Source organism: Paenibacillus sp. TSM33, assembly GCF_056099025.1.
Map to the genome: position 1 here is coordinate 115,048 of NZ_JBLZXB010000008.1, position 57,671 is coordinate 172,718.

Here is a 57,671-nt window from a genome sequence, read left to right on the forward strand (position 1 = left end):
TTGAGAAATCTTTCGGCTGTGACGCAAACCAAATTGCAGGCAGTAACTCATAATATAAGTCAGGCTTCTGCGGTACCTATCCGAATTTTAGGTGTGGGTTCTTTCAAAAGGGAAGCGGCGACTCCTACCCAAACGAATCCACGCCAAAGATGGCGCCCTGTGCCCGGTGCGGTCAGTGTAGGAACGACGGTTCCCACCAATGCAGGAGGTACTGGAGGTCTCATTGTTATTAAGAATAATACTTTGTTTATTTTGAGTAATGCCCATGTCCTAGTCCCAACGAATACAAACCAATTTCACAATACCATTCAGCCTTCTCCGGCAGATGGGGGCAGAACGGCGGATCAGATCGGGAGAGCTTTTCAATTTGTCCCGCTTACTACGACAGGTATTAACTTTCAGGACTCTGCCATAGCTATTGCTAATTCAAATAGCTTGCTTAATCCGAGGTATCTGATTAACCAAAGTGGTAGTCTCATTACCGTACCTGGGCACTTATTGAGTTATCGTCTGGGGATGACGTTTAAAAGAATGGCTAAAACAAACGGCTTCGCCAGAGGAGTCGTGGAGGCGATTGGCGTGGAACAAAGAGTGAGGGGCGATTCGGGAATCAAGATTTTCCGTGATCAAACCGTCATTCGTTTTACCCAGGGGCGAACTGGGCCTGGAGATTCGGGTTCCGTATGGCTGAATGACAGTAACGATCGGTTGAACAATTATGCAGCCGCGGTTCATTTTGCCGGTTCTACCGATGGAACGCGTTCTGTATCTTTCCCGATTGAACGGGCGATGAGAACCTATGGAACCTTGGTTGCCATTCCGGCTGCTGCTGGAGGATATAAAGCAGGTGTGGCAAAAGGAAAGGCCCCAAAAAACAATTATGCCTATGTCCGGCCATTGACGAGAAAACAAAGGTCCTTGTCTCCAGTCATAACATCCAATGCAGGACAAGAAAAGCATTAGAACTATGATTATCTAGCCGATCTCTATCGAAAATACCTCTTTAAAACCTCTTTTACCCTCGGCTGTAATGCGTATCGCTCGGGTTGTGGGCAGATGCTCGACCCAATGTAATTCGAATAATCTGTCCAGAAGAGCACTTCCTAAAGCACCGGCAAGGTGATGGCGTCGTTCACTCCAATCCAGGCATTTATGTGAGAAGGAGCGACGCTTTTGTCTTGTATTCTTGAGGTTGATCTGAAAGTCAGCGAAGAAAATCTCTCCTTGTTGGGTGATATGAAGTCCGTTCTGATCTTCGGAAAGAATCCCCTTTTGCATGAAAAAGCTCATGATTTGTACGCCTAAATGACCCGCAACATGATCGTAGCAAGTTCTTGCCAACCGTATGGCCTCGTTTTCGGAGGCTTGCTTGAATGACTTGATTGGAACTGGTGGAGCTATGGACAAAAGTGACTCCATCACCTGGGCAACCTCGGGGTCTTGAATGCCATAGTAACGGTGCCGTCCTTGTTTTTCTACGGTAACGACTTGTGCCTCGGTCATTTTAGCCAGATGAAAGCTGGCGGTCTGCGGTTTGATACCTGCCATATGGGCTAATTCACTTGCCGTGTGAAATCTGCCATCTAATAGGGCGGTGAGAATAGCTGCACGGGAAGGCTCGCTGACGAGAGAAGCAATCATGGCTACATTTGATTGGGTGCTCATGGCACGGTTTCCTCCTTTGTAATCCATACTTCGATGAAGGTTGAAATGTTTACATTTTACAATAAGGAGGCAGATCTGAACAGAAGGAGAAGAGAACATGGACCCAATGAATCCAATAAATCCAATAAATCAGATGAATCGTACCCCAAGCATAAAAACGATAAACCCTAGCATTTTATATTACGGAACCCCTGTGATTTTACTCAACACGCTGAATGAGGATGGAACGACCAATATTAGCCCTATTTCCTCCTCGTGGGCATTAGGAGATTGTGTGGTGCTAGGTATTGGAACAGGTGGCAAAGCATTAGAAAATATGGAGCGTCATCCCGAATGTGTAATCAATGTTCCTGGGCCTTCCATGTGGGGAAATGTAGAGCGTTTGGCTCCTTTTACAGGCAAGAATCCCGTTCCAGCGGAAAAAGAGAAAAATGGATTTTCATATCAAAAAGATAAATATGAGATCAGCAAACTGACTGCGATTGACTCGAATAGGGTCAAGCCCACCCGAATCAGGGAGTGCCCTATTCAAATCGAAGCCACAGTGAAGGAGATACGGATTCCTGACCATTCTCCTTATTTTGCGATCGTCGAAACCCAAGCCGTACAGGTGCATGTTCATCAGGATATGATCCGCGGAGAGAATCATATTGATCCGGCCAAGTGGAGCCCGCTCATCTATAATTTCCGCCATTATTTTGGTCTGGGTGAGCATTTGGGCAAAACTTTCCGATCCGAAACCTGATCCTTCAATAAAATAACAATATCCTACCTGAATAATGAGAATTATCTTCCCAAATCGTTCTTTTTGTGCGAGAATAATTGAAAAATCATCCATGACTACGCATACAGGAAGAGACGATTCATACAGCACGTATAACAAGGGAGGCAATAATCATGTCAGAAGAACGCAAGCTGTCATTCGAAACCCTCGCTGTCCATGCCGGACAAGAGATTGATCCTAATACCTTTGCCCGCGCCGTTCCGTTGTACCAGACCACTTCATATGGATTTCGGGATGCCGAGCATGCGGCTGATTTGTTCTCGCTGAAAGAATTCGGCAACATTTATACGCGTCTGATGAATCCGACTACGGATGTATTCGAGCAACGAATTGCCGCACTGGAAGGCGGAGCTGGCGCGTTGGCCACAGCTTCTGGAATGGCGGCGATCTCCTTTTCCATTCTAAATATTGCGGGAGCTGGAGATGAAATTGTATCGGCCTCCAGCCTGTATGGCGGTACATATAATCTGTTTTCTACAACACTGCCCAAATTGGGTATTAAGGTGCATTTTGTCGATTCGGATGATCCGGAGAATTTCCGTCAAGCCATCACGGATAAAACGAAGGCCATATTTGCCGAAACGATTGGCAATCCACAGGGCAATGTGCTGGATGTGGAAGCTGTAGCGGCGATTGCACACGAATATGGTATTCCGCTGATTGTGGACAACACGTTCCCAAGCCCCTATTTATTACGCTCTATCGAATATGGAGCGGACATTGTTGTGCATTCGGCAACCAAGTTTATTGGCGGACACGGTACGTCTCTTGGCGGGGTAATCGTGGACAGTGGCAAGTTCGACTGGAAAGCGAGTGGTCGTTTCCCCGGACTGACTGAGCCGGACCCAAGCTACCATGGAGTTATATACACCGAGGCAGTGGGACCCATCGCGTACATTATCAAGGCACGGGTGCAATTGCTGCGTGATTTGGGAGCAGCCATTTCTCCGTTCAATTCATGGCTACTGCTTCAAGGCTTGGAAACATTGCATCTGCGGCTGGAAAGACATAGTCAGAATGCCCTCAAGGTAGCGCAATATCTCGAAAGCCACAAGGATGTGGAGTGGGTCAGCTATTCTGGATTGCCGAGCCATCCATCCTATGAGTTAGCCCAAAAATATTTGCCAAAAGGACAAGGGGCAATCCTGACCTTTGGTATTAGAGGTGGGAGTCAGGCGGGAAGCAAGCTGATTGCGAATGTAAAGCTCTTTTCTCATCTGGCGAATGTGGGCGATTCCAAGTCTTTGATTATTCATCCGGCAAGCACAACCCATCAGCAGCTGAGTGCAGAAGAACAGGTGGCTGCTGGAGTCAAACCCGAGCTGTTACGTTTATCTGTCGGGACCGAAGCGATAGACGATATTTTGTATGACCTGGAGCAGGCAATCGCGGCCAGTCAACAGTAATAAACAGTAGTTGGCGGCATGTTAAACCCAGTGAGATAGGGCATTTTGCAGTATTCGCAAGTGATTGTTGATCCCAATCGGGTTTTGTTCAGAGTTTGATCAGGCGGGGGGCAACCTCCGCTTTTTTGTTTGTTGACAGCATACCCCTATAGGTATATATTATACCCCGTAGGGTATGATAGGAGGGGAAGAAATGGGTAAGAAAATAGTTGTTATTGGCGGAGTAGCAGGTGGAGCTTCTGCTGCGGCGAGATTGCGTAGATGGAGTGAGGAAGACGAGATTATTCTATTTGAACGCGGTGAGCATGTTTCTTTTGCAAACTGTGGTCTTCCCTACTATATTGGGGGGACAATCCAGGCACGGGAGAAGCTGTTTCTCCAGACGCCTCAAGGCATTAGAGACCGTTTTAATATAGATGTACGGGTGCTGAAAGAAGTAATACAAATAGACCGCGAGCATAAGCTTGTCCGTTACCGCGATATGATCACAGGAGAGACAGATGAGCAGCCGTACGACGTTGTGGTATTGTCGCCGGGAGCCAAACCGATGATACCGGATATTCCCGGATTACATGAAACTACAAATGCATTTACGTTAAGAAACATTCATGACACCGACCTTATAAAGGCATATGTAGATGAAAGGCATCCCAAACATGCCACGGTAATCGGGGCCGGGTTTATTGGAGTGGAGATGGCCGAAAATTTGCGGGAGCGTGGGCTTGCAGTAACCATCATGGATATGGGACAACAACTGTTGAATCCGCTTGACCCTGAGATGGCCAAACTGGTGGAACAGCATATGAAGCTGAAAGGGGTGGAGGTGCGTTTAGAGGAAGGAGTCGCAGCTTTTGAAGAGCAAGGTACACAGCTCCGTTTGACTTCCGGAGGGATGCTTCAGACGGACATGGTTATTTTGGCGGTTGGTATCGTGCCTGAAAATGAGCTGGCCAAGCAATGCGGATTGGAACTAGGTTTCCGCGGCGCCATTCAGGTGAACGCACAGCTGCAAACCAGTGATCCGTCCATTTATGCAGTAGGGGATGCGATCCAGGTCAAAGACCATAATCATGGGTTTGCAACGATGGTATCGCTGGCCTGGGGAGCCAATCGGCAGGGGCGCTTGGCAGCGGATCATATTAATGGTCAAGCGATTTCCTATGATGGTGCGCTCGGAACTTCCGTAATTAAGACCTTTGCATTGACCGCAGCTTCTACAGGTAACAATGAAAAAACATTGCAGCGGCTGGCTGTTCCTTATCAGGCTATTCATATTCATCCCGGTTCACATGCTGGTTATTATCCTGGCGCGTCACCCATTTCGATAAAGCTGCTCTTTCATCCGAAGACCGGGATGATCTATGGAGCGCAGGCTGTTGGAGCTGACGGAGCCGACAAAAGGATTGATGTTATTGCGACGGCGATTCGCGGCCATTTAACCGTCTGTGAGCTGGCAGATATCGAGCTTGCTTATGCACCTCCTTATTCTTCAGCTAAAGATCCTGTGAATATGGCGGGTTACGTAGCCTCAAATATCATGGATGGACTGGTCCAGACAATACAGTGGCATGAAGTTGAAGATTTTCACCGCAATGGTGGTCTTGTTATTGATGTCCGGGATGCGGTGGAGCTACAAGGAGGAACCATTCCAGGTTCTATTCATATTCCTCTAGCCGAGATCAGAGAGCGGATGTCGGAAATTCCCCGTGATCTGGAGATCGCGGTATCCTGCCAAGTCGGGCTACGCGGCTATCTAGCGGCCAGAATTCTAACCCAATCCGGATATCGGGTGAGGAACGTTGATGGCGGCTACAAGACGTATTCAGTTATGGCTAAACGTGGTCATCTTTTAAAATAGTTCATCACCCATCCAATTTGATTAAGATGATCCGTTACTTCGCCGTGCAGCGCACCAAAGAAGGTATCTTGTAGCTCTACAGTGATGGTACCTTTTTCGGATAGTACATGGTAAGCCTGTTTAAGCTCCTCCTCACTCTCACAGTCGAGAATGATTTGGACATGCTGTGCTTTCAACGGTTTACCGTAGGAATCGGAAAAGTGGATATGGCTGCTACCCAGGTGCAGTTCGGCATGTAGAAGCCTGCCTTCCTGCTTGTTCAGTACTTTGATGTTCCCGCCGAAAACAGATTGATAGTAGTCAACTGACTGCTGCACATCATTTACAATGACAAAAGGACTTGCACTTCTCATAAGGTCCATTCCTTTCGTTTCTTCTATGTAGGGCTGTATGCTATCATACATTATTTACATTGTCGGCAGGGTTTAGCCCTTTTCTAATCAAATTATGGCTTGGTTCACTGTGTGACGTCTGTTACAATAGAAGAGGCATATATGATGGATAGAAAAGAGGTCGAACAGGTGGGCACTTCAGCGATTTGGGAAGCAGTTATCTATTGGGTGATCTTGGTGATTTCTGCTCTGTGTGTGATTGCAGTATCTGGTAGTCGTAAGACCGCAAGCACGATTATTTTGGCACCCGTTGTTTTGTTCTGTACCATATTTATGATGCAGGGCTCGGTGTTTACTGCTATGAAGCACCCGACCATGGGGGCTAATGTCGGTCTGGGTATGGCGTTTCTGACCACATGGGTAGTCAGCGGAATATTGTTTGCTGTAGCGCTTGTGATTGCTTTTATTAAATATACCAAAAAGAACAAGGCGTAGTTCAGCCTTAACTCAGATGAACAAAGGCTTTCGGCGATGTGCCGAAAGCCTTTTTGTATTCTTAGTTAAACATACAGGATGTCTTCGTTCATCTGCGTCTTCTCATGAGCAAAACAACGATCAGCGCAATGATGATCACGATCAATAGAAACTTCATAGTCGATAACCTCCTTGATCTGTCTCCTATTTGATATTAACCATTTTTGATAAGTGTGCACCGATGCATCCTAAGCAAGTATCTATTGTCAAATGTTTGGCGAAAATGTGATTGTGGGATCAAAAAGAGGTTTACAGGCTTAGCTGGAAAGTGTATACATAAAGTAAGGAGGCGATTGCCATGAGTGATCGTACATTTCATTTGTTTTATATTATTTTCTTGACGGTTTTGGCGCTTGGAAGCGTTGGAGGAATCTCTTGGTGGTTGCGCTCTATCGGTCGTCAGGAGAAGGAAAAAAACTAAATTTAGCATGGGTATACAAGCCCGTATGCATCTTCCAGTAGGAGGGTGCATTTTTATGTGTTATAATGGGAACATATGTTCTTCATAGGAGGGATAACGATGTTGCCGGATTTGGAACGGAAGCTACTGCGTATTTTGTATAATTATTTTGCCCAGCATCGCCACATGCCCACAATGGCTGAATTGTCAGCAAAAACGGGTAGACGAGATCCTGAAATTACAGCCGCATTGCGACATATGGAACAAGAGCGCTATATCACATGGGAAGCTAACACAAGTACCCAGCATATTGTTTTACTGGAAGGATGGGAGCGTCCTTCCACCTACAAGCCTGCCCAAGTGGAAGCTGGACGCCCTACTACCCAAAAAATACAGTCCGGTAGTACGGAATATTGGACGAATTATTAGTAGGCCATATAAGGCTGGAAAATTAATGAGTTTTTAAGGTGCATATCATTTAGTTTTAAGAAAGCAAGACTATAATGACCCTATTAACCCCTTTTTGATCAAGCTATAGGCCCTGTCGATGTATCGGCAGGGTCACTTTTTTTGTTCATAGATGCGTTTTCCGTATATGAAAAATCCCCCGGGGATCATCCGGAGGATGGGTGCAGCTTGCGTATACTGCACGGCCTGCTCAAACTTCATCGTTTGATGGCATAATATATATTTAACCCCTGCTACCTTGTATTATATGGTCAGCATGTTCATAAGGGGCAGTCTGATTCCTCTGTTCATTTTCCAAACGACAAAAGCCCTACCTCTCTTTCGTCCTTGCGGCTCCGATGACCGCGCCAGTGTGAATGTGAAAATCTTCGGCAAAAGCTCAAAATTCTACATTAGGGTTATACATAAAATTTGGAGAAGCTCCATGCGGTGATTAGGAGTATAGCTTCTTGCGTGGAATCCTATGGGGTTAAAACATACTTTATTAGTATAGCAAGGATGATTCTAAAATGCAAGGGATTAGACTTATTTTCATTTGCAGAGAATGGAGGCTGTGACAAATTGCCCTGACAGAGCGTGCGAATTTTGTAATAGTGTAGTTACACGAAAAGACGGAAGGAAATAAGAACTATGACCGCTTCAAGGAAGGACAAACAAACATCACAGAATAACTCGTCCTCAGTCTGCACATGCATTAATTTGCGTCGTGCCTCGATGGTTGTATCAGGGCTGTATGACCGATATCTGGCTCCAAGTGGACTCAATATCTGCCAGTTTTCGCTGCTCAAGCACTTAACGGCGCTGGGACCGGTAAGCGTAAGCGAATTAGCGTTGGAGATGCGGCTTGACCGGACCACGCTTGTGCGCAATTTGAAGGCCCTGGAGCAAAGCGGGTATGTAAAGGATACATCGGCTGAGGGAAGCCGAAATCGCTGCCTTACCCTGACGGAGAGTGGAAAAACGTTATATAACGAAGCAGCAGAGCTTTGGGAGGAGGCGCAGTTATTTTTACAGGAGTCACTGGGAAGCGTTGATTTGCAGGTATTGACCGCATTGTTATCCAAAATTGAAAACTTGAGACTGTGATGTACCTTCGCCTAATAAGGGAGGTCATGCTGGTCTATTCGTGTATATACACGAAAAAAGGTCCAGATGTGTAATGCAGCCATTCAACTGTTAACAGGTATCCGTAAGGAAGTTGAGAAATTCACAATAACTAAGAAGAGGGATGTGGATAGGATGATGCCCGTATCGGATATGAAAGAACTTATCACAGCCGAGATGAAAGCCTATGTGAGGGAAGACAAGGGCAATTTCTGTGAAGAATTGCAGAGCCCTTACTACGATGAACCGATTATTCAATTTGCTGCGGCTCATGATCCTTTGTTTGAGGAGTATAAAACAGTGGTGGGCCCCGACCATGCTACGCCGCAGGAGGCCTTCGAACGGACATTCGGCACAGGAAGCTTTGATGGAGGCACCGTTGTCAGTGTTGTGCTGCCGATCAGTGAGACGATCCGCAAGGCCAACCGTGCGCAAAAAGCAAGAGCCTCCAGAGAGTGGGCGCTGCTGCGGACCTTTGGCGATGAATATTTTGTGCGGTCGGCAAGGCAGCATTTGACGGAATATCTGAATGGACTTGGTTACCGAGCGGTGGCACCACTGGATACGGATTGGTACAACATCCACGGTGCCACAGGTGGTCCAGTCTCTAACTGGTCGGAAAGACATGTCGCGTATGCAGCCGGTCTCGGCACCTTCAGTATCAACGATGGCTTCATCACCGAGAAAGGAATTGCCATCCGCCTGCTGTCTGTAGTAACGGATCTGCAGGTGCCGCCTGATGTCAGAGTATCCTCGAACCTGAGCCATACCGGTAACTGTCTGCTGTGCAGCAAAGGCATTTGCGGTGTGTGCATTACCCGCTGTCCTGTGCAGGCCATCAGCAAGGAAGACGGTCATGACAAAATCGCCTGCATGAAATTTGTGTACGGCGAAGAATCCCGAAAGTGGGCCGTTTTAAACGGCGGTGAGGCTAAATCGGGTGCCGGCTGCGGACTTTGCCAGACCAAGGTGCCCTGCGAAAGCCGCAATCCGATGCGGACCGCTCGCTAGTGTTATTTTCCTAGAATTCATGCAAATTGCTCATGGAAGAAGGTTAACTTTTGACGGCTGGACTCCGATATTGAATACAAAGATATTTTATGAGCGTACGGATGAAAAGAGGGGTAGCATTTTGCCGATCTATAAGCGCTTTATTCAGCATGTTATCCTGAACTATATTATAGGTTCATTTATTGCTGTACTACTGGTATGTATGATTTTTGTATTTTCCACGTTAAATGTCGCCCACTATGAGCTTCTGGGTCTTGTCAAAATTGTTGCATTTTCTAGTGTCATTATGATTGTCTGTGAAACCATAGTGTTTCGAATGCACTTAAGACCCGTTCATCGTTTTTTCCAAGGCAATCAGGAGACGCTCAAGGATGTAGAAGCAGTGTATATCCGGGTTCATCATCTGCCTAATTTGTCAGTTTTACGTATTGTTGGACCGCATTTGCTAGGCTTCTCTATCCCGGCAGCCGTCATTGCACTATGGATGATACATACTGGACAACTTACCTTTCCCTTTTATTATGTAGGAATCGCCTGTATAGGAGCTTGTTTGGTCGCTTCCATGCATGCACTGGTTGAATTTTTTCTGACCATGAGAGCAATCAAACCGCTGCTGGAGGAGATTCGGGATCGAACCTATCAGCAATATGGATTGAACCTTTCCCTGCGAGGTCGAGTTCTGCTGTCACTTCGGCATAAATTCCAGTTAAGTGCAACGTTAATTGGTGCTTTTCCTCTGTTTCTGTTTTGTTTAGCTACGCAGATTCGGCTGGAACGTCTAGAGGCGGCGGATTCCGGCTCCTATTGGGCATGGGCGGGTACGATTTTAATATCTGGTGTAGCCTTTGCTTATTTGGGAGGCAGGCTGCTAACCCGTGAGATCGAACAGCCGATCCATCACTTATTGGAAAAAATGAATGAAGTGAAGGAAGGCCGCCTGAATAGTAACGCCAGTGACTTGTATTCGGACGAATTTGCGGAGCTGGTCGAAGGATTTAACATGATGATCGAGGGCCTGAAGGAACGAGAGGAAAAGAACGGTCAGCTATTAGACAGTTACTTTGCCACTTTGGCTGCAGCGCTGGATGCGCGGGATGCCTATACCGCAGGACATTCGTTGCGCGTGGCCGAATACTCTGTACTCATTGGGCGAAAGGGCGGCTTGGGCGAGACGGATCTTGACTTGCTGCGTAAAACAGCCTTGCTGCATGATATCGGTAAAATCGGTGTGGCTGACGCTGTGTTGTTTAAGGATGGCAAGCTGACGGACGAGGAGTTTGACCAGATTAAAATGCACCCGGTTATGGGGGAAAGTATTCTTCGGCAAGTGGAGCCGGCTTATGCTATGGCCCCTTATCTGCCCGGCGTGCGGTCGCACCATGAGCGTTATGATGGCAAGGGATACCCTGACCAGCTCTCGGGGGAAGATATCCCACTATTTGGACGGATTATAGCCGTAGCAGATGCCTATGATGCGATGACGTCGGATCGTCCCTATCGGAAAGGTATGAAGGAAGAGAAGGCGGTTATGATATTGGAAGAGGGCAAAGGAACCCAGTGGGACCCTTACTTTGCCGAATTATTTGTCAAGGAGTGGCGCCGGAACAGAGGCATTCCAAGCTGACTCTATAGATACTCCCACGAGGGCGAGCCGTTGCGGTTCGCTTTTTTTATACACACACGCAGGCCTCTTTGGATATGTCGAAAGATGGGGCTTCATGTTATGATGTACGAGTAAGGCAAAATCGGCTAGCATAGGCCTGGCATCTAATTTCTCGCGCAATGGGAGTGTGAATCCATGCAATTTTCAATGATGTTTTTAATGAATTTGGGGATGCTGATTGCCGTTGCCTATGTGGCGAATGTGATTTATAAATATGGTTTGAGTCGTACGTCTACGCGGTTCAAATATATCAGCTCGGTGCTGCTGGTGGTATTTGGCGGATGGGTCAGCTCTTGCTTTGGTTTTAACTTCAATGAAACCGTTATTTTTGATTTGCGTTTTGTTCCGCTAATTATCGCAGCGTTGGTGTACCCACGCTCCTACACACTGATTATTATTGGGGTAGTAATCGGTCTTACAAGATTTACCTTTGGTCTGAATATGGCGGCGTGGGTCGGCTTTCTGAATATGAGCATTTTGGGGGTATTATGCGCTGGATTGAACTACTGGATGCGCCGCTCCACCTGGCGCTTGATTATTAAGGCATCCGTAACTATTTTAGCGGTTAATATTGTAAATACGTTAAATATTGCCTTCCTCGGCGTCATTCCCTGGCGCTATTATGTAGCGGAGGTTGTTCCTCTTACATTGCCTATCGGCGTTATCCTCAGCTTTTTATTTGCACTGATATTACGTGATTTTCAGATGGAGCAGCAGCGAAACTATCAGATTCAGCAGGCGAATGAGTTGTTGTCAGAGCAGCGTGATCAACTGCAAAAGGCAAAGATTATTTTAGAGGAACGTGCCAAGCAGCTCATGATGGCTTCCCAGTATAAATCCGATTTTATGGCAACGATGTCGCATGAGTTACGTACACCTCTTAACAGCATCATTAACCTGGCACAGATTATCAACGAGCAGGGAAAAGAGCTGGATGAGGAAGAGCTATACCAGTACAGTGATTTAATCTATGCCTCGGGGCATGATTTGCTCTAACTGATCAATGACATTCTGGACTTATCCAAGGTCGAGGCTGGGCACATGGAAATCGTAAGTGAGCCAGTCAGTGTGCGTGAGATTGCGCAGGGGATGATGATGCATTTTGATGTCACAGCGAAGGATAAAAACCTGGAATTCAGCTTGAACATGCATGAACATATACCAGATGAAATTCGATCCGATTCCAAACGAGTACAGCAAATTTTGCGCAATCTATTGTCCAATGCCTTTAAGTTTACTCATAAAGGACGTGTATTGCTGGAAATCAGCACACAGCATCTGGATCGAAAGGGCCAGGAGGGAGATTGGGTTGTATTTGCTGTAAAAGATACAGGCATCGGTATATCCAAGCTTCAGCAGCATGTTATTTTTGAGGCATTCCAGCAGGCGAACGGTTCGATTAATCGTAAATATGGTGGAACTGGGCTGGGGTTGTCCATTAGCCGTGATTTTTCCCGCTTGTTAGGCGGGTTTATCCGTCTGGAGAGTGAAGAGGGCAAGGGAAGTACTTTTTCCCTGTACCTGCCTATGTGTCCGTCCGGCAGCAAGGAGGCGGACGAACAGCCGTTTAAATTAACCTGATCGCAATCATGGGGACAAGGAGCGTTAGGAGGTATTTCATGGAACGTAAAGCGGTCGTTGTGGGTGGCACAGGGCTTGTCGGGGGTTATGTTGTACGGGAGCTGCTAGTGCAAAAAGAATACAACCGCGTCATGGTTTTGGGCAGGCGTCCATTGGACATCAAACATCCCAAGCTGGAACAAGCGCTCATTGACTGGGAACAACCACAGAAGTCGGCCTTCGCCCTCGAAGGGGTAAATGATATGTTTTGCTGCCTTGGGACAACGATGAAAAAGGCTGGCTCCAAGGAGCAGTTTCGACAGGTGGATCTGGACTACCCGGTTCTGATGGCCCAGTTGGGCAAAGAGGCTGGAGCAGTGCAGATGCTCGCGATCTCTGCGATGGGCGCTGATCCGGATTCACGTGTGTTTTATAACCGTACCAAGGGTGAGGCTGAAGAGGCGCTTGCCATGATTGGGCTGCCTGCACTACATTTGTTCCGTCCATCGCTCATTTTGGGAGCGAGGCCTGAACGACGTTTTGGCGAAGCCGTCGCCACATTTGTCATGAAGACGCTAGATGGCCTGATGACGGGCAGGCTCGCTTCCTATCGCGCCATTCCCGCTTCGTTCATCGCACGAGCTATGGTACGAATTGCTCTCGCGCAGGCGAGCGGTGTACATATTTATCCGAATGACATCATTCGGGTCATCGGTGCAGAACTAACCTCCGATGATGAGGAACCTGGTACAGGAACGACTCCTGCTGACATTGTATAAAACCACAGTTAGAATTAGAAAATGATAATAACGCCGTTGTTGCCCAATCATTCGGGCAGCAGCGGCGTTATTCTTGTTTTATGGGTGGTTTGCATTTTGCGGCACATCGATCGTAATCTCTAATTCATCGATGTAATGACGTGTCCAGTTGCCATTAGCATCGAATCGAGCACTACCACCTGGTTGGGTTGGCAAGATATAAGGCTTGAAGATGATCTTCTGGGGAGTGTCCACAAAAGGAGTAAACAGTGTGATCATTTTGCTGTCATGTTCTTGGGTATGGGGAACTCCGGAACCGCTCAGTAATTGAAGTTCTCTTCCCTGCTCGTCGAATACAGCATAATCAAGCATATCCAATTCTTTTTTGGTGTACTGGATCGTTTGTCCGTTTTTGATGTACTTGTATTCTCGTTCTACAGTGTAATCATCCGGCATATGTGCAATATCGGTCAGCATTTTGAACGATGTTGTAATCTTGGTCGTGATGGGGGTTATTTCTACTTTTTCTACCGTAAATGCAAGATACGGATTAGATTTGCTCATTTGCGGCTGAAGTATCTTGTTATTTATTTTAGTTTTGTGAACCGTGGTTTGTATGCGGAACGGCTCGGGTACACCTTTTAATTTTGCATATACCTCTAGCTCAAACTGATCCGGTAAGGCGGGTTTACCGCTGGCAGGGTCACGCATATATGAGATCAGCATAGAATTACTATCTTTGCCTGGACGACCATACATGAGATTAAAGGCGCTACTATTGCTGTTGACCGATGTACCATTGATGGACAGGTCTATCTTCTCCACCATATCCTCTTCCTGCCCTTGCGTATTGGTAGTTGGGTACAGGAATTGATACTGTGAATCCCCACCGCTTTTTTCCAACGCTACGACCAAGCGTGTCCCGTCAAATATGATTTGAGGTACCTTCAATGTAATACCGTCATGGGTAACGCTGAGATTCGATGAAGTGGCCAACCCTTTCTGGTCAGCGGTTTGCAGCCCAAGATCCCCAGCTAGCTTGAACACGCTATCAACAAGGGGGACCTGTTTTAATGATTCCGCCATTGTAGGCGAAACAAAGGCGCTGCCAATGATCATAACGCCAATGAGCGCTGCAGAAGCAGCGGTAATTGCAGTTCTCCGAAAAAACCTTTTAACGGATTGATGGGAGGATGGGCGGTTGGGTAGCAGTTCCGGATCCGATTCCATTTGTGCATAAAATGCATCTAGGCGTTGCCTAACCAAATCAGGGATGACTACCATTTCTGCTTCCAAGTTTTCCTTTTCCAATTGTAATTTCTCATCCAGCTCTTGATCATGGTTTTCAAACTCTGAAGGATTCATTGAAGGGTCACCTTCCTTTCTCCGCGATTTTGTAGCAGGTCCATTAATGTTCTGCGAGCACGGTGCAATCGTGTTTTGACGGCACCCTCTGATAGATTCAGTAACTCTGAGATTTCCCTAATCGGCATATCGCGCAAATAGTGCAGGGAAATCACGGTTCGCATGGATTCCTCCAAGTGGTCGATGGCCTCGCGCAGTTCGATTTTTTCGTATCCGCCCGAGGTGGACGGCTCCTTTATAAATTCCGCCACGGGTACAACCCGTTTTTGCTTGCGGATCATGAGATGGCACTCATTAATGAGAATACGAAGCAGCCATGTTTTAAAATAGCGAGGTTCACGCAGCTCACCCAGAGACTTGTATGCTTTGAGCATGGCTTCTTGCATTGCGTCCGCGCAATCCTCATTGCTGCGAAGAATGGAACGCGCCATGCCATACATATCGGATTCCATCTGTTTCATCAAGGCGACGAACGCCTTGCGGTCCCCGTGCCTTGCTTGGTGTAAATTTGTTTCGAGATTCAAAGGATGGTGCTCCTTTCCCGTCTATACTAGCTATAATCATTGTACCTGTATTTCAATTTGAGATTTAGAATCTATGGTGTAGCAGGTTACAGGAGTTAGATGATGCACGGGTGTTAAAGGTTACAGCAGAAATAAAAAAAATGTAGCACCATCACAACAAGGTGTCTTTAAAGAAACCCCACATGTCAAACCGTCGCACGGAATAGTGGCTTTGGACTTCACATGCTATAATACGGTGAAACAGTATCAGGAAGGAGAATCCAACCCATATGAAAAAAACGATTGCTACTGAAAAAGCACCCGGCGCTATCGGACCCTATAGCCAAGCCGTAGAGGCGGGCGGGTTTATTTACACCTCGGGACAGCTCGGGCTGAATCCGGCAACAGGTGAGTTCGGCAAGGATGTGCAGGAGCAGGCTCGCTTGTCCTTGAGCAATGTACAGGCCATTCTGGAAGCGGCAGGCAGCAACCTGAACCAGGTTGTGAAAGCGACTGTATTCCTGAAGGACATGAACGATTTTGTCAGTGTCAATGAGGTGTACAGTTCCTTCTTCGAGCAACCATACCCAGCACGGAGTGCGGTGGAGGTAGCTCGTCTGCCTAAGGACGCATTGGTGGAGATTGAAGTCATTGCATTGAAGGGCGAATAAGTTACCAGGGTTCGTTCATAAAATAAATAGTTTGCATGGAACCGGGTGTCACTACTATAGTGGCATCCGGTTGTTTTGAATGTAATGCGTGTTGTTCTTTTATATACAAGTGGAGGTGGAGATGATGAATAAAAAAATAATGTTCACTGGTGGAGGCTCTTCAGGACATGTAGCAGTAAACCTAGCTTTGATTCCTCACTTACTGGAACAGCATTGGAGTGTCCAATACATAGGCTCTGAACAAGGGATTGAAAGAAAACTGATCTCTGGATTAGAAGACGTGTGTTATTTTAGTGTCGCAACCGGGAAATTACGCAGATATTTTGACTGGAATAATGTTAAGGACCCTTTTAAAGTGCTAAGGGGGATTTCTCAAGCATACCGGATCATAAAGAAAGAAAAACCAAATATTATTTTTTCAAAAGGCGGGTTTGTTTCCGTGCCTGTGGTGTTGGCTGGGTGGTTGAACAGAGTACCCGTCATCATCCACGAATCCGATCTTACCCCTGGATTAGCGAATAAGATTTCCAGCATGTTTGCTACCGAAATTTGTACTACTTTTCCTGAAACAACTGAATATTTTCGCTCAAAGAATACTCGGTATATTGGTGCTGTTGTGAGAGATGAGCTAAAAGAGGGGAAGGCGGCCAAAGGGTTAGCCTACTGCGGTTTTACTCGAAATAAGCCCATCGTGCTGATCATGGGTGGGAGTTTAGGTTCCAAGAAGATCAATGAGCTGGTCTGGTTAAATTTAGAGGCTTTGCTCGCTCATTTTCAAATCGTACATATTTGTGGTAAGGACCAAGTGAATGATTCTGTTCGTATGAATGGTTATCAGCAATTTGAATACATAAACGATGAACTGGCGGATGTAATGACGATGGCAGATATGGTTGTTTCCAGGGCAGGTTCAAATTCCATTTTTGAATTCTTGACGCTGCGCAAGCCTATGCTGTTGATTCCTCTGTCGAAGGCAGTCAGCAGGGGAGATCAGATTCTAAATGCAAAATCATTTAAAGCACAAGGCTTGTGTGAGTTTTTAGAAGAAGAAGAGCTGAAATCTGAACGATTTGTTAACATGATTCTTCGTGTGTATGAAAAAAGGTCAGATTACATTCGCAATATGGAGAAAATAAATACCGATCAATCGACAAGCAAGCTTTTAGATTTGATTAAAGTCTATGCCTGATCATATTTAATAAAAAACAAAGCAAGCGAGCTTGGGCTAAATGATTCAGACCCATGCTCGCTTGTGCTTGTTGCTAGGAGATGATATTCGTTTCCTCTAATCCCGGTCTCGATTACGGGCAAAGAATAGCCACAGCGCGTACACCAGGATAATTGCCGACAAGATCCATGCAGCCAGCCGTACATTTTCATTGTTCGGATGCTCGACGGCGATAGCGACATAGGCCCATACAAATACAAGAGGGTAGATGCTGTCACGATAAGGAAAGCTGACCAAGATGGCCAATGCGGTGCCAATAAGCAGGATGATGATCGCCCATATCGTATCGCTGAGACCCCAGCCACTCCATTCATTCTTTTCCAGTGCTACTGCAATGTTAATGATGGTAGCAACGGATACCCAACCGAGATTCAGACTGAAAGGCAGCTTGACGAACCACATTTCTCCGCGAGTTGGCTGCGGCGTACGGGTACGTATATATACGACGAATAGGGAGAGTAGGTATAGAATAATGACGATCACGCACAGTTCTACGTATACATACTGCCATAGGAAAATCCAGATGATGTTGAAGAGACAGCTCAAAATAAAGAAAATACCAATAGACTGAACGCTGGTCTTGGCTTGCCCTGTAGATGTAGCTTGGTACACGGCAAAACAGGCGAGCAGCACGTAGATGACCGACCAGATGGAAAAAGCGTAACCTGCTGGCGTAATTAAGGTAGGATACATGTTGGATACAGCAGCAGTGCTTCTTCCGCCAATGGGAAGTGTAGAAGCGAGAATGTTAACGATAACGACAGCGATGAATGCAATAATATTCCACCATTTATATGGATGGCTTCGTGACATAGGAATAACTCCTCCTCGACGAATGATGTTCGAAATGACCGACTGGTCACTATCTTCTACTATGAATATACCCACTTTGCTTTCAAATATGTCCGAACGGGGAAAAGTTTCTTGATTCCAAAATAATCATAAAAAGTTGTATGTATATGCATTCATATGTAGTACAATGGTAAAAATTTTAAGCACTATATAAACTGAATTTTCTTAAATTCAACTTATATAGAAGTAAGGAGATCAGTAGAATGAGAGGATTAGAGAGAGTAGGGAAATTTGTAGGTGGGACCTTTTCCATCTGGGTACTTTTGTTTGCATGTTTGGGATTTTTCTTTCCTACGGCGTTTACCGGGTTGAAAGGATACATACAGTTATTTTTGGGCATTGTCATGTTCGGGATGGGGCTGACTTTATCTGCGGCCGACTTTCGTGAAGTATTCCGGCGTCCAGTGGATGTGGCTATAGGAGTGGTAGGCCACTATCTAATTATGCCATTTCTCGCCTTTGTATTGGCATTAGTATTGCAGCTTCCACCGGATATTGCGGTGGGTGTCATTTTGGTTGGCTGTTGTCCGAGTGGAACTGCATCCAACGTAATGACGCTCTTATCTAAAGGCGACGTGGCGCTTGGTGTATCGATTGCTTCAGTGTCGACGCTGATTGCTCCACTGGCGACCCCGGCGATGATTAGTCTGCTTGCCGGACGCTGGATGAATATTGATGCGAAGTCGTTGATCATGGATATTCTCATCGTGGTTATTGTCCCTATTGTGCTGGGTGTAATCGTCAAATCACTATTCCGCAAACAGGCGGAAGCCAGTGTCAAGGCGCTGCCGCTCATTTCAACCATGGCGATTGTACTCATCGTGGCTATTGTGGTTGCAGGCAGCAAAGGCAAGATTTTGGAGACAGGTCCGATTATTTTTGCTGTGGTTATTTTGCATAACGGTATCGGTTTTCTGCTCGGATATTGGTTTGCCAAGCTATTCGGCATGGATCTCTCCAAACGTAAAGCCGTTACGTTGGAAACAGGAATGCAGAATTCCGGGCTGGGCGCTGCTTTGGCAGCAGCTCATTTTAATCCGATTGCTGCTGTACCGAGTGCGATTTTTAGCGTGTGGCATAATATTTCCGGCTCGTTGCTGGCGACCTGGTTTTCCCGCCGGGAGGAGAAAGATAGCATGGCCGGAAGCAAATAAACGATGGTCAGTAGTTGATGAAAAGTGGCTAAAATTCGGATTTTCCGGACAGTTTAAGGGAGATCAAAAAGGTTAGATTTGACTTTATAAGGGTGGATCATTATACTGTGGTTATTATAACCACTGTATTTAAGTAAGCAACAGCCAAAGAGGTTTCGTCATGGAAGGAAAATGATATCGAATTCGTATTCACTTCATGCTCAATAGCCCTATATGATCTGATCTGACTTAAACTGAAGGAGAGAGAACGAATGAACCCGAAATATAATCCTTTATTTGAAGCTTTTACCCTGCCATCCGGGGTTACATTGAAGAACCGCATTACGATGGCCCCTATGACTAACTTTGCTTCCCACGAAAATGGAGAAGTCAGCGACGAGGAACTGGCATACTACCGTGAACGTTCAGGTGGTGTGGGCGCGGTTATCACCGCATGTGTGTATGTAACTCCAGATGGCAAAGGATTTGTTAATGAGTTTGGTGCGGACAAGGATGATATGATTCCTAGCCTGCGTCGTCTGGCGGATACGATTCATCAGGAGGGCGCGAAAGCGATCCTGCAAATCTATCATGGTGGCCGTCTGTGTCCACCGGATCAGATTCCAGACGGACAACCGATCAGTGCAAGCGCAGTAGCTGAGGAAAAAGAAGGCGCACCTGTGCCGCGTGAAATGACATCTGACGATATCCACCGCGTCATCCGCGCCTATGGCGAAGCAACTCGCCGCGCGATTGAAGCAGGCTATGATGGTGTGGAGCTTCACGGAGCGAACGGTTACCTGGTGCAACAGTTCTTCTCCCCGCATTCCAACATTCGTACCGATGAATGGGGAGGAAGCCTTGAAAAACGGTTGACCTTCCCGTTGGCGATTGTTCACGAAGTGAAGAAGGTGATCGCAGAGCATGCGAAGCGTCCATTCATCTTCGGATACCGCTTGTCTCCTGAGGAAGGACACACGCCAGGCATCACACTGGATGATACGATGGTGCTTGTAGACCGTCTGGCGGACGAAGGGCTGGATTACCTGCACATTTCCGTGAATCATTTCTTCGGCGGCTCGTTCCGCGACCGCAGTGACGAACGGTCACGTACGGTTCTGATCCATGAGAAGGTTGGGAAACGTGTGCCAGTCATGGGAGTGGGTTCACTGAATACACCGGACGAGGCGCTTGCAGCGCTGGAGACAGGTGTACCACTTGTTTCGCTGGGACGTCCGTTGCTGATGGAGCCGCAATGGGTTCAGAAAGTGCAAAATGGCACAGAAGATACCATTCGCACGACATTATCCAAGCAAGCCCAGCAGGAGCTGGTCATTCCTGATTACCTGTGGGGTGCGCTGACGACCATTCCAGGGTGGTTGCCTGTTACGGACTAAGTTTTAAATAATAAATACCCTAGGCTACTTGTATGTGCCTGGGGTATTTTCTTGTCTCGTGACCGTGAATTACAATTACATAGGAATAACATTGAGAGAAGGTAATGATAATGTCCCATGAAACGAATGGTGTGATTTCGATGAAGTCCACCCATCCAGGTCTACAGGTTCGGCTTTTACAAGTAAAGGATGCAGAACGTTTATTAGAAATTAGACGCCAACATTTTGAGTTTTTCAAACCATTCGAGCCAGAACGACCTGAACATTACTTTACCCTGGAAGAACAGGCGCGTTTGATTTCCAACGGCTTGGAAGCAGCGCAAGCTGGACAGGGATATACGTTCGGACTTTTTTTGCCGGAAAATGATAAGCTAATCGGCAGAATGGAGCTGTCTGGTGTCGCTAGAGGTCCCTTTCAAAACGCCAATCTGGGCTACTTCGTAGATCCTGCATATCACGGACAAGGCTATGCCACCTCGGCAGTAAAGGATATTGTCCGCTACGCCCTGAATGATTTGGAATTACACCGTATTCAAGCTGGAGTCATGCCAAGAAATACCCCCTCCCATCGAGTGATGGAAAAGGCGGGATTTCGCCGCGAAGGACTGGCTCTCAACTATTTGAAAATTAACGGTGTGTGGGAAGATCATGTGTTATATGCGATAACGGCTGAGGATTTGCAGAATGGCGCCTTCTGAATTCGCCAGGCGTGACTCCCTCAAGTTTTTTGAACACTTTGCCAAAGTATTTCTCATCCTGATATCCGACCATACCGGCAATATGATGAAGCCGCAGCTTGTCATTCAGCAGTAGCAGCTTTGCCTTGCCCATCCGGATCTGGCACAAATAATCCGACAGATTAACCCCGTACTCCTGCTTGAATTTACGAGAAATATATTCTCGGCTGAGGTAAAAGCGGCTCGCTATATCCTGTAGAGAAATGTCCTCGTCGTAGTGAGCATCCAGATAGCGGGCAATATCACGGATCGTCGGGTTGTTTGGACTATGGCTTGGTGTAAGTGCCTGACCGGCTGCCAGCAATCGATTTTCGATCTGTTTTTTCCATAAAGGCAGGGAAAGCATGCCGCGGTTGTCGACCGGCAAGGCAGGAATGGTGCTCGACTCATCTGTCAGTTCCTCGCCTTCGGCATCTCCAGGTCTGTCATTCAGCCAGCGAGCTAGCATCCAATCCAGCTCTTGATTCCAGCCGGCTAGCTGCTCTGCTGTAACCGAAGGCAGTACGGCTACGGCTGCTACCCAACTGCCTACCGCTATAGATACGCGGCTGGCATTACAGCTGAGCGCACTAAGCCGTAGTTCCTCTTCCATCTCAGGCAACTGGGGAAGACGAACGGTCTGCCGTGCCGGAGAACTCTGGTGCATCCAGTCGGTAGCCTGCAGCACATCCCGTTTCCACAGCGCTTGCCGTGCTTCTTGGTAGGCTGAGGCTGCCCCCATCGGAAAGGTTCCGAAAGAACCAACCCCGATGTGCATGTAGCATCGTAGCGCCGTCCTAATCCCTGCGTGAATGTCCTGCAAGAGCACTGGCCATCGAGCCGGCTCGCCCCAATATAGCAGAATAATTTCATCCGTACGCTCCAGATGACGGAATGCAACTCCGGTTTGAGAGGTACCCAGAAATTCGTTGCAAATGTTAATGAGGGAAAAGCTTAGAAGCGCGCGACGCGTTTTATATTTGTCCAGTATATCGGCTTCCAGTTGAGTGGTACTCATCACTGCTGCATTACAGCTCTGAATAGCTGTCGGGAGGCGCAGTTCCTCACGTAAGGGAGTGATGGAAAGCGCCGTACCGGAAATGAGTTCGGTCAGGAGTTTATCAGCATAGTGCGGTCTCATCCGGTTGACCTCCATAGCCTGCATGGTCTGCCTGTTCCGGTCTTGCTCCGCTGTCCGCCAAGCTTGAGTGGCTTTACTAACCGCCTCATTGATCTCTACCGGATCTACGGGCTTAAGAATATAGTCCATGCCTCCCCGGCGAATGGCCTGCCGAACCAACTCAAAATCATCATAGCCGCTGACCACCACGACTCTGGTAGCTGGAGAATTCGCTTGAATCCACTCCATCAAGGCTACTCCATCTCTACCAGGCATTCGCATATCCGTGAGTACCACGGGTGGGGAAAGTGCGGTAATGACCTCAATCGCCTGATCGCCTGATTCAGCCTCGATCACCTCGGTCACACCGTAAGCTTCCCAATGTACAAGCATCCGAATGGCGTGACGTACATGCTTTTCATCATCCACAATCAGGACCTTCATTGACAGATCACTCTCCCTTGATATGAATTTCTGTATGAGATTCGGTGCGAATTTCAAGTGTAAAACGAACGCCATGAGGCAGAATATTGTCTACACACAGGGTATTAGAACCATCCTCCGAGTGAAGCTGGATACGTAATAGGACATTACGAAGACCAATGGAGTTCTGCTCGCTAGTGTCTGATTCCTCATGGGCTTTTAGCGGACGTTTCAGCATATGCTGAAGCTGCTCCAACTCGGTTTGTGGAATCGATGTGCCGTTATTTTCCACTTCAATCCTCACGATGCCTTCCCGGATTCGGTAGGCTGTAATGCGAATCTTACCAGGCCCCAACCGAGGATCGGCCCCGTGTTTAAAGTAGTTTTCCACCAACGGCTGGAGAATCATTTTAGGTACCCGATCATTCAGAACTTCATCATCCCATTGGTATGTGACCTCTAATTGCTCACCGAAGCGTTCCTTTTGCAAATCAAGGTACTGTTTTACATGCTCAGCCTCTTCCTTGAGTGTAACAACCGTATGATCCCGCATATTATAGCGCAGCATTTTGGCAAGGGAAGAGAGCAGAGAATAGATTCGCGGCACCTCATGCTGTAAAGCCAGTGTTCCAATAGATTGTAACGTATTATATAAAAAATGAGGATTAATCTGTGCCTGAAGCGCTTTCAATTGATGTGTCTTGTTAGCCAGTTCCAGCTTGTATTCCTGCAAAATAAGATTATTGATGGTATCCATCATCTGCCTGAAGCGACGCGACAGCACTCCAATCTCATCGTTGCTCATGGCTCGGATGTCTACATCCAGCTGACCGGACTGAATCTGGTTTATGTAGCGAGTCAATCGCTTGATAGGTTCCGTAATTTTTATCGAAATCCATAACGTGGCGACAATAACGAGCAGCAACGCCGCGCCTGTAATGACCGCATTGATCTGGGTCAGTTGGGTAGCCCGCAAATAAAGCGTGCGATGAGGAATTTTCTTGACGAGTGTCCAGCCTGACAGGTTGGCATCCAATTTGCCATATACGTGCAGGGCTGTATCATCTTCAATTACACCGTGCTCGTCTTCTTTAGAAATTCGCTTGAGCAGGCCAGATTCCTTCCAGTGTGTTCCAATGGATGATTCTTTTCCGCTATAGATGATTGTTCCGTTCCGATCAATTAAAAACAGCTCCTCTGTATCCGCATCATATAATTGACGGCAAATACTGCGCAGCGACTCCAAATCAACATCTATAGCCAGCACCCCAAGCGTTTCCGAAGATGGAATGTTCCGAATCGCCCGGTGGAGTGTAAATACCTGCCGCTCTGTGCTGTGCTCTGTATAGGAAACCGCCGAAAAGCCGTACAAATGCTTTATGTGCGAGGGTTGTATGAACATTCCGGAAGGACCGTAATGAATAGAACCGGTAAAGGGCTCCAGCCGGAACTCCCGTAGAGGAACCGTACTGGTAATCAGCGTAGATTGCCCAGCCTCAAACGAATGCAAGTACACCTGGTCAATGCCTGTGGAAGCATTCATCATCGTTTGCAGCGTGGTGTAAATTTCGGCAACGGCCCGGTAATCATCCGGAATTTTAGCCAGGTTGCGCAGAAAATGAGGGTCATTATAGACTCCGATCGATGCGCGATTTAATCCCTGTAAATAGTTATCCAGATTCGTAATTCCCTGAAAAATAAGCCGCTCATTTTCTTGGGTGGCCTGTTCCCGCAAGGATTGCTTGGTGAGGATGAAGGTCATGGTCATTGAAAGTAGCAGCGGAAGGGTGACCGCAATGAGTAGAAACCAGATTAGGCGAGAACGAATGCTATGAAATTTCATGCAGGTAGCTCCTTTCACAATTCTAGGCAAGCCGGAGGTCAATATTTTCCCCCTTAATGGTTCACGATCTTGCGTGTTCTCCAGAGCGCTAATTCGACATAATGAACATGTGAATCGCATATCCATACGGCTAAAGCGTCTATGTTGCTTGTAAGGAAGCCGTTGGAGCGTTCCAGACACCAATAGACACAACAAAGGGGGGATCGGTTTGAATCGCGCCAAGTCGTCGCAATGGCTCCAGCAATGGATTTTTGTAGGGCCATCGACGTTATTTTTCGTTATCATTATTGTAATCCCTTTCATGCTGGGAATGTACTATTCTTTTACAGAGTGGAATGGGGTAGCCAATCAGGCAAAATGGGTCGGACTGGACAATTTCAGTCATATCTTATGGAACGATGACAAATTCGGGACAGCGTTCTGGTTTACGGTCCGTTTTACGGTGATTGGAGTGGTAGCTGCCAATATTTTTGGTTTTCTGCTGGCGTATTTTCTAACCAAGCCGCTAAAAACAAAAAATGTGCTTCGAACTATTTTTTTCATGCCTAATGTGATTGGAGGTCTGTTGCTCGGATTTATCTGGCAGTTTATTTTCGTCAAGGGATTTGCAGCGATCGGCGAGAGTACGGGGTTGTCCTTCTTCAATCTGTCCTGGCTGGGTGATGAGATTACGGCCTTCTGGGGCATTGTGATCGTGTTTATCTGGCAAACAGCCGGATATTTAATGGTGATTTATATCTCTTCCCTGACCAACGTGCCCCGAGATATGCTGGAGGCAGCCGAGATTGACGGAGCGAGCCGGATGCAAATCTTGCGGTCCATTATACTGCCTTTGATCATGCCCGCCATTACGGTATGTCTCTTCCTGGCGATATCATGGTCGTTTAAAATGTTCGATCTCAACCTGTCGTTGACGAAGGGTGGTCCCTTTGGTTCTACAGAGTCAGTGGCACTCAATATATACAATGAGGCGTTTGTCAATAATCGTTATGGGTTGGGAACGGCTAAAGCACTTATTTTCTTTATCATTGTTGCTCTCGTTACGAGCCTTCAGGTACGTCTGACGAAAAGCCGGGAGGTGGAATCGTAAATGGAAACAAACAATCGCTACCGCGTTGGAACCTGGGCGACCGAGTTGGTGATGATCCTCGTTGCATTGTTATTCCTCGTCCCGTTTTACTTTTTGTTCGTGAATTCGGTCAAAAGCTTTGGTGACCTGCTTACTGATTCTGCGGCCTGGCCACAGACGTTTGTATGGAGCAACTATGCTAGAGCTTGGAGCATTACGCGCTTTCCTGAAGCGTTATGGAACTCATTCGTGGTTACGGTGGTCAGCAATCTGCTGCTCGTACTGATCAGCTCAATGGCTGCTTATCGAATGGTTCGGCATCCAACACGCTACAATCGGGTGCTGTTCAGCCTGTTCGTGGCTGCGATGGTCATTCCGTTCCAATCGGTGATGATTCCTTTGGTCAAGGTTGTAAGTACGCTGGATTTAATGAACAGCATTAGTGGTCTGGTGATCTGTTATCTGGGATTCGGGGCACCTATGTCCATCTTTCTCTTTCACGGATTCGTCAAAGGTGTACCAGTCGAGGTGGAAGAAGCGGCTACAGTAGACGGCTGCACGCCTTACGGGGTGTTTTTCCGGATTGTATATCCGTTGATGCTGCCCATGATGGTAACGGTTATTATTTTGAATACACTCTGGATCTGGAATGACTATCTTCTGCCTTCTCTGGTGCTGCAAAAGGCTGAACTACGCACCATTCCGATTGCAACCTATGCCTTTTTCGGACAATATACGAAGCAGTGGGATTTGGCTTTGCCTGCTCTGGTGCTCGGCATCTTGCCGGTGATCGCATTCTTTCTGGCCATGCAAAAATATATTATACAAGGGATTATGGCAGGTTCGGTTAAAGGTTGAGTGTTGATTATGGTGCTATGAAACCTAGAATAGAAAGGAACATCAAAATGAAAACGCATACTTTTAAGAAGAAAGCACAGGCACTGATTTTGCTTTTTGCAGCTTTTGCTCTGGTTTTGGCGGGTTGTAACAGCAGTGGGGGGCAAAATGCAAGCAATGAGGAAGTTAAGGAGAAAACCATTCACATTTTTCAGTTCAAGGTAGAGATTGCAGAAGCACTAAATCGCATGAAAGGAGAATATGAGGCGACTCACCCGGGAATCAAGCTCGACATTCAGACTGTAGGCGGTGGCAGTGACTATGGGGCGGCGTTAAAGGCCAAATTTGCCTCTGGCGAACAACCGGATATTTTTAACGTCGGCGGTTATCGTGAGCTGGATACGTGGCTGGAATATTTGGAGGACCTATCAGACCAGCCTTGGGTTGGTGATGTGGTCGATGTCGCCAAAGAACCGATGACCAAGGATGGCAAGCTGTACGGTCAGCCAATGAATCTGGAAGGATACGGCTTTATTTATAATAAGGATTTGTTCAAAAAGGCTGGAATCACCGATCCTCCTAAAACGCTGTCCGAGCTGGAGGCTGCTGCGCAAAAGCTGCAAGCCGCAGGGATCACACCTTTTTCCAACGGATACCAGGAGTTTTGGGTGCTGGGCAATCATTTGCTGAACGTGGCATTTGCTAATCAGCCAGACCCTTCGGGCTTCGTCAAGGGACTGAATGATGGCACAGCCAAAATTCCGGGCAATGCTGTATTCGCCGAGTGGATCAAGCTGCTCGATCTGACGCTTAAGTATGGCAATTCGAAGCCGCTCACGACCGATTACAATACGCAGGTAACGAACTTTGCCACTGGCAAGGCTGCCATGATGCAGCAAGGGAACTGGACTCAGGTCCAAATTGACGGAATTAATCCGAAGCTGAATCTGGGTATTCTGCCTATGCCGATTGGTGAAGACGCAACAGCCGGAGATAAGCTGTTTGTAGGTGTCGCCAATAACTGGGTGGTTAATAAAAATTCGTCTGTCAAAGCCGAGGCCAAAGAGTTCTTAAACTGGATGGTGACCTCCGAGCAAGGGAAAAAGTATATCACCAAGGAATTTAAGTTCATTCCAGCGTTCAAGAGCATCAAAGGGGAAGAGGCCGATATGGGCCAACTGGGTGCCGAAGTGGTGAAATACAGTCAGGAAAATAAACTGCTGGGCTGGTTCTTTAGCCGTTATCCTGAAGGAGCGCAGCAAGAATTCGGAAGTCAAATGCAAGCCTATGTGGCAGGTAAATCGGATGCTGGGAAGCTGTTCGAGGATTTCCAAAGAACATGGGATAATTTGAAGACCAAATAATTCAATGAAATACGCGGAAGAGCCTTCGCATGTCAGGGAAATTGCATGATCCTGAGCATACGAAGGCTTTTTTCGTAAACATAATTATACATTATAATAAAGCAGTACAATATCCCCGCGGCGTTCTATTTCTTGGAGTTCAAATGTACTTGGTAGTGTTCCTTCTGGAAATAACGGTATTCCTTGTCCAAGCACTTTAGGAATGATCGCAATGATTGCCTTTTCCAGCAGTCCAGCCTGCATGAAGGCCTGAACTAACTGACCTCCACCTACTAGCCATACCAAACCTTCCGATTGTTTTTGCAGACGCGGAACTAGCTCAGACAGAGCCTCGTCCGTAAATGTAACGTGTGGTGCCTGCTGTTGCTCCGTTAATGACCGGGTGAGTACATAACAAGGCTTTCCGGCATAAGGAAAATCATCCGAAAGCTTCAACACTTCCTCATACGTCATTCTGCCCATCAGCACCGTACCTACGGTGTCATAAAAGTCAGCATATCCATTGTCCCCGCCATCTCCTTTGACATCATACAGCCAGTCCACCGACCCGTCCGGCAACGCAATATACCCGTCGAGACTCATGGTGATATACAGTACTACTTCGTTTGATTTCAAATCCTTCATCGTTCATCTCTCCTTTCTATCTCTATGTTACAATCTATTTATGACATACTTTGTCGTAGTAAAATAATCGTTTAAACATTATTTTTATTAGAGGAGTACCTTATGAACGAACGCAGAATTGCTCTTATGAGGATACTGGATTCCCGAAAAAAATATACGGCGCGTGAGTTGGCCGAACGATTTGGTGTCTCTGTCAGAACGATACAAAGAGATCTCGACTATTTGCAGCAAACCGGGCTACCCCTGTATACCGAAACGGGCCCTCACGGCGGATACCGGGCACTTCCCAATCGGCTTCTTCCTCCCCTTCATCTTGCGCGCGACGAGGCTTTGGGTCTTTTCCTCATGCTGCAATTACTGGAGGATATTCCGGATATCCCTTTTGGATCGGTTCGTAGACATTTATCCGAGCATTATTATGCCGAGCTTCCTCAGGACGTACAGGACAACATTGATCAATTAAAGGATTATATTTCTTTTCGTATGATCCCCACTCACGCAGACTCACCCTACACCTCGCTCATTTTGGAGGCTGCGCTGAATAAGCGCAGGGTGAACATGCACTACCACTCCGCTTCCGGGACAAAGTGGACCCAGGTATATCCGATTGGGCTTTATTTTGATCACGGATATTGGTATATGCCAGCACACAGCAAAGACCGCATCATCCTGTACCGTTCAGATCGGGTGATCACCATAACGATGCTAGATGAAACCTTGGACCATCTTCCTACCCTTCAAGAATGGCTGAATGCGGAGGATTCCCGTAAAGGAATTCCAACCAAAATAAAATTTACCGCATTGGGTGCCAGGCTGGCCGAATCAGATGCCCTCTTTCACAATGTCTCTCATCAGGAAGGGCTGGGTCAGGAATGGCAGGGACATATTCCCGTTGAAGAGTTTAGGTATGTATCCAGACTTTTGTTGAAATACGGCCCAGAGGCCGAGGTCGTATATCCGAAAGAACTGCGCATGCAGGTCAGGAAATTGCTACAAGACAGCCTGAATCCTTATCTGAAAGATGATGAAGAATAAGAGGGAATGCCATGCATTTCGGAGCCCCCTTTTCCTAGTTAATTACATGAATATTTAAGGTGATTAACGTATGACTTTCCAATTATTTTTGTGATAAAGTTTTGAAAAGAGCCCGTTTTCGTATATGATGAAGAGTAATAATTCAAAAGGCTGGACGGGAGACAGATATGAATCAACCGCTTTATGGAATATGGCTCGGAGATGTGTTTTTTTGCTTTTCTGGTGAGACGTCGGAACCACGTATTGATGCGTGGAGCAGTGTGATCCGCAGGCTGACGCTGAAGGGAGACCTTCGGCCGTTTCGGCAGGCTGCGTTGCGTCTTGCCGAGGTGCGGATACCTAACAATGCTCGCTTGGAAACTGCGGGCAGAGGTGGCAAGAGACGTTCCATGCTGGGGCGTACACTGGAGGGCCTGGCGCTGGAACCCCGCGAGACGCTGGCTCTGCTGACTCGCATGGACGAGAAGGGCTGTGCGGCTTCGGGCATTACGCTTGGCGAGGAAATGCAATATTGGCAAAAGGCTGCTTATTTTGCACTAGAGCTGATGCAACGGGGGGAAATCGTGCCATCACTTACAGAGGCGCGTCCATCTGGGCCGCGGCGACGCGGTCCGGATGCGGCGGTAGGGGTGTGGATTCCTCGGCTTCGCGAAGAGGAGGACATCCGCCGTTTTCATGAGCTGGCAGCAGCGATGCCGGCAGTTTGTATGGCAGCCCCGGCCGTTTTTGCGGGCAAGGAGCCAGAAACACGTGAGGATGCAGCTGGAATGGTGCTGTATTCCTTCTTGTGTGCGGTCGTTCATGCAGAAACGACCGCTGTGCTGGCTGCGTCAGATCGTGAACTGGGACGATATCGGGCAGATTATCGGCGCGGAGGATCACCACTGGCGGAGCTGTGGTGGAACAGTCTGTTGACGGGTTCGCGCCAGGTTGCGATTCAGGGAACGCCTGCTGAGATGGAGGAGTTGGTTCTTCAGGCGTCCTCTCTTGAGGGAAGCACGATGCCTGTCACGGAACGGGAAGCCAAGGAACCCATTGAAGGGCAATTGCGTCTGTGCCTTCGTTTGGAGCCTTCTTTGGAAGAGAGTGTCCAGGAATGGCGTATTACCTTTTGGGCAGAAAGCGATGCTGAGCCTGGACTACGACTACCTGCTCTGGCATTGTGGGCGCATCCTGAACGTGATCTGGTTCGCGGTGAGATTGTGTACCGTCAAGTGCAGGCGCAACTGCTGACGAGGCTCGGACAGGCGGCTGAAGCGGCACCTATATTGCAGGAAGCATTAAACCGCCCTTATCCCGAGGGGTTGACCCTGGAGCCGGAGATGTTCTTCCGCTTCCTGACGGAAGCCGTACCTTCTTTACAAAAGAACGGTATCACTGTGCAAATGCCTTCACGCTGGAGCCGAGAGGGACGAAGACGTGCAGGCTTGCGGTTTAAAATGCGCTCGACAGAGCAGGGGGCCAAGCCAGATGGTGTGATCGCCGATACATCGTCCGTTGGCATTAACCGCATGATTTCGTTTGATGCCGAGGCTGTGCTGGGGAATACGACCTTGACGATGGAGGAACTGGAAAGCATCGTCGCGGCCAATTTGCCATATGTACGTCTCGGAGGAGAATGGATCGAGGTAGATCCCAAGGAAATTCGTCAGGTGCTGCGTTTTATCAAGCGCGGAGAGAACGGTGAAATGAGCTTGTCCGAATGGATGCATCTGGCTGCGGAAAATGAAAGTGCAGGCGAGGCCTCATGGAAGGGCTTGTCCATCTTCGGCGCGGAATCCGCTGGACTGCTTGCATCTTTGGCTGAGGGCGGGGTACTCCGTTCTGTTGAGCCACGGCCTGTGCCGGAGACGTTGCATGGTGCACTACGGCCGTATCAAGAGCGAGGCTTTCAATGGCTGGCTGCGATGCGCGGATTGGGCTTTGGTGTGTGCCTGGCGGATGACATGGGGCTGGGTAAAACGATTCAGGTTATTACCTGTCTGCTCGATGGTGGCATCGGAGCAGAGGATCAGCGTCCGGCGTTAATCATCTGTCCGACGTCCTTGCTGGGCAACTGGCAGCGGGAATTGAAGCGCTTTTCACCGGATTTGTCGCTTTATATTCACCATGGCAACCAGCGACTCCATGGGGAGCAGTTTCAGGAAAATGTACGCGAGTATGATATCGTCCTCACTACCTATCATTTGGCGGGCCGGGACGGCAGCGATTTATCTGCGGTCTACTGGTCTTCCATCGTGTTGGATGAGGCGCAATATATAAAAAATGCACGCACTAAGCAGGCACAAAGCGTCATGAAGCTGTCCGCACCACATCGGATTGCCATGACGGGGACGCCGGTAGAAAATCGCTTAAGCGAGCTTTGGTCTATTTTTCAATTTCTGAATCCGGGGTACCTCGGTACGGCATCTTCATTCCGGCAGCGGTACAGTCTGGCAGGAGAGGAACGGGGGTCTGCGTTGCGTGAGCTTCACCGCCTCGTCTCCCCGTTCATGCTGCGCCGGCTCAAAAGCGATCCGGATATTCGCAAGGATTTGCCTGAGAAGCTGGAGCTGAAGTCCTATTGTGTACTGACGCCAGAGCAGGCCGGATTATACCGCGGCGTGGTGGATCAATTATTGGGAACACTGGATGGGCAGGTTGGTATGGCCCGTAAAGGACTTGTTCTGTCGTCGCTGACCAAGTTGAAGCAAATCTGTGACCACCCGGGTTTGATCATTCAAGGCCGTGCTGACAACAGTAAAGCCGAAAACTCGGGTAAAATGGAGCGACTGCTGGAATTGGTAGAAACCATTCGCGAGAACGATGAATCGGCGCTGATTTTCACCCAATACGTATCGATGGGAGAACTGCTGGTATCCCGTTTGACCAAGATTTTGGGAGAAGAGCCATATTTCCTGCATGGAGGACTGGCGAAAACCAGACGGGACGAAATGGTTCACAACTTCCAGCAGGGAAAAGGACCGAATATATTCGTACTTTCCTTGCGTGCAGGTGGCGTGGGTCTGAACCTGACGCGTGCCAGCCATGTCATTCATTATGATCGCTGGTGGAATCCTGCCGTCGAAAATCAGGCGACAGACCGGGTATTCCGTATTGGTCAAAGTCGCAATGTACAAGTGCACAAGCTGATCTGTCAGGGGACACTGGAGGAAAGGATCGACGAGCTGATCGAGAGCAAAAAGGCACTGTCCGAACAGGTTGTCGGCTCGGGTGAACATTGGCTCACCGAAATGTCTGATGATGAACTGCGCGGTCTGATTGCGTTGCAAAATGATGTATGGATCGAGTGAGCAGAGAAAGGATGAAGGCGATGACGAGACCGCGAGTGAAGCTGAAAGTAACTGACGGTCGATGGATTGTGGAATTAGACGGAAATGGGCCGGAAGGTGAATCGACGGGTGTACCCTTCGCGAATCCTGTCCAATGGACTGGCCCGGTGCCTGTACTGAACCTGGAACAGCAAGGGGCATGGCTGGAGCAGCTAAAAGCGGAACCTTTGGACATCTACCGTTTCCTGAAAGGGGAAGCTTGTCTATCACTGGATGAGATTGTTCAACTCGCAGCTGAGACCGCCATTTCCAGCAGAGAGAATGGAGTGGATGCAGTCGAAGACGTGAAGGAAGCTCTTCAGGCTGGACTGGAAAAAGAGCCACAACACTGTCTGGCGTTGATCGGAATGACGCAGGAAGAGCTGTTGGATTACGTGTTTAGTGCTTGGGCTGGAGAGTTATCCCATGTTCAGAGAACGTCCCCCGCGCTTGAGTCTACCTCACGCGCGGAGGGCGGGCGCAGCGGATCGGCAGCGATTAGCGAATGGATCGCAGAATCCGCAGCCGAAGGAGCATTGCATCGTCCCGGAGCAGGCTTTCATGCCATAGAAATCCGGCTGCCGCAGAAACTTGCTTCCAAGAAGGAAACGGATATTACGTCTTTGCTGCCGGGATTACCCCGTGCTGAAGAAGCATTGAAACTCATACGTGAACGCGTAGCTGAGCGAGCCCGGGCTGCAATCCCGCAAAAACGTCATAACCCATAACAATTCGGGTATATGCTTCCTTTTTCGAGTTTGTTCACCTTCATTGGATAGGATAACAGCTTCGAAGAGTGTCTAAAGTTCAGTTACAATGGGGAAACGGAAAAGTCACTGCAAATCATGTATCAATTGCAATATTGGAGGAGATACCAGCATGAAACGACATATACAACAGACGCGCACATCTCAGCGATGGACCAAAGCGCTCATTCCGGGGCTGATCCTGCCGGGCCTATTGCTAGCAGCTTGCCAGCAAGGAGGATCAGGTGGACAGGAAAGTGAGCCATTAAAGTCGTCTACAGCGGTACAGGAGAATATACAGCCTTCCACCCAGCCGGACGCAGGCAATAGCAGCACTAGCGCTGGACAAGCCTCCGCGGATACTGGAAGTGGACAAGCCGACCCTGTGATGGCGTTGCGGAGCCAGAGCGCGCTGCAAGCTACGGTTAAGGAAGAGGATGGAACAGCGGTTGTCACCAATGCGACTTCAGATACAGTCGTTGTGAACAAAAAGCGCAGCTTGCCTGTGGGCTATGTCCCGGATGACCTGGTGGAGCCGCAGGTGCCTTTTTCCTTCGAGGGACCGCATGAAAAGCGGCATTTGCGTAAGGAAGCGGCAGAGGCACTGGAGAAGCTGTTCGACGGTGCAAAAAAGGACGGCATTGAGCTACGTGCGGTATCGGGATACCGTTCCTATAAGCGTCAGGTGTCTATTTTCAACAACAATGTAAAGACAAAGGGGCAGGAATATGCCTCTAAAGTCAGCGCTGTACCGGGTACGAGTGAACATCAAACGGGATTGTCCATTGACGTATCCAGTCCCAGCGTAGGCAATGTGCTGGAGCAATCTTTCGGAGCTTCCAAGGAAGGCGAATGGCTAGAACAACATGCACCGGAATACGGATTTATTATTCGTTATATGAAGGGTAAGGAAGATGTGACCGGCTATGTGTACGAGCCTTGGCATATCCGTTATGTGGGAGTAGACATTGCAGAGGATGTTGCCAAGCAGGGGCTGACACTTGAGGAGTATTTCGACGAAAACAATATCAAGCTATAGGCGCTACAACCAAGCCGTAATCCTGGGGATTGCGGCTTTTTGTCGTATTTTTCTTCCAAATTGAACCTTTTCAAGGTAGAATCTCGTATAGTGAACGACGACAGAAGCTTGAATTTATAGTAAACCTCATGACAGAAGCGTACAGGAAGGGAAGGGAATCATCATTTATTATTCATTAACGTATCGCGAATGGTCAGAAGACACTCAAAAGGAACTGCGCAGCCTGACACGGGAATCCGTATCCGGAGATGAGTTGTTCCTGCGCAAGCTCGTAGACGCTACGCGTCTCCATGACAAACTGTGGGCGCATACCTCGAATGAAAGTGAGGAGCATACGGATCATTCCGTCTATGTAACCGAATTTACGGGGGAACGTGCGAAGCCTTACGGCGCGTCGATCACAGACCTCGTACTGGCCAGTGGGGGAGGCTACTCTTCCACATTCAGCGCCATGTACTGGGTATGGCATGAGCCTGCGTTCCGTAGCATGGATCAGCGGGAAGGTGCGGTATTTACCTTGGAGCTAGCCCAGCGGCTATTGGATCATTATACGGTGTTGGGTGGCAAAACATACGAATTTATATATTCAGTATTGGACCCTCAGCTGAAAAAGGTGCATTTGTTTGTGAAGGAGGTCGATCTGTGATGGAGCATTCTTGGGAAACCATGAAATCCAAGCCTGGCTCTCGTGCACGGATGGCGGCCTTTGCCCTGATGTTGGCTGTCCCGGCCGCTCTGACGGGTTGCGGTGACGACGAATATTATGACTGCGACGAGCTCCCCGTATCGGAGCAAACGGCCTGTCGGGATTCAGGCAGCAGCGGGTATTATTATGGTGGATCGACCTATTATAGCGGAGGCTCCTCGTACCATAACAGTCGTTCATCTTCCAGTTCTTATCGCAGAAGCTCGTCCTCATCATCCAGCTCACACAGTGGTTTTGGCAGCAGCGGCTCACACAGCGGCTTTTTTTCTGGGGGTTAAGATGAGCATGCGTACGATTCGGCAATTACCCTATGAACATGACGAGCTTTTTAAGGGTGAAATCAGCCGTATGATTCCGTATCATCGCATGTACGGCAAGTGCTATTGCATGCCGGCCTTAACGGTGTATCGGGAAAGCGAGCTGGCAGAGCTTCAGGCTGCTTCTGAGGCGGTGCATCGTATTTATCGCAAGGTTCAGCAATTCATCCAGCGCTATATGCCAGATGAATACCTGGTGGAGCGGCTGGGAATTCATCCAGGCTTGCTGCGTGCGGCACGTATGGAGGTCGCGCCGGATGGGATCACCCGTCAGGACTGGATTGTGGGGGAAGCGGGGATCAAATGCATTGAGAATAACACCGACACCCCAACCGGGATTCCCGAGGTGGCTTATCTAGAAGGAAAGCTGCTGGAGGTGCTGCATAGTGAGGGAATGTCAGGGGATGACATTGCTCTACATGGACCCTCATCTGGAATGGATGAGGCGATTCAGTCTGCCTTGACGGAGCTCATTCATTTTTATAGCCGTAAGGGTTTGGGGATAAAGGTGCACTTCACTTGCTATGATTGGCATATCGAGGATCAGACGAATACCAAATATATTATGCGTTTATGTGAACAAGCTGGGTTTGAAGTGGTTTATGCGCCATTGGAAGAACTGGAAATTATCCCGAATGAAGGATTGTATCACCGGGGAGAGCAGATTCACATCCTCTATCGCCTGTATCCGCTGGAATATCTAATTGATGATCGGGAAGAGGACACAGGGCTTGAGGTGGGTCAGGCGCTAATGGAGATGGTGGCAGACGGGAAAATAGGATTGATCAATCCGCCGCAGCATATCATTACCCAGAGCAAAGGGTTCACCGCAACCGTATGGTCGCTGTACGAGCGCAATGAGCAGACACCAGCGTTCTGCGGTTTTCGCTTGTTTGACGACCGGGAGCTGGAGGTAATACGAAACTACCTGCTACCTACGTATTTTGAGCCATCCGTGTTTCTGCAAAATAAAGAGCCTTATGTGGCGAAAGGTATATGGGGGCGAGAGGGTAAAGGGACGCATTTGATTGAACATCCTGAATCAGCGAAGAGCCTGGAAGGCGTCTTGAGAGAGGTTGGAAATGCAAAGGCTGACCAGCCTGATCTGCTTCATCAAGCGGACGCTCCACTAACGCCTGAACAGGAGGAAGCCGCACATATTGCCGCTTATTACGAGGGGCAGCCTAAGATTTATCAGCGGCTGTGGCCTATGCAGAGTGCAGAGGTGCAGACCGAGGAAGGACCATTCCAAGGCTACGTACTGACAGGTATATTCGTGATCGGGGGGCGTTTCGCAGGGGTCCTGCCGCGAATCGGTGAAAAGGTAACAGGTGATATGGCCTACTATTGCGCTGCCACCGTTGCCAACGAATCTTCTAATCCGCCCGCTGTATAAGCTGAATTGAAAAATGTACAATATTCGAACAGTTCTGTTCTATTCATAAGTATCATAAGGAGGAAGAAAATTGGACTCTCATATCAATTTGGGCAACGCATTGGGCAATGTAGGTATCGGCCTGCTTATCTTGTTTGCCATCATAATCGTAGGTTATTTTGTGTTCAGCTTGCTGACACGTTATAACGATAATCAGGAAATCGCACGCGGCAATGAAGCGGCTGGTATCTACATGGGGGCAAAGTTGCTGGGCCTGTGTATCATCGTGGGCATGGTGTCGTATAGCAGCCATTCATGGCTCGATATGCTGACCTGGTCGGCCGTAGGCATTGTAGTGCTGTGCCTGGTCTATGTGATTTTTGATCTGGTGACGCCGCGCACCAAGGTGTGCGAGGAAATTGCCAAAGGCAATGTGGCTCTCGCCCAGCTACTGCGCTCAATTATCATCGGGGTATCTTTTGTCGTAGGTACATTTTTGATGTAGTCAAAATGATGTAGTTGATTAGAGAAGGGATACAAAGGATCTGCAAAACCGGACAACGGAGCTGCAGATCCTTTTTTATGAGGAGTTGTATTTGCTGGCTGGTATCTGTCTATCGCAGTAAAAGTTACGACGATCACGTCGGGCGGGGACTATTCTACCAAGCTACGGGTGATACTGCATAGCAAAAAGGAATGTGCGACAGATATGTCAAACTAATTTGTAGAGAAGGGAATTCTGAATATATGAGTACCTCTGCCTCCCCAATTTTACCTATTCGGATGGGTATCATCGGCTTGGGCCTGATCGCTGAATATCACATCAGATCATTGAACAGCATGTCGGGGGTATCGATTGTGGCCGTTAGTGATGTAAACGCAAACCGACTTCAAGCCATCGGAGAGCAATTGCAACTGCCTGCTTCCAAGCGGTACGCCCATTATGAAGCATTAATCCGTGACTCAGAGGTAGATGCGATTCTGTCGCTGACACCCAATGATGTGCATTTTGACATTATTCGGATTGCGCTGGAAGAACACAAAGCTGTACTGGCAGAAAAACCATTGACACTCACATGGTCGGAGGCAGGTCAACTGAAAAAGCTGTACAACGCGAATCCAGTGCCTTTGCTGGTTCACTACAAGCATCGCTACGGAGCGGCCTTCCAATATACCAAGCAACTGCTGGATGAGCAAAAGCTGGGCAAAATCTACAATATTCAATTCCGTTATCTGATGGATGCTTTTTCACCGTATCGTCAGCATCCGTATACTTGGCGACACAATTTAGCCAAGGCCGGCTCTGGAGTCGTGGGGGATACTGCCTCACATATTATTGATCTGGCCCGTTTTCTGATTGGTGAATTTAAAAGCGTCGCGGCGTTGCTACATATCATTACACCTGAGCGGCCCGATCCGGTCACGGGTCTGCCTCTAAAGGTAGATGTGGAAGATCTCGCCGCCTTTCATGGCATCATCGGCGACAATACCGTGGCTACCTTTATCACTCATAAAAATGCCATCGGCAAACGTCACGACATCGAAGTGGATATCTACGGTGAGCTCGGTACGCTGCACGCTAGTCTCAATAATCCGGAAAGTATTCGCATCGTGCTGCGTGATCTGGAACATCCGAATGCCGAATACGAGACTTGGGCTGTTCCTGCAATCTATAATCATACAGCCGATGGCGATTTTGTTAAGCTGGCAAGGGGGGAGTTCGTAGATCGAGCCCCATTGTTCGATGACGGATACAAGAATCAGTGGGTACTTGAGAAAATACTGCAATCCTGGAGAGAAAACGGACGTTTAGTAGAAGTGTAATAGGATAGGGTAAGAGGATAAGGGACAGTTAGAGAAATTTCCTTCAGCATTAATAAAGAGGATATACGGCTGTGAGCTACAAGAAGGGTTCTTTGAAAGGGATGTCCTCTTGCAGTTCAGTGCCATATACCCGTAAAACAATCTTTTTATAAATTAGCCTGTTTGCTTCCTGATGGCTCTATCTCTTTTCTTGCTGCGTTCTTGCCCGTCTAGCCCCGATCAGCCTCCAGCCTGTTAACAATGCTGCTACAAGACAGACGGACGCAGATGTCATAAAGACTACATGCATGCCTGACAGGAAAATTTCAGGGTGACCCGGAACCAACCCGGTGACCCGATAACCAGCCTCTTTACTCATAATATAAAAGAGAATGGATGTGGCCAGCGTGATCCCTACAACCATACCGACGTTGCGCACCAGTGAATTAACACTTCCGGCTGAGCCGAGCTGTGTACGGGGTACTTTGGACATTATCAGCGAATTGTTCGGTGATTGGAATAAACCACTGCCAATACCCAGCATGGCAATCCACAGACCGACGAGCGGGATGGAGCTGCCTGCATGCAGCTGGGCTAATCCAATTTGGGCAACGACCATAACGACCAGCCCGGCGAAAGTGAGCAGTTCAGACCCGATTTTATCGGAAAGCGCACCGCTGAGCGGGGCTACAATAACCATAGAGATGGGGAACAACATCAGCAGAAATCCGGCATAAAAAGGCGACAAGTTCAGCATATTTTGCGCATAGAAAGGCGAAATGATGTTAAAGCAGAAGTTAGCGACGAACACCAGAAAAGCACACAAAATACTGAGCGAAAACAATGGATTTTTGAATAATGCGAGCTGTAACAGCGGCTGCGGACGACGCAATTCCAACCGAATGAATACAGCAAAAGCAACTACAGCCACCACCAGTGAAGCAATAATACCTGCGTCTCCATACCCGACCTGCTGTCCCAGCAACAATCCGACGAACAAGGTCAGAATAAAAATAGCAAATACCAGGCTGCCGGGAACGTCAACCTTATCCTTCACCTTGATCAGATCCTTCGGTAGAAGCTTCCAGCCAAGAAAGACAGCGACCAGGCCTATCGGTACATTGACCCAGAAAATGTATTGCCAGCCCAGCGAGGAGACAATAATACCGCCCAAGCTCGGCCCGGCGATACTGCCCAAAGAAACGAAGGTACCGATGAGGCCAAGCGCTTTGCCTCGTTCAGTGGACGGGAAGATATCTGTTACGATCCCTTGGCTGTTCGCCATGGTCATGGATGCTCCAATCGCCTGAATGATGCGGGAAATCAGCAATAGGGAGAGTGAGGAGCTTAGACCGCACAATAGAGAGCCGAGAATGAATATGATTGTGCCGATTTTGAATATTTTGATTTTACCGACCATATCGCCTAGCTTGCCAAAAAATAAAATAGCGGTACATATCGCCATTAAATAGGCGGTTGTCACCCATTCAATCTGTGCCACAGGTAAATGTAACGTGCGGGACAACACAGGAAGAGCAATATTAACGATGCTTCCATCCAGGGTGGACATAAACGTAAACAGATTCAAAACAATCAGAATCATCCAACGTTTCTTCTGAACTTCGATATTTTCTTGATAGGTTGCAACAGTTGTAGCAGTTGAACTCATTATGAACACCTCTTTATCGTTGACAGCCCTTTTTATTAGTTGCATGCGCAACTAAATGAACGGTTCTAGTGTACAGCAAATTAGTTGCGTGCGCAACAATATTATTGTAAACTTTGTTTTGGTCCCAGCTGGGGATTGCCATTTTCAAGCCAATGAGGTGTATTTGATGAGGAAAAAACCGATTGGAAAGCTAATTTCCCACCTGTACCGTCGAAATCAAAAAATACTGTCAAAAAAACTGGCTCCTTACGGAATCGGTAGTGGGGGACAACACAGTTTCTTAAAGCTTATTTTACAGCGGCCGGGCATTACACAGGAGCAGCTGACGAATGAACTTAAATTTGACAAGGCAACCACAGCCCGCTCTGTAAAACAATTAGAGGAATCAGGCTACATTGAACGTAAAACGGACCCGAATGATCGTCGTTCCCAACTTGTGTCTCCCACGGCCAAGGCGTTAGAATTCGCTCCTGTCTTACAAGGAATATTGGATGAACTCAATGCCAGTCTTGTCCACAATTTATCCGAAGAGGAAGAGGACCTTCTGATCGACTTACTGCAAAAGATTAGTACAGATCCTGACGAATAAATAAATCAGGAGTTAGCATAGAGGATCGGCGGGTAAAAGAAAAAGGCAAAAAAGAAAAAGGAAAAAAGAAAAAAGCAGCCATCACAGAGAATACCCAGTGGTAGCTGCTTGGTGCAATCTAAAGGTTTATTGCACGGTAGAAATGATCCCGCTATATGGCATTCATAATTCAGTCCAAGCTAATCCCTTCGAACGCATTCATGACTAATTGTCGCACATAGGCATCGTCTAATGGATAACCAGTTACCAGCAATCGATAAAAAATCGGCCCATAAATGAGATCGATACATAATTCAACATCGAGATGCTCCTTCAATTCCCCGCGCTCTATTCCCCGCTCAATTAGATGTCTGGCTTCAAGTCTTCGAGGATGGAAATATCGTGTTCGGTATGCCTCTGCTAATCCTGGATCAAGCTGCCCTTCACCAATTAACTCCGTAATGATTTTACCTTCTCGACTTATTAGGAACCGTACTAAATTCGTAGCATGAATAAGAATATCGTCTAATACACGACCTGTGTCAGGTACGGGCAATCTTGCCATGGTAGCTGACAGGAAACCATCCATCACTACGGCAGCTTTGTTAGGCCACCATTTATATATGGTGGCTTTGCTCACTTTTGCTCGCTCAGCAATTTTTTCTACCGTAACAGCCCCAAAGCCTTGCTCCAGCAGTAGATCATAGGAAGCGGTAAGAATAGATTTTTGCGACTCAACATTACGCGGACGTCCTCTTTTACTCTGCATTGGAATGCTCACCTTCTTACATAGATATAAGAAAACTTAGAAAAGTAAACTATACGTTCAGTATATCAAATATCGGGTAAGAATAAAAATTTGAATTTGCCTATTTACAAAACGAAACGTTCAGTATATTATTTGATTATCAAATTAACGAACTATACGTTCAGTATTTAAATTATTGAGGAGGATTATCATGCAAAGAGAACAACAATCCGTAGAAGGTAACCGTATTTCAAATTGGATGATGTTTCTGTTGGCAGCGGCATGCGGCCTTATTGTTGCTAACCTTTACTATGCTCAAACCCTGGTAGGGCCTATTCATGTGGCGCTGGGTCTTTCTTCCACAACAGCGGGCTTCATTGTCACCTTAACTCAAATCGGTTATGTTGTGGGACTGCTGTTTATCGTACCGATTAGTGACATTATTGAAAATCGACGTCTAATGATCGTATCGCTCATCATTACAGTCTGTGCGTTGCTCGTTGCTGCCTTCGCCCCCAATGCCACCTTGTTCCTGACTGCATCCTTGTTCATTGGAGTTGGATCTGTAGTTGCCCAAATACTGGTGCCGTATGCTACCTATTTAGCATCCGAAGAGCAGCGCGGCCGGGTTGTCGGGAATGTTATGAGCGGACTCCTGCTAGGGATTATGTTCGCACGTCCATTGGCAAGCTTCATAACCAGCATCTGGGGATGGCAAGCCGTATTTATTATGTCAGCCATTGTGTTGACGTTGTTGACGATTCTCCTGTCGAAAGCACTTCCGGAGCGCAAGCCTGTGCCTACGGTATCTTACAGTAAACTGATTTTCTCACTAGGTACTCTGTTCAAACAAACGCCTGCATTGCGTCGTCGTGCCCTATATCAAGCCTGCTTATTTGGTGCCTTCAGCCTGTTTTGGACGGTTGTTCCTCTACGCTTGGCGGATGACTTTGGCATGTCTCAGCAGGGTATTGCACTGTTTGCTTTAGTAGGTGTAGGCGGCGCAATAGCTGCTCCGATTGCCGGGAGATTGGCTGATAAAGGCTGGAGCAAAGTATTAACCGGGCTAGCTATGGTCATTGCCGCCTTGTCCTTTTTGGTCATCTATATTTTTCAAAGTCATTCGACGGCTGCGCTCATCCTGCTCTTTATTTCAGCGATTACACTGGATATGGCTGTATCGGGAAACCTTGTGCTTGGACAGCGTGTTATTTACTCCTTGGGAAGTGAAGCGAGAGGGCGTCTGAACGGATTATTCATGTCTATCTTTTTCATAGGTGGAGCGATTGGATCATCATTAGGTGGTTGGTCTTACGCATTAGGTGGTTGGAATTTAAGTGCTCTGATTGGAGTCATCTTGCCTGTGCTGGCTTTACTGTACTTTTTCACTGAGAAAGAAACGAGTGGAGACGTACGAAAGAAACAAAACGGGTAAAGATCATCTTTAGGCTATGCCGTACGTAAAAGCATCATCATTAAAATGGCAGTTCCCAAGAGAAAACAAAGGGGCGAGTAGAGCACGGTGTCCCATTTTGCAAAAACCGTTCCTTTTTTTCTCTTGAAGAACCCTACCCATTTGAAATCTCCTATAGAACGTAAAATAAATAAACACGACAACAAGCCTGCACCGTAGGAATAGAAGAAATGGAAAAACTGTAATGGTACGACTCTCCCTAACTCCAGAACGAACCAAGCGGCGAAAGCTAGTAAAATGGCAACAATCGATGTCCCTATTTTGGAGGGTTTAAAGAGCAAATCCGTTCCCGTGCTTGGAATCGCTGCCTCAGCACCTTTCTGCCCGCCGAATACCCAATATACATGCATGCCGCTCAGTACCAATAAAATTCCACCAACTGCCCATGTAAGTAACTCCAACATCTCACACCCTCCTTAATTTGAAATCCACTCTGTCCAAATCATCTGAATATGCTGCTGAATGGCTTCTTCACTAAACGTCTCTTGCTTGTGACGTTCATACCAACCCAAATAGTAATGGTACAACATCCATGACCTCTGAGAGGCTTTCTCTGGCTGCATTCCCTTTTGGATTAAAAGCTCTTTCATAAACTCCATTCTCATCTGTTCCACTTCATTGAGTAGGGCACGGTAACTATCGTCTTTCAATGACAGCTTGCGCAGATAAAACAGAAAGTCTCCCCGTTTCGTCTTGCCGAACATCTGGGTTAGCACCTCTCTGATCCGCTCATCTGCGGCAGTATGGGTGATGGACGCGGCCATAACCTGTTGTGTCGTCTGTGCCTTCCATGTCTCTACAATCTGTCTAATATAGCTGCTGCGATTGGTAAAATACCAATAAAAACTGCTCTTGCTACACCCTAAAGCAGTAGCCATTTTTTCAACAATGAGTTGATCCATTCCGCCCTGTTCAAAACGTTCCATTCCTTTTTGAATCCATTGTTCTTCTGTGACAATGATCTTAGGCATCTCTTCCGCTCTCTTTCTGTACGATATCGTCTAGATGAGAACTATTTTACAGTGTTTTTAGTGGGGTGTAAATATAGACCTATTCGTCTTCATAGCCGGATGATAAATAAGACAGAAACTTACATAAACGTCCACTTGAAATACCTGCGAATTTGATCTATAATGCTGTAGCATATAGTAATATCCAAGGCATTGACCAAAGACATGATTTCCTTGAAGGGCCGTTCAGAGAGAAAAGACGAGGCTGAGAGCTTTTCCGGCAACCGCATGTGAAGTTACCCCTTTGTAGCCGTGACGTTGAACATGTAACTGTGCAAGTTAGCAGTGACATCAGTAAGCGCCCACCGATTTATCCCCGTTAACGGATACCAATGGAGGGTCACGCAGGTCGTGCATGAGCATGTTCCGATGAACATGAATGTACGTACAGCAGCGGGCCGAACTAGGGTGGAACCACGAGCTGAACGCACTCGTCCCTTGAGGGAGAGAGGCGTTTTTTTGCGTTCAATTTTGATATAGTACACAATTTGAAATGGAGGCTTTAATCGTGAGTATTCAAGTGAAATTGCCGGATGGAGCCGTACGCGAGTACGAGCAGGGCGTAACTATCGCCGACGTAGCGGGTTCGATCAGCTCCGGGCTAAAAAAGAATGCAGTAGCAGGTAAAGTGAACGGGAAGGCTGTAGATCTGAACACTGTTTTGGATCAGAACGTTGACCTTGAAATTATTACGCTGGACAGTGCGGACGGCCTGGAAATTTATCGTCACAGTACAGCGCATTTGCTGGCACAGGCGCTCAAACGCATTTACGGTGAGAAAAACGTGAAGCTGGGTATTGGCCCAGTCATCGACAGTGGCTTCTACTATGACATTGATATCGAAAACCCATTGTCCGTTGACGATCTGGCGAAGATCGAAAAGGAAATGACGAAGATCGCGCAGGAAAATCTGCCGATTACACGACGTGTGGTCAGCCGTGAGGAAGCCACTCGCATTTTTGGTGAACTGGAAGATCCATTGAAGCTGGAACTGATCCGTGATTTGCCGGAAGAAGCGGAAATTACGATTTATGATCAAGGCGAATTTTTTGACCTGTGTCGTGGTCCGCATTTGCCATCAACTGGCCGTATCAAAGCGTTTAAACTGTTAAGTGTAGCGGGCGCATACTGGAGAGGCGATTCCAACAACAAGATGCTGCAACGGATCTACGGAACAGCTTTCCCTAAAAAAGCACAACTGGATGAGCATCTGCACTTGCTGGAGGAAGCGAAAAAACGCGACCATCGCAAGCTGGGTAAGGAACTAGAACTGTTCATGTTCTCCGAAGAAGCACCTGGCATGCCGTTCTACCTGCCCAAAGGTATGGTTGTCCGTACTGCGCTGGAAGATTACTCCCGTGACATTCAACGTTTGCATGGCTATGAGGAAGTACGTACACCGCTGATGATGAACAACCGTCTGTGGGAACAATCAGGACACTATGACCATTACAAAGAAAACATGTACTTCTCCGAAGTAGATGAAACTACATTTGCTCTGAAACCGATGAACTGCCCGGGGCATATGCTTGTGTTTAAAAATGAACTTCATTCTTATCGCGACCTGCCGATTCGTATATCCGAATTTGGACAAGTGCATCGTCATGAGCTGTCCGGTGCGTTGAACGGTATGATGCGTGTTCGTACATTCTGCCAGGATGATGCGCATATTTTCGTGACACCAGAACAGATTGAAAAAGAGATTACAGACGTAATCAAGCTGATTAACGAAATGTATAGTGTGTTTGGCTTTGAATTCACAGTGGAATTGTCCACACGTCCGGACGACTTTATGGGCGAACCAGCGCTGTGGGATCAAGCGGAACAAGCTTTGCAAAACGTGCTGGAACATCTGGGCATGAACTACCGTATTAATGCGGGAGATGGAGCATTTTATGGTCCAAAAATTGACTTCCACATTCTCGATGCGCTCAAACGCAGCTGGCAGTGCGGAACGATCCAATTGGACTTCCAAATGCCTGAGAAGTTCGACCTCACTTATGTGGGCGAGGACAACCAGAAGCACCGTCCAGTCGTTATTCACCGTGCCATCTACGGTTCGATTGACCGCTTCATGGGCATCCTGACTGAGCATTTTACAGGTGCATTCCCATTGTGGTTGGCTCCTGTTCATGCGAAGCTGTTGCCTGTATCCGAGAACTATATCGAGACTGCCAATGAGATGCAGGAAGCGTTGCTGAAAGCGGGTCTGCGCGTCGAAGTGGATACTCGGAATGAGAAGCTTGGTTATAAAATCCGTGAAGCGCAATTGGAGAAGGTTCCATACATGTTCGTTATCGGGGAAAATGAAAAAACAACCGGTACTGTAGCCGTGCGCAAACGCGGCGAAGGCGATCTGGGATCATTTAGTATTGCGGACATCGTTGAGAAAATCAGTACAGAGATTCACGAGAAGCAGTAATATTCGATTAGAAAAATATGTAAAAGAGCCGTCAAAACCAGGATCATAGTGGTTTTGACGGCTCTTTATTTATACATCATACATAAGTTCCCAAGTTCAAGCACGAGGAGGAACAGCGTCAATTGAATGGTTTAGTTATCCTGTGCCTGTATGTCTAGCAAGTCTGTGACCGAGAAGTGGCGTGATCTGCAGGCAGGGAGAGTGTCTTCAAGGATGACTCCTCTGTTCGTTTCCCTGGAGACTCTTCCACAGCCTGTTCCTCGCTAAGCGATAAAATTTCGCCACGCAGTTTGAGCATTTTTTGATCCAGTTCGTAGGTTGCACGTGCAGCTTCAGTCAACCCGTTAACCACATGTTCGGGCACTTTCTTATCAAACTTATAGTACAAAATATGCTCCATACTGGCCCAAAAATCCATAGCCAATGTACGCAATTGAATTTCGACCTTAATCCAGCGTGTGCCCTCAAACAGGATCAGTGGAATTTCCACTATAACATGTAGGCTCTGGTAGCCGTTGGGCTTAGGGTGGGCAATATAATCCTTGACCTCTAGTATACGAATGTCTTCCCGTGTGCGGAGGTGATCCATCAGACGATAGATATCTTTGACAAAAGCGCATACCACGCGCATGCCTGCGATATCATGAATTTCACGCAATATATTGTCCAGGGTGACCTCATGACCTTTGCGCCGAACCTTTTCCACAATGCTGTGGGGTTCTTTGATCCGGGTTTTAATGTGTTCAATCGGGCTAAAACCATCTATCAGCTTCCATTCCGTCTGGATCAGCTTAATTTTGTTCTTTAATTCCTCCAGAGCGAGTTGATAAAGGACGGGGATCTTTTTCCATTCCTCTAGTTGCTTGGCGTCAACACTGTTCTGGTCCAGCTGTAGCTGAAATTCCTGCAAGGGCAAAGGGACAGCATTCAAGTGCTTCCAATCCGGTTCATTCACAGAGCATTCTCCTAAATGAGGCTTACGATGTCCTCGATCTATTTCGTAAAAATGGATTACCGTATATATTGTACACTATGTCAAAACGTACAGGCAAAGGAGACACGGACAAAGAAATAAGAAATAAAATAATAATTATAGTGGTAAAACCGAGTAATCCGATGTATAATTGCAAAAATGCTGATTTAAAGCATTAAATTTTTAAAAAAATAGCACAAATGTTAAGTAGTCGTCATTAGACTAAAAATAAAAATTACAGAAAATGAGGATGAGCAAAATGGCAAAAGTAGAAAGTTTTCAATTAGACCACACGATTGTAAAGGCTCCTTATGTAAGAGCAGCGGGAGTAGAGCATGATGAAAAAGGAAGCACGGTACAAAAGTATGACTTGAGATTTCTGCAACCGAATGAAGACGCACTGCCAACAGCTGCTGTACATACGCTGGAGCATTTATTGGCGACGTATCTGAGAGACGAAATCAAGGGAATTATTGATATTTCTCCTATGGGCTGCAGAACGGGATTCTACTTGATTTTATGGAATGAACACGAGCCTGAGGAAATTGCACTTGCTTTGGAAAAAACGTTGAAGAGAATTCTGGAAACGACAGAAGTACCGGCTGTTACTGCTTTGGAATGCGGAAACTATAAGGACCATTCCCTTTTCTCCGCGCAGGAATATGTGAAGATTGTGTTGGAGGCTGGCATTAGCCGCGATCCTTTCAAAAGAGTATTTTAAAATCTATGATTTCAATAGACCTATCTCATCAGACAGCAGTAGTGACAGGCGGTAAGTCGGGTATAGGCAAGGGGATTGTAGAGCTTTTCATTCAAAGTGGAGCTAAAGTGATTTCTGCTGATATTTCTTATGAAGAGCCGTATAGAGTGATCAATCCACAGTTGGTTGAAACTCAATTGGACATATCCAAACCGGATGATATCGAGAGATGGTGCAATCTGCTAATCAGCGAAACGGGAGTTCCTGACATATTGGTGAACTGCGCAGGTACTTCTACGATGGATTATGTCATTGATAGTGAGTTGGCTGATTGGGAAAAAGTATTTTCGATCAATTCAACCGGGCTGTATGTAGCGTCCAAACGGTTTGCCAAGGAAATGGTGGATGCGCGTAAACCGGGGCGAATTATCCAAATTGCTTCGCAGGCTGGAAAAAATGGATATCGGGCTATGGGCGGATATTGTGCATCCAAACATGCGGTTCTCGGCTTGACCAAGGTGATGGCCATTGAGCTTGCTCCGCATCAAATTTTGGTGAATGCGGTTTGTCCAGGTATCGTAGAAACGCCGATGAAGCATCGTGAGCGGATTGAAGGGGGCGTCATTCGCGGAATGACCGCCCAGGAGATATATGAAGAAGATTGTTCGCAGGTACCATTGGGGAGAACCGCCGAGGTAGAGGATGTCGCCAATGTGGTGCTGTTTCTGGCAAGTCCGCTCTCCGCATATATGACAGGACAAGCGATTAATGTTACAGGTGGAATGACGATGCACTAGCATACTAGCATGATCTGGGGGAAAACAACATGAAGAAATCGTTCGTTTTACTATTAGGGATTAGTTTATTACTCGTAGCTGCAGGATGCGGCAATAAAAGTACAGACAGTAGTGGCTTCAGCTCCGCTTCCGGTGCGGAAACTCAAAAGGTAGTCATTGGCTCCATGGGGTCTGACGCGCAGATTTGGAAGCATATTGCTCAATCCCAGGCCGCCAAGGATGCCAAGCTGGATATTGAAGTAAAGGAAATTAACGGTGGAATCGAAACGAACAATGCGACTAGACAAGGCGATGTGGACGTGAATGCATTCCAATCGTGGGCGTATCTGGTGAGCTATAACAAAGAGAGCAAAGCCGATTTGAAGGCGATAGCCACCACCTATCTGGAGCCGATGGGGATTTATTCGCAAAAGTTCAAAAGTATTGATGAAGTGACCGACGGAGCGTTGGTGGCTTTGGCGGACAATCCGGCGAATACAGCAAGAGGTTTGAAGCTATTAGAAGCATCCGGTTTAATTAAGCTTAAAGCTGACTTTAATGATGCTTTAGGTACAGTCAATGATATCACTAGCAACCCTAAAAACCTGAAATTTGAGCTCATCGACGACAAAACAGGTCCGCGCGTGATTCAAGATGTAGGCCTGGTGTTGATCGGGAACACGATTGCTTTAGAAGGCGGTCTGAATGTACTGAAGGATTCCTTGTTCCACGAAGAGATCAGTCAGGCGACAAAGAACAATATTAACGTTCTGGTTACTTCAGCGGATAAGGCAAACGATAAGGGACTACAAAAATTAGCGGATCTCTATCATAACGAGGATACTCAAAAGTACATTAAGGATGAATTTGGCGGTACCAAAGTAGAGGTTAAAGAACCTGTTTCTTATTTGGAAGGACAAACTGCAAAATAAACATAAAAGAGGTCAGCCAGTTTTCTGGTTGACCTCTTTTGTTCGTAGGGGCTTCTACTCGTAATTCAGTGGTCGTTTTGCATTTGAGCATGGGTTTCGGCTCGATAATGTTTGGGAGAGAATCCCTTTATCTTTTTAAAAATTTTTGAGAAGAGTAAAGGGTCATTATAGCCGACTGAACGGGAAATATCGCCTATCGAAAGTTCAGCATTTCCCATCATTTCACAAGCTTTGTTGATCCTATAGCGAATCAAATAATCCTGAATGCTTGTGTTTACTCGTCGTTTAAATAACGAACATAAATAGCTTCGATTGAGCCCGATAAAATTTGCAATATGCTCAATGGTAATTTTCTGGGCATAATTCATTTCGATAAAATCCTTCACTTTTTCAACGTAAATTTCCGCTCGACTTTCCTGTTGTTCGGAGGAAGCTACCGGACCGAACTCTATAAGTTCTGATAACATTAAGTAAAGCAGACCAGTCAGTCTGGTTTCCCGAGCTTTAAGGCACCCACTTGATTCGTTCATTTGCTGCAAATACTGATAAATCAAATGGTCTCCTTCAAAATAGAGGATTGGATGCGTCCTTGTCAGGCCTGCTTGCCTGAGGAGTGTTTCTGCCAGTGCTCCGTTAAAACCAAACCAGCAGTAAGACCAAGGATTCACTACATCGGCTTGATAATAAGTGATGACTTGCGGGCAGATTAGGAACCATTGTCCTTTCCGCAAGCGATAACTGAACCCACCGACCTCGAAGGTACCCTCCCCGTCCAAAATATAATGGAGCAGATAGTGATCTCTTATAGCAGGTCCAAAAAAGTGACCGGGTATGCATTCCTCTATGCCAAACTGAGTTAGATACAATTCAGAGTGCTGTTTACTACGTGGCAAATACTCAATCACGGTATATCTCCTTATGTAAATTATCAAGCATTATAACATAAATAGTGAGCACCATGCCATGTACTTCATATCTAAAATTAATATATGATTTCTATAGAACCTATTGCTATATCATTGAATCTTACCAAGCTTTACACCATATGAACTTAGTTGATGGCTGTTACAAAAGGGTTGTTCTAAGTGCCATTTAAGGCGTGGATCTCCAATGATTATTATCTAAGAGAGGGGTTATTTTCCCAATGGGTATCATTGTTCAAGAGCAACCGGGGCTGTTTCATTTGCAGTCGTCGGGCATGAGTTATATTATTCAGATTGTCGATGGATTTCCTGTGCATGTATACTGGGGAGACAGGTTGAAGCACCGTGAGCCCATGGCTGATCTTTTGCTTCACACTCCTACGACGGCTGGATTGGATCGGCTGCCGCAAGAATACCCACAGTATGGAAGTGGGGACTTCCGTACCCCGGCGTATCAAGTAGAGCTGGAGGATGGAACGCGCATCACGGAGTTAAAGTACGATGGTTACCGGATCATTAAGGGAAAGCCATCTTTACCTGGGCTTCCGGCCGTATATACCGAGAATGAAGCTGAAGCGGATACGTTGGAACTGGAATTAAAAGATGCCTTTTCAGGTCTTAAAGTGGTTCTTCTTTACACCGTCTTCGCGGATCGAAATGTAATCGCTCGTTCGGCTCGTTTGAGTAATGCGGGGGGAGAAAATCTTCGGCTCCTCCGTGCACTAAGCGCCAGTATCGATTTCGCGGGGAAAAGCGATTTAGAGTTCATGTATCTTTCGGGAGCATGGGCACGGGAAGGGAATATTACCCGCAAACCGATTCTTCAAGGTGAAACCCGAATTGATAGTAAAAGGGGCATGAGCAGCCATCAGCTTAATCCTTTTACTGCATTAGTCACGCAAGAAACCACGGAAAGCCATGGTGAGGCATTTGGTTTTAGCCTTGTGTACAGCGGGGGCTTTGAGGCGGGAGCGGAATTAGATTCATTTGGCTCTACACGGTTTAGCATTGGTGTGAACTCGTTTGACTTTTCATGGTTACTGAATCCAGGGGAAAGCTTCCAAACGCCAGAAGCCGTTATGGTTTATTCCGGTCAAGGACTGGGAGAAATGTCGCGTACATATCATCGCTTGTATCGCACTCGGCTTTGCCGAGGGACATATCGGGATGAAGAACGCCCTATTCTGGTCAATAACTGGGAGGCTACCTATTTTGACTTCGATGCAGATAAGTTGGTATCGATAGCGAAAGAGGGGGCTGAGCTAGGCATCGAACTTTTTGTCTTGGATGATGGTTGGTTCGGAAAACGGGATTCTGACAATTCGTCTCTCGGTGATTGGTACGAGGATCGTCGGAAGCTGCCAGGCGGACTGGCCGATGTCGCCAAACGCATCAATCAATTAGGTCTTAAATTCGGGCTCTGGTTCGAACCGGAGATGATCTCTCCAGACAGCGAGTTGTATCGGAAACATCCGGACTGGTGTCTTCACGTTCCAGGACGGCGGCGTAGCGAAGCCAGATGGCAGTTGGTACTGGACTATACTCGTAAGGAAGTGCGCGATTACATCTACGATTCGCTGGCAGCCATTTTCTCCAACGCTCCAGTTTCTTATGTGAAGTGGGATATGAATCGGTGCCTGACGGAGATTGGTTCCGCTGATCTGCCGCCGGAACGCCAATCCGAGACTGCCCATCGCTATGTTCTTGGATTGTATGAGCTGTTGGAGCGCATCACCACCGAATTTCCGCATATTCTTTTTGAGAGCTGCTCAAGTGGTGGAGGACGTTTTGATCCAGGCATGCTTTACTATATGCCCCAAGTCTGGACTAGTGATAATACCGATGCGGTGGAACGCCTGAAGATTCAATATGGAACTAGCCTTGTCTATCCCGTAAGCGCCATCGGAGCGCATGTGTCAGCCGTTCCGAACCATCAAGTTGGACGCATAACGCCCCTTGATTTTCGAGGTGATGTCGCCATGTCCGGAAATTTTGGATATGAGCTTGATCTCACGAAATTCACCGATGAGGAAAAAGAGACGGTTAAACGTCAAATCACAGCATATAAGCAGATTCGTGGCTTAGTACAGAAGGGTGACTTGTATCGCCTAAAGAGTCCGTTTGAACATAACGAGTCGGCTTGGATGTTTGTTTCCGAAGACCAAGAGGATGCCATCGTCTACTACTTTCAAGTGATGGCTGTTCCGAACGCGCCTTGGCGAGCCCTGCGCCTTGACGGACTGAATCCAGAACTCGAATATGAAGTTCAGTCAGGAAATAGCGGGCAAAAGTCTATCCATGGGGGGGATAGACTTATGAAGTTGGGCCTCCCTCTTGTCTACAGACAGAAAGACTATGAAAGTGGATGGTTCAGGCTTCGGGCCATAAGGTCCAGCAAGGCTTAGGGCTTAAAGGATCAGTACAACAGTACAATTGGCGAAAGATAGAAAACAAGTGATTGAGTTATGCATGCCCCTTTTTATATGAAAAGGGGCATTTTGCGCGCAGCAGCCGTACTGATTGGGGAGGACAAGCCGTGTTTTTTATACGAATGATGAATGATATGAAACTAAGGAAGAAGATGACGCTTACATTCATTTCGGTAGCTGTTCTTCCCTTGCTGTTATGTGGCCTGTTTCTGACGGTAAAGCTCCGAGAGGCCGTCATTAAGGACGCTTTTATGCAAGTATCCAACAATGTCGATCGGGTTCAAAATCGTACAGAAGAATTGATTAAAGTGCCGCTCGACATCTCGTACCGGCTAACCAATGACAATCGGATGAAAATGGTGGCTAGCCAAAAGTATGACAGCTACATCGAAGTCATTCAGGCTTATCGGGAGTATACAGGTATTCGTGACTACCTCCAGTTGTACAAAGAGATATCCGGCATCCGAGTCTATGTCTCTAATCCTGGAGCACTGAACAACTGGGAATTTATTCAGCCGGACAAAAGAATCACAACCGTAGATTGGTACAAGGAGGCTATAGAGCAGAAAGGATTGGCTGGCTGGAATTTAATCAAGGATGAGAGGGACGATGCCAATTATCTCAGCCTGATTCGTTCATTCGCAGTGAATTCACTAGGGCAAAAAGGGGTTTTGGTCATAAATGTTAGTAAGCGCCAATTAAATTCAATCCTGGATCAGGAGTCGTTCCCTACCTTGATCGTGGATAATCGGAATCAGATCGTCGCGTCCAATGAAGCAGAGTTGTTCGGGAAGAATCTATCTGAAATTCATGTCGACGAGAATATACTTTACCAACAGGAAGGAAGTTACAACACACTCATTAACGGAAAAGCGTCGAAAGTGGTGATCGCAAATCTAACTCCACAGAACAGCTGGAATGGACTTCGCATTATTTCCGTTTTTTCCGTTGCCGAGATTACCCGAGATGCTAATCAAGTGATATGGCTCGGCGGAGTCGTGATCACGGCCAGCCTGATATTTGCAGCCTTACTTATCTATGCTTCTGCTTCGCTACTATCCAGAAGGCTTCTCCGCTTGAGCAAGCATATGACCCAGGTAGGGGCGGGCTCATGGGAAACCTATCTCCATATCGACGGAAAAGATGAAGTTGGTCTACTATCGAAGGAATTTAACGCGCTCGTCAGTAACGTAAACCATTTGGTCCAGGAGGTTCAAGAAACGAATCGTCAGAAAAATCTGGTGGAGCAAAGACAAAACGAGATCAAGTTCAAAATGCTGGCAAGTCAGATTAATCCGCATTTTCTCTTCAATTCTTTGGAGTCTATCAGAATGGAAGCTCACATTCGCAAACAGGACGATATCGCCAAAGCAGTATGGCAGTTGAGCGCGTTGTTGCGCAGCAGTCTGGAGGCCGGTAACGACAAGATTCCACTGCGTAAAGAGCTTGAGCGGGTGTGCTGTTATCTTGATATTCAAAAGTTCCGGTATGAAGAGCGTTTGGAGTATCGCTTAACGGTTGATCCGGATTTGGAGGAAATGTTGGTTCCACCTCTGATTATCCAACCATTGGTGGAAAATTCTATTGTACATGGTCTGGATAATCAAGCAGAAGGAGCTGTCATTGAAGTGAAAGTAAAGGAAATTCCGGAGGGGGTTCGAGTTATGGTATGTGACAACGGCGCCGGTTTTACGGGCGATCGGCTCGCCCTTGTACGAGAAGAGCTTGCTGCATCCGTACACGAACAGGAGGTCCAGCGAATTGGATTACGGAACGTAAACGATCGGCTCGTCTTACTGTATGGGAACTCTAGTGCCTTAAGCATTGAGAGCGAGCCTGGGAAAGGCACTTGTATTCAGTTTTTCATACCTGGGGGTGAATCCAAATGATTAAGGTAGTCATCGTTGACGATGAGCCGAAGCTTCGCCAAGGCCTTCAAACGCTGATTTCATGGGAAAGTCTCGGATTTATCGTTATAGCTACGGCAGCCAATGGAAAAGAAGCATTGGAAGTCATCCAGGAAAAATCCCCCGATGTCGTAATCGTCGATATCCGCATGCCGGTTATGGATGGCTTACAGTTGATTGAGCACTTGAGATCCGACGGTCATCATTTACATTTTATGATCCTCAGTGGATATGCCGACTTCGAGTATGCTCAACAAGCGATCAAATACGGTGTGTGCGGCTATCTCCTTAAACCGGTGGACATTGTTGAAATGTCGGCCAGTTTAAAGCAGGTACGCGAGCGGATCGAAGAGGAGCGCCTTCAACGGGAGTGGCGTAAGAAGGAGGTTATAAATCCAGATTTATACCTGCACAGCCTGCTCATCCCTCAAGAGAAAATGGAAGACCCCTCCAAGTTGAGAAGTAAGGCAGTAGAAGCAGACTTGTTGTGGACCAACTACGAAGTTGTGGTCGTGTATCCGCGCGTTTCCGAAGTGGATCGTTCCGATATCGCATACCAGCTTTCAAATGCATTGAAGGCAACGATCGAGGGGCAGATGATGGGACTTGTTACAGTAATCTCCCCGTATACAGTCCTTTTGCTCAAAGCGCCACTGCGCGGAAAAGAACGGCGTGAAATTCTGTACAATGAGATTAATAATGCTGCGGGTAATACCAGGTTCGCCGCTGCAACCGGAGGAGGAGTATCTGCTCCCGAAGATATTTGCAAATCTTTTTTAAAGGCCCAGGAAGCGGTAAAACGATCCTTTTTCAGCGAGAAGAACCGACTGCTAGATCCGTATCCTCTCTTTTCCCCTTCGCTGGCTTCCCCCCGATTGTCTGCGGATAAAGCTGAGGAAACGATGGAGGAATTCATCTTCCGCCTGTATTACAGTCTAGAAGTAGGAAACCAAACCGTAATACTACCATTATTGAACGAGGCGGCAGCATTTTTTGTCCAACAGGGGCAAGACGAGAAGTCGATCAAAGAGTCGTTCTTCTTTCTATCCAATGCGATCATTCACAAGCTGACCGCGGGGTTCTGTATCGAGTTGAAAGAGACGGAGGAAGTTTCCCGTTTTTTGAATGGGATATACCAGCATGAACACCTAGATGACCTTTTGGAAGAGACCTACCGTTTCCTGCTAGCTTTGGCGAAAGATTCCGAACCTCGTGGAAAGGAGCAGGAATTCAAAAAAATGATCGACTTTATTCACAAGCATTATGCAGACAACCTGAGGCTGGAAGCGTTAGCAGGACTACTAAACTATAGTACTGCCTATTTGGGCCAGCTCTTCAAGAACAAGACAGGGGAGTACTTTAACACCTATCTGGACAGAGTCCGTATCCACAAGGCAAAGGAGTTGCTGGACCAGGGAATGAAAGTTTACGAAGTCGCTGAAAGCGTGGGCTACACAAGCGTCAACTACTTTTACAGTAAATTCAAAAGGTACGAAGGCTGTTCACCGTCGGAATATAGAAATCCATAATTTGTGGATGATTTTTCCCGAAATCCGTTATCTGGGCTCTGACTCTCCTCTGTTTTATGATGGATTTTAAGAGAGGGGATGAGAAAATGAAAGCGGTAACAGAAAATTCGGAAAACGTATACAAAAAACCGAAGAGGAATGCTTGGAAGGTATTCAAAAGCCAGAGGTATCTTTACTACATGTCTATTCCGTTTGTTATTTGGGTCTTTGTCTTTCAGTATTTGCCGCTATGGGGCTGGACAATGGCATTTCAGAAATACAGACCCGGTTTGAGTTTTTTTGAACAGAAGTGGGTGGGTCTGGAGCATTTTCGTACTTTGTTCCAAGATGATCATTTCTACCAAGTACTGCGGAACACGTTGGCTATGAGTCTTATGGGACTGGTCGCTGGTTTTATTGTACCGGTTGTCTTTGCTCTATTGCTCAACGAGGTCCGCATACAAGTGATAAAACGATTTGTTCAGACCGTATCTTATCTGCCACACTTTGTTTCATGGGTGGTTGCTGCAGGCATCGTCACCAAAATGCTTTCAGCGGATGGCGGTGTCGTAAACGATATGCTCATGGGTCTAGGCATCATCGATCAGCCAG

General features: G+C 47.2%; 52 protein-coding genes and 1 pseudogene (2 of these 53 only partly in view). 39 read left to right on the forward strand and 14 right to left on the reverse strand.

Features of this window, described 5'->3' with window-relative positions; translation table 11 throughout:
• Positions 1 to 963, forward strand: the 3' portion of a protein-coding gene (locus tag ACN6NF_RS02760; protein ID WP_474315057.1) for a hypothetical protein. It extends 153 nt beyond the left edge of the window; only the last 963 of its 1,116 coding nucleotides appear in the window; the start codon falls outside the window, past its left edge; its stop codon occupies positions 961 to 963.
• A gap of 12 nt (positions 964 to 975) precedes the next feature.
• On the opposite strand, the gene ACN6NF_RS02765 is transcribed toward ACN6NF_RS02760, so the two are convergent.
• Positions 976 to 1,665, reverse strand: coding sequence for an ArsR/SmtB family transcription factor (locus ACN6NF_RS02765; protein WP_474314912.1), 690 nt, complete (start codon positions 1,663 to 1,665; stop codon positions 976 to 978).
• Between the two features lie 106 nt (positions 1,666 to 1,771).
• On the opposite strand from ACN6NF_RS02765, the gene ACN6NF_RS02770 reads away from it, so the two are divergent.
• The 3 genes from ACN6NF_RS02770 to ACN6NF_RS02780 all read left to right on the forward strand — a co-directional run bounded on the left by ACN6NF_RS02770 (position 1,772) and on the right by ACN6NF_RS02780 (position 5,713).
• Positions 1,772 to 2,410 (forward strand): flavin reductase family protein, encoded by a 639-nt coding sequence (locus ACN6NF_RS02770; protein ID WP_474315059.1) that lies wholly within the window; start codon positions 1,772 to 1,774, stop codon positions 2,408 to 2,410.
• A gap of 152 nt (positions 2,411 to 2,562) precedes the next feature.
• The gene (locus ACN6NF_RS02775; protein ID WP_474314915.1) at positions 2,563 to 3,855 is read left to right on the forward strand and encodes a homocysteine synthase; all 1,293 of its coding nucleotides are present in this window, start codon (positions 2,563 to 2,565) and stop codon (positions 3,853 to 3,855) included.
• 193 nt (positions 3,856 to 4,048) lie between these two features.
• On the forward strand, positions 4,049 to 5,713 hold the full coding sequence (locus ACN6NF_RS02780) for an FAD-dependent oxidoreductase (protein WP_474314918.1): 1,665 nt from the start codon (positions 4,049 to 4,051) through the stop codon (positions 5,711 to 5,713).
• Here ACN6NF_RS02780 and ACN6NF_RS02785 read toward each other — a convergent pair.
• Complete coding sequence (locus ACN6NF_RS02785) at positions 5,698 to 6,066, reverse strand: VOC family protein (RefSeq protein ID WP_474314921.1); 369 nt, start codon at positions 6,064 to 6,066, stop codon at positions 5,698 to 5,700. The genes ACN6NF_RS02780 and ACN6NF_RS02785 overlap by 16 nt on opposite strands.
• Positions 6,067 to 6,207: 141 nt before the next feature.
• Between ACN6NF_RS02785 and ACN6NF_RS02790 the strand changes: the two genes are divergently transcribed.
• The 8 genes and pseudogenes from ACN6NF_RS02790 (at position 6,208) to ACN6NF_RS02825 (ending at position 13,564) form a co-directional block, all read left to right on the forward strand.
• Positions 6,208 to 6,540 carry a hypothetical protein gene (locus tag ACN6NF_RS02790; RefSeq protein ID WP_474314924.1) on the forward strand — a complete coding sequence of 111 codons (333 nt, stop codon included), beginning with the start codon at positions 6,208 to 6,210 and terminating at the stop codon, positions 6,538 to 6,540.
• A gap of 337 nt (positions 6,541 to 6,877) precedes the next feature.
• Positions 6,878 to 7,000: a hypothetical protein gene (locus ACN6NF_RS02795; RefSeq protein ID WP_016819476.1), complete on the forward strand. Its 123-nt coding sequence runs from the start codon at positions 6,878 to 6,880 to the stop codon at positions 6,998 to 7,000.
• A gap of 99 nt (positions 7,001 to 7,099) precedes the next feature.
• Positions 7,100 to 7,408, forward strand: a complete 309-nt coding sequence (locus tag ACN6NF_RS02800) for a LexA family transcriptional regulator (protein ID WP_474314927.1) — start codon at positions 7,100 to 7,102, stop codon at positions 7,406 to 7,408.
• 669 nt (positions 7,409 to 8,077) lie between these two features.
• Positions 8,078 to 8,533 carry a MarR family winged helix-turn-helix transcriptional regulator gene (locus tag ACN6NF_RS02805; protein ID WP_474314930.1) on the forward strand — a complete coding sequence of 152 codons (456 nt, stop codon included), beginning with the start codon at positions 8,078 to 8,080 and terminating at the stop codon, positions 8,531 to 8,533.
• A gap of 153 nt (positions 8,534 to 8,686) precedes the next feature.
• Positions 8,687 to 9,562 carry a 4Fe-4S binding protein gene (locus ACN6NF_RS02810; RefSeq protein WP_474314933.1) on the forward strand — a complete coding sequence of 292 codons (876 nt, stop codon included), beginning with the start codon at positions 8,687 to 8,689 and terminating at the stop codon, positions 9,560 to 9,562.
• A gap of 121 nt (positions 9,563 to 9,683) precedes the next feature.
• Positions 9,684 to 11,186 (forward strand): HD-GYP domain-containing protein, encoded by a 1,503-nt coding sequence (locus ACN6NF_RS02815; RefSeq protein ID WP_025363890.1) that lies wholly within the window; start codon positions 9,684 to 9,686, stop codon positions 11,184 to 11,186.
• 174 nt (positions 11,187 to 11,360) lie between these two features.
• Positions 11,361 to 12,806, forward strand: a pseudogene (locus ACN6NF_RS02820) (ATP-binding protein).
• A gap of 38 nt (positions 12,807 to 12,844) precedes the next feature.
• The gene (locus ACN6NF_RS02825) at positions 12,845 to 13,564 is read left to right on the forward strand and encodes an NAD(P)H-binding protein (RefSeq protein WP_474314934.1); all 720 of its coding nucleotides are present in this window, start codon (positions 12,845 to 12,847) and stop codon (positions 13,562 to 13,564) included.
• Between the two features lie 78 nt (positions 13,565 to 13,642).
• Here the strand turns inward: ACN6NF_RS02825 and ACN6NF_RS02830 are convergent, their stop codons facing one another.
• Complete coding sequence (locus ACN6NF_RS02830) at positions 13,643 to 14,908, reverse strand: DUF4179 domain-containing protein (protein ID WP_474314936.1); 1,266 nt, start codon at positions 14,906 to 14,908, stop codon at positions 13,643 to 13,645.
• Positions 14,905 to 15,432 (reverse strand): sigma-70 family RNA polymerase sigma factor, encoded by a 528-nt coding sequence (locus ACN6NF_RS02835; RefSeq protein WP_474314937.1) that lies wholly within the window; start codon positions 15,430 to 15,432, stop codon positions 14,905 to 14,907. The genes ACN6NF_RS02830 and ACN6NF_RS02835 overlap by 4 nt, the downstream gene beginning before the upstream one ends.
• 269 nt (positions 15,433 to 15,701) lie before the next feature.
• Here ACN6NF_RS02835 and ACN6NF_RS02840 point away from each other — a divergent pair, with 269 nt between their 5' ends.
• Together ACN6NF_RS02840 and ACN6NF_RS02845 are read left to right on the forward strand one after the other, a co-directional pair.
• Positions 15,702 to 16,082 (forward strand): RidA family protein, encoded by a 381-nt coding sequence (locus ACN6NF_RS02840; RefSeq protein ID WP_474314940.1) that lies wholly within the window; start codon positions 15,702 to 15,704, stop codon positions 16,080 to 16,082.
• A 124-nt stretch (positions 16,083 to 16,206) separates the two neighbouring features.
• Positions 16,207 to 17,271, forward strand: a complete 1,065-nt coding sequence (locus ACN6NF_RS02845; RefSeq protein ID WP_474314941.1) for an undecaprenyldiphospho-muramoylpentapeptide beta-N-acetylglucosaminyltransferase — start codon at positions 16,207 to 16,209, stop codon at positions 17,269 to 17,271.
• A 96-nt stretch (positions 17,272 to 17,367) separates the two neighbouring features.
• Here ACN6NF_RS02845 and ACN6NF_RS02850 read toward each other — a convergent pair whose 3' ends face one another.
• Positions 17,368 to 18,123, reverse strand: coding sequence for a tryptophan-rich sensory protein (locus tag ACN6NF_RS02850; protein ID WP_474314943.1), 756 nt, complete (start codon positions 18,121 to 18,123; stop codon positions 17,368 to 17,370).
• 242 nt (positions 18,124 to 18,365) lie between these two features.
• Between ACN6NF_RS02850 and ACN6NF_RS02855 the strand changes: the two genes are divergently transcribed.
• From ACN6NF_RS02855 to ACN6NF_RS02865, 3 genes are all read left to right on the forward strand, one after another.
• A complete protein-coding gene (locus ACN6NF_RS02855; RefSeq protein ID WP_474314944.1) occupies positions 18,366 to 19,316 on the forward strand; it encodes a bile acid:sodium symporter family protein in 951 nt (316 codons plus the stop codon).
• A gap of 251 nt (positions 19,317 to 19,567) precedes the next feature.
• Complete coding sequence (locus ACN6NF_RS02860; RefSeq protein ID WP_474314946.1) at positions 19,568 to 20,692, forward strand: NADH-dependent flavin oxidoreductase; 1,125 nt, start codon at positions 19,568 to 19,570, stop codon at positions 20,690 to 20,692.
• A gap of 110 nt (positions 20,693 to 20,802) precedes the next feature.
• Complete coding sequence (locus tag ACN6NF_RS02865) at positions 20,803 to 21,390, forward strand: GNAT family N-acetyltransferase (RefSeq protein ID WP_474314948.1); 588 nt, start codon at positions 20,803 to 20,805, stop codon at positions 21,388 to 21,390.
• On the opposite strand, the gene ACN6NF_RS02870 is transcribed toward ACN6NF_RS02865, so the two are convergent.
• Entirely contained in the window at positions 21,320 to 22,972 is a 1,653-nt protein-coding gene (locus ACN6NF_RS02870; RefSeq protein ID WP_474314950.1) for a response regulator, read from the reverse strand. The two genes, ACN6NF_RS02865 and ACN6NF_RS02870, sit on opposite strands and share 71 nt — an antisense overlap.
• 7 nt (positions 22,973 to 22,979) lie before the next feature.
• Positions 22,980 to 24,794, reverse strand: coding sequence for a sensor histidine kinase (locus ACN6NF_RS02875; protein WP_474314951.1), 1,815 nt, complete (start codon positions 24,792 to 24,794; stop codon positions 22,980 to 22,982).
• A 208-nt stretch (positions 24,795 to 25,002) separates the two neighbouring features.
• Here ACN6NF_RS02875 and ACN6NF_RS02880 point away from each other — a divergent pair, with 208 nt between their 5' ends.
• The 3 genes from ACN6NF_RS02880 to ACN6NF_RS02890 are packed head-to-tail and all read left to right on the forward strand — an operon-like array spanning position 25,003 to position 28,064.
• Positions 25,003 to 25,884: a carbohydrate ABC transporter permease gene (locus ACN6NF_RS02880; protein WP_474314953.1), complete on the forward strand. Its 882-nt coding sequence runs from the start codon at positions 25,003 to 25,005 to the stop codon at positions 25,882 to 25,884.
• A complete protein-coding gene (locus tag ACN6NF_RS02885; RefSeq protein WP_165083508.1) occupies positions 25,885 to 26,721 on the forward strand; it encodes a carbohydrate ABC transporter permease in 837 nt (278 codons plus the stop codon).
• 47 nt (positions 26,722 to 26,768) lie between these two features.
• On the forward strand, positions 26,769 to 28,064 hold the full coding sequence (locus tag ACN6NF_RS02890; RefSeq protein WP_474314954.1) for an ABC transporter substrate-binding protein: 1,296 nt from the start codon (positions 26,769 to 26,771) through the stop codon (positions 28,062 to 28,064).
• An 84-nt stretch (positions 28,065 to 28,148) separates the two neighbouring features.
• Here the strand turns inward: ACN6NF_RS02890 and ACN6NF_RS02895 are convergent, their stop codons facing one another.
• Positions 28,149 to 28,688 carry a dihydrofolate reductase family protein gene (locus ACN6NF_RS02895; RefSeq protein ID WP_474314956.1) on the reverse strand — a complete coding sequence of 180 codons (540 nt, stop codon included), beginning with the start codon at positions 28,686 to 28,688 and terminating at the stop codon, positions 28,149 to 28,151.
• A 102-nt stretch (positions 28,689 to 28,790) separates the two neighbouring features.
• On the opposite strand from ACN6NF_RS02895, the gene ACN6NF_RS02900 reads away from it, so the two are divergent.
• The 9 genes from ACN6NF_RS02900 to ACN6NF_RS02940 all read left to right on the forward strand — a co-directional run bounded on the left by ACN6NF_RS02900 (position 28,791) and on the right by ACN6NF_RS02940 (position 39,041).
• Complete coding sequence (locus ACN6NF_RS02900; protein ID WP_474314958.1) at positions 28,791 to 29,723, forward strand: helix-turn-helix transcriptional regulator; 933 nt, start codon at positions 28,791 to 28,793, stop codon at positions 29,721 to 29,723.
• A 167-nt stretch (positions 29,724 to 29,890) separates the two neighbouring features.
• A complete protein-coding gene (locus ACN6NF_RS02905; RefSeq protein WP_474314959.1) occupies positions 29,891 to 33,016 on the forward strand; it encodes a DEAD/DEAH box helicase in 3,126 nt (1,041 codons plus the stop codon).
• A gap of 20 nt (positions 33,017 to 33,036) precedes the next feature.
• Complete coding sequence (locus ACN6NF_RS02910) at positions 33,037 to 33,762, forward strand: phosphoribosylglycinamide synthetase (protein ID WP_474314961.1); 726 nt, start codon at positions 33,037 to 33,039, stop codon at positions 33,760 to 33,762.
• Between the two features lie 151 nt (positions 33,763 to 33,913).
• Positions 33,914 to 34,819: a M15 family metallopeptidase gene (locus ACN6NF_RS02915; protein ID WP_474314963.1), complete on the forward strand. Its 906-nt coding sequence runs from the start codon at positions 33,914 to 33,916 to the stop codon at positions 34,817 to 34,819.
• 253 nt (positions 34,820 to 35,072) lie between these two features.
• Positions 35,073 to 35,465 (forward strand): hypothetical protein, encoded by a 393-nt coding sequence (locus ACN6NF_RS02920; RefSeq protein ID WP_474314964.1) that lies wholly within the window; start codon positions 35,073 to 35,075, stop codon positions 35,463 to 35,465.
• On the forward strand, positions 35,465 to 35,803 hold the full coding sequence (locus ACN6NF_RS02925; protein ID WP_474315061.1) for a hypothetical protein: 339 nt from the start codon (positions 35,465 to 35,467) through the stop codon (positions 35,801 to 35,803). Before ACN6NF_RS02920 ends, ACN6NF_RS02925 begins: the two co-directional genes overlap by 1 nt.
• A gap of 1 nt (position 35,804) precedes the next feature.
• Positions 35,805 to 37,238, forward strand: coding sequence for a glutathionylspermidine synthase family protein (locus ACN6NF_RS02930; protein ID WP_474314966.1), 1,434 nt, complete (start codon positions 35,805 to 35,807; stop codon positions 37,236 to 37,238).
• 70 nt (positions 37,239 to 37,308) lie between these two features.
• Entirely contained in the window at positions 37,309 to 37,722 is a 414-nt protein-coding gene (locus ACN6NF_RS02935) for a DUF350 domain-containing protein (protein WP_474314967.1), read from the forward strand.
• Positions 37,723 to 37,964: 242 nt separating this feature from the next.
• Positions 37,965 to 39,041 carry a Gfo/Idh/MocA family protein gene (locus tag ACN6NF_RS02940; RefSeq protein WP_474314968.1) on the forward strand — a complete coding sequence of 359 codons (1,077 nt, stop codon included), beginning with the start codon at positions 37,965 to 37,967 and terminating at the stop codon, positions 39,039 to 39,041.
• 178 nt (positions 39,042 to 39,219) lie between these two features.
• Here the strand turns inward: ACN6NF_RS02940 and ACN6NF_RS02945 are convergent, their stop codons facing one another.
• The gene (locus ACN6NF_RS02945; protein ID WP_474314969.1) at positions 39,220 to 40,689 is read right to left on the reverse strand and encodes an MFS transporter; all 1,470 of its coding nucleotides are present in this window, start codon (positions 40,687 to 40,689) and stop codon (positions 39,220 to 39,222) included.
• Between the two features lie 166 nt (positions 40,690 to 40,855).
• Here ACN6NF_RS02945 and ACN6NF_RS02950 point away from each other — a divergent pair, with 166 nt between their 5' ends.
• Positions 40,856 to 41,278 (forward strand): MarR family winged helix-turn-helix transcriptional regulator, encoded by a 423-nt coding sequence (locus tag ACN6NF_RS02950; protein ID WP_474314970.1) that lies wholly within the window; start codon positions 40,856 to 40,858, stop codon positions 41,276 to 41,278.
• A gap of 169 nt (positions 41,279 to 41,447) precedes the next feature.
• Here ACN6NF_RS02950 and ACN6NF_RS02955 read toward each other — a convergent pair whose 3' ends face one another.
• Positions 41,448 to 42,026 carry a TetR/AcrR family transcriptional regulator gene (locus ACN6NF_RS02955; RefSeq protein WP_129548643.1) on the reverse strand — a complete coding sequence of 193 codons (579 nt, stop codon included), beginning with the start codon at positions 42,024 to 42,026 and terminating at the stop codon, positions 41,448 to 41,450.
• A gap of 190 nt (positions 42,027 to 42,216) precedes the next feature.
• On the opposite strand from ACN6NF_RS02955, the gene ACN6NF_RS02960 reads away from it, so the two are divergent.
• Complete coding sequence (locus tag ACN6NF_RS02960) at positions 42,217 to 43,440, forward strand: MFS transporter (protein ID WP_474314972.1); 1,224 nt, start codon at positions 42,217 to 42,219, stop codon at positions 43,438 to 43,440.
• A gap of 14 nt (positions 43,441 to 43,454) precedes the next feature.
• On the opposite strand, the gene ACN6NF_RS02965 is transcribed toward ACN6NF_RS02960, so the two are convergent.
• Together ACN6NF_RS02965 and ACN6NF_RS02970 are read right to left on the reverse strand one after the other, a co-directional pair.
• Positions 43,455 to 43,883 carry a DUF3995 domain-containing protein gene (locus tag ACN6NF_RS02965; protein WP_474314973.1) on the reverse strand — a complete coding sequence of 143 codons (429 nt, stop codon included), beginning with the start codon at positions 43,881 to 43,883 and terminating at the stop codon, positions 43,455 to 43,457.
• A gap of 12 nt (positions 43,884 to 43,895) precedes the next feature.
• Positions 43,896 to 44,450 carry a TetR/AcrR family transcriptional regulator gene (locus ACN6NF_RS02970; RefSeq protein WP_474314974.1) on the reverse strand — a complete coding sequence of 185 codons (555 nt, stop codon included), beginning with the start codon at positions 44,448 to 44,450 and terminating at the stop codon, positions 43,896 to 43,898.
• A 547-nt stretch (positions 44,451 to 44,997) separates the two neighbouring features.
• On the opposite strand from ACN6NF_RS02970, the gene thrS reads away from it, so the two are divergent.
• The gene (thrS, locus tag ACN6NF_RS02975) at positions 44,998 to 46,911 is read left to right on the forward strand and encodes a threonine--tRNA ligase (protein ID WP_474314975.1); all 1,914 of its coding nucleotides are present in this window, start codon (positions 44,998 to 45,000) and stop codon (positions 46,909 to 46,911) included.
• 154 nt (positions 46,912 to 47,065) lie between these two features.
• Here thrS and ACN6NF_RS02980 read toward each other — a convergent pair whose 3' ends face one another.
• Entirely contained in the window at positions 47,066 to 47,866 is an 801-nt protein-coding gene (locus ACN6NF_RS02980; protein ID WP_474314976.1) for a GTP pyrophosphokinase, read from the reverse strand.
• Between the two features lie 277 nt (positions 47,867 to 48,143).
• Between ACN6NF_RS02980 and ACN6NF_RS02985 the strand changes: the two genes are divergently transcribed.
• The 3 genes from ACN6NF_RS02985 to ACN6NF_RS02995 are packed head-to-tail and all read left to right on the forward strand — an operon-like array spanning position 48,144 to position 50,292.
• Entirely contained in the window at positions 48,144 to 48,605 is a 462-nt protein-coding gene (locus ACN6NF_RS02985) for an S-ribosylhomocysteine lyase (RefSeq protein ID WP_013369209.1), read from the forward strand.
• Positions 48,606 to 48,610: 5 nt separating this feature from the next.
• Complete coding sequence (locus tag ACN6NF_RS02990) at positions 48,611 to 49,381, forward strand: SDR family NAD(P)-dependent oxidoreductase (RefSeq protein ID WP_474314978.1); 771 nt, start codon at positions 48,611 to 48,613, stop codon at positions 49,379 to 49,381.
• 29 nt (positions 49,382 to 49,410) lie between these two features.
• Positions 49,411 to 50,292, forward strand: a complete 882-nt coding sequence (locus tag ACN6NF_RS02995) for a MetQ/NlpA family ABC transporter substrate-binding protein (protein ID WP_474314980.1) — start codon at positions 49,411 to 49,413, stop codon at positions 50,290 to 50,292.
• Between the two features lie 65 nt (positions 50,293 to 50,357).
• On the opposite strand, the gene ACN6NF_RS03000 is transcribed toward ACN6NF_RS02995, so the two are convergent.
• Positions 50,358 to 51,197: an AraC family transcriptional regulator gene (locus ACN6NF_RS03000; RefSeq protein ID WP_474314982.1), complete on the reverse strand. Its 840-nt coding sequence runs from the start codon at positions 51,195 to 51,197 to the stop codon at positions 50,358 to 50,360.
• Positions 51,198 to 51,436: 239 nt separating this feature from the next.
• On the opposite strand from ACN6NF_RS03000, the gene ACN6NF_RS03005 reads away from it, so the two are divergent.
• The 4 genes from ACN6NF_RS03005 to ACN6NF_RS03020 form a co-directional block, all read left to right on the forward strand.
• The gene (locus ACN6NF_RS03005) at positions 51,437 to 53,620 is read left to right on the forward strand and encodes an alpha-galactosidase (protein ID WP_474314984.1); all 2,184 of its coding nucleotides are present in this window, start codon (positions 51,437 to 51,439) and stop codon (positions 53,618 to 53,620) included.
• Positions 53,621 to 53,751: 131 nt separating this feature from the next.
• Entirely contained in the window at positions 53,752 to 55,533 is a 1,782-nt protein-coding gene (locus tag ACN6NF_RS03010; protein ID WP_474314987.1) for a sensor histidine kinase, read from the forward strand.
• Positions 55,530 to 57,080 (forward strand): response regulator transcription factor, encoded by a 1,551-nt coding sequence (locus ACN6NF_RS03015; RefSeq protein ID WP_474314989.1) that lies wholly within the window; start codon positions 55,530 to 55,532, stop codon positions 57,078 to 57,080. The genes ACN6NF_RS03010 and ACN6NF_RS03015 overlap by 4 nt, the downstream gene beginning before the upstream one ends.
• A gap of 86 nt (positions 57,081 to 57,166) precedes the next feature.
• A protein-coding gene (locus ACN6NF_RS03020; RefSeq protein ID WP_474314992.1) for an ABC transporter permease crosses the window boundary here: on the forward strand, positions 57,167 to 57,671 show its 5' portion. It continues 452 nt past the right edge of the window; 505 of the gene's 957 nt are visible here — the first part of the coding sequence; the start codon lies at positions 57,167 to 57,169; its stop codon lies beyond the right edge, outside the window.

Excerpts from the sequence above, each read along its gene's own strand:
- ACN6NF_RS02765 (WP_474314912.1), bottom strand. The coding sequence starts at position 1,665 with ATGAGCACCCAATCAAATGTAGCCATGATTGCTTCTCTCGTCAGCGAG.
- ACN6NF_RS02770 (WP_474315059.1), top strand. The coding sequence starts at position 1,772 with ATGAATCCAATAAATCCAATAAATCAGATGAATCGTACCCCAAGCATA.
- ACN6NF_RS02775 (WP_474314915.1), top strand. The coding sequence starts at position 2,563 with ATGTCAGAAGAACGCAAGCTGTCATTCGAAACCCTCGCTGTCCATGCC.
- ACN6NF_RS02780 (WP_474314918.1), top strand. The coding sequence starts at position 4,049 with ATGGGTAAGAAAATAGTTGTTATTGGCGGAGTAGCAGGTGGAGCTTCT.
- ACN6NF_RS02785 (WP_474314921.1), bottom strand. The coding sequence starts at position 6,066 with ATGAGAAGTGCAAGTCCTTTTGTCATTGTAAATGATGTGCAGCAGTCA.
- ACN6NF_RS02790 (WP_474314924.1), top strand. The coding sequence starts at position 6,208 with ATGATGGATAGAAAAGAGGTCGAACAGGTGGGCACTTCAGCGATTTGG.
- ACN6NF_RS02795 (WP_016819476.1), top strand. The coding sequence starts at position 6,878 with ATGAGTGATCGTACATTTCATTTGTTTTATATTATTTTCTTGACGGTT.
- ACN6NF_RS02800 (WP_474314927.1), top strand. The coding sequence starts at position 7,100 with ATGTTGCCGGATTTGGAACGGAAGCTACTGCGTATTTTGTATAATTAT.
- ACN6NF_RS02805 (WP_474314930.1), top strand. The coding sequence starts at position 8,078 with ATGACCGCTTCAAGGAAGGACAAACAAACATCACAGAATAACTCGTCC.
- ACN6NF_RS02810 (WP_474314933.1), top strand. The coding sequence starts at position 8,687 with ATGATGCCCGTATCGGATATGAAAGAACTTATCACAGCCGAGATGAAA.
- ACN6NF_RS02825 (WP_474314934.1), top strand. The coding sequence starts at position 12,845 with ATGGAACGTAAAGCGGTCGTTGTGGGTGGCACAGGGCTTGTCGGGGGT.
- ACN6NF_RS02830 (WP_474314936.1), bottom strand. The coding sequence starts at position 14,908 with ATGAATCCTTCAGAGTTTGAAAACCATGATCAAGAGCTGGATGAGAAA.
- ACN6NF_RS02840 (WP_474314940.1), top strand. The coding sequence starts at position 15,702 with ATGAAAAAAACGATTGCTACTGAAAAAGCACCCGGCGCTATCGGACCC.
- ACN6NF_RS02845 (WP_474314941.1), top strand. The coding sequence starts at position 16,207 with ATGAATAAAAAAATAATGTTCACTGGTGGAGGCTCTTCAGGACATGTA.
- ACN6NF_RS02850 (WP_474314943.1), bottom strand. The coding sequence starts at position 18,123 with ATGTCACGAAGCCATCCATATAAATGGTGGAATATTATTGCATTCATC.
- ACN6NF_RS02855 (WP_474314944.1), top strand. The coding sequence starts at position 18,366 with ATGAGAGGATTAGAGAGAGTAGGGAAATTTGTAGGTGGGACCTTTTCC.
- ACN6NF_RS02860 (WP_474314946.1), top strand. The coding sequence starts at position 19,568 with ATGAACCCGAAATATAATCCTTTATTTGAAGCTTTTACCCTGCCATCC.
- ACN6NF_RS02865 (WP_474314948.1), top strand. The coding sequence starts at position 20,803 with ATGTCCCATGAAACGAATGGTGTGATTTCGATGAAGTCCACCCATCCA.
- ACN6NF_RS02870 (WP_474314950.1), bottom strand. The coding sequence starts at position 22,972 with ATGAAGGTCCTGATTGTGGATGATGAAAAGCATGTACGTCACGCCATT.
- ACN6NF_RS02875 (WP_474314951.1), bottom strand. The coding sequence starts at position 24,794 with ATGAAATTTCATAGCATTCGTTCTCGCCTAATCTGGTTTCTACTCATT.
- ACN6NF_RS02885 (WP_165083508.1), top strand. The coding sequence starts at position 25,885 with ATGGAAACAAACAATCGCTACCGCGTTGGAACCTGGGCGACCGAGTTG.
- ACN6NF_RS02890 (WP_474314954.1), top strand. The coding sequence starts at position 26,769 with ATGAAAACGCATACTTTTAAGAAGAAAGCACAGGCACTGATTTTGCTT.
- ACN6NF_RS02895 (WP_474314956.1), bottom strand. The coding sequence starts at position 28,688 with ATGAAGGATTTGAAATCAAACGAAGTAGTACTGTATATCACCATGAGT.
- ACN6NF_RS02900 (WP_474314958.1), top strand. The coding sequence starts at position 28,791 with ATGAACGAACGCAGAATTGCTCTTATGAGGATACTGGATTCCCGAAAA.
- ACN6NF_RS02905 (WP_474314959.1), top strand. The coding sequence starts at position 29,891 with ATGAATCAACCGCTTTATGGAATATGGCTCGGAGATGTGTTTTTTTGC.
- ACN6NF_RS02910 (WP_474314961.1), top strand. The coding sequence starts at position 33,037 with ATGACGAGACCGCGAGTGAAGCTGAAAGTAACTGACGGTCGATGGATT.
- ACN6NF_RS02915 (WP_474314963.1), top strand. The coding sequence starts at position 33,914 with ATGAAACGACATATACAACAGACGCGCACATCTCAGCGATGGACCAAA.
- ACN6NF_RS02925 (WP_474315061.1), top strand. The coding sequence starts at position 35,465 with ATGGAGCATTCTTGGGAAACCATGAAATCCAAGCCTGGCTCTCGTGCA.
- ACN6NF_RS02930 (WP_474314966.1), top strand. The coding sequence starts at position 35,805 with ATGAGCATGCGTACGATTCGGCAATTACCCTATGAACATGACGAGCTT.
- ACN6NF_RS02940 (WP_474314968.1), top strand. The coding sequence starts at position 37,965 with ATGAGTACCTCTGCCTCCCCAATTTTACCTATTCGGATGGGTATCATC.
- ACN6NF_RS02945 (WP_474314969.1), bottom strand. The coding sequence starts at position 40,689 with ATGAGTTCAACTGCTACAACTGTTGCAACCTATCAAGAAAATATCGAA.
- ACN6NF_RS02950 (WP_474314970.1), top strand. The coding sequence starts at position 40,856 with ATGAGGAAAAAACCGATTGGAAAGCTAATTTCCCACCTGTACCGTCGA.
- ACN6NF_RS02955 (WP_129548643.1), bottom strand. The coding sequence starts at position 42,026 with ATGCAGAGTAAAAGAGGACGTCCGCGTAATGTTGAGTCGCAAAAATCT.
- ACN6NF_RS02960 (WP_474314972.1), top strand. The coding sequence starts at position 42,217 with ATGCAAAGAGAACAACAATCCGTAGAAGGTAACCGTATTTCAAATTGG.
- ACN6NF_RS02965 (WP_474314973.1), bottom strand. The coding sequence starts at position 43,883 with ATGTTGGAGTTACTTACATGGGCAGTTGGTGGAATTTTATTGGTACTG.
- ACN6NF_RS02970 (WP_474314974.1), bottom strand. The coding sequence starts at position 44,450 with ATGCCTAAGATCATTGTCACAGAAGAACAATGGATTCAAAAAGGAATG.
- ACN6NF_RS02985 (WP_013369209.1), top strand. The coding sequence starts at position 48,144 with ATGGCAAAAGTAGAAAGTTTTCAATTAGACCACACGATTGTAAAGGCT.
- ACN6NF_RS02990 (WP_474314978.1), top strand. The coding sequence starts at position 48,611 with ATGATTTCAATAGACCTATCTCATCAGACAGCAGTAGTGACAGGCGGT.
- ACN6NF_RS02995 (WP_474314980.1), top strand. The coding sequence starts at position 49,411 with ATGAAGAAATCGTTCGTTTTACTATTAGGGATTAGTTTATTACTCGTA.
- ACN6NF_RS03005 (WP_474314984.1), top strand. The coding sequence starts at position 51,437 with ATGGGTATCATTGTTCAAGAGCAACCGGGGCTGTTTCATTTGCAGTCG.
- ACN6NF_RS03015 (WP_474314989.1), top strand. The coding sequence starts at position 55,530 with ATGATTAAGGTAGTCATCGTTGACGATGAGCCGAAGCTTCGCCAAGGC.